The sequence below is a fragment of the Candidatus Omnitrophota bacterium genome, assembly GCA_030688425.1.
GTDB lineage: Bacteria > Omnitrophota > Gorgyraeia > Zapsychrales > JANLHA01 > JAUYIB01.
Genome location: JAUYIB010000010.1, coordinates 173,015 through 216,213 on the forward strand (window position 1 = coordinate 173,015; position 43,199 = coordinate 216,213).

Genomic DNA, 43,199 nt, shown 5'->3' on the forward strand with positions numbered 1-43,199 from the left:
GGCCGTTTTTCAGCTGGCTCGCGTTCTCAAACACCTCCGCGTATTCCAGCGTGGCGGAATACGGGAAGTCTTTGGCCTGCCGGACGTGCCGGGAGGAGAAGATGCTCCCCAGGTCCACGAATTTGAAGCCGCCGTCTTTCAGGCGGATGATGTTCTCAAGTTTGTAATCCGAAAAAATCAGGCCGTGTTTGTGGAACAACCTCAGGATCGCAAGAACAGGCGGCATGACCTGCCAGAATTCGGCCGGGGTCAGGCTTCTGTCCTCGCGCCCCTCAACCATCTGGTCGCGCCAGGATTTGAGATCCTGGCCCTCGATGAATTCCATGGCGATGAAGGCAAATTTTTTGTCCTCGATGCCCCCGGCCCTGATGAACTGGGGCACGTACGGCTGCAGTTCGGCGATGCCGGAAATCTCTTTGAAGTTGCCGCGCTCCAGTTCAAAATCCTGCAGGATGACTTTGTTGATCGCGCCGGCCGCGGCCATGTGGTTAAGATCAAAAAGCTTGACCAGAATGGTTGGCTGGTCGGTGCGGAACAGCGCCGTGCGGCTGTGGCGGGCGATGCGCTGGGTCAACCGGACAGGACCCATTTCCTCAAGGTCGATGGTGAGCCCGAGATATTGGGCGTCCTCATCTTCATCGTCCGGCGGGACTGCCGGGGCTTCAGGGACGGCTTCCACCGGCGTTGCAACCGCCGGCGTGGGTTCGGGGGCCTTTGGAGCCGCGGTGATATTGTTCGCCACCGCGTAAACGAACCACACCGTCACCGTGGCTTCCCATTCATCCAAATACCCGCTGAGCCTCATCCAGGTGTCAAAAATCCTTTGATTGCTTTTTTCCTTCCACATCCTCATATTGTCAGCAAGATATTGATAAAGGACGTCCACGGCCGACGCGATCTCCGGGGAACGGCCCGCCACCTCCAGCGACTGAATTCTTTCAGCCCCTTCACTCCGGCTCACCGGTTGCTCGGCGGAATCCGCAAATTCACCCAGCATGGCCTTCACAGTTGAATACCAGCCGACCGTGATCCCCGGCTGCAGCCGGCCGTTCATGATGCGCGGCTCCGCATCTCCCGTCATGGCCGGCGCATGCCCGAACAGATCCTGATTCAACAGGATGATCGCCCGAAGATGCGGATAATATTTATAAATGAAGGTCTTCTCGACCGGCACGTTATACCCATATTGGGCTTCATGCCAGATCAGGTTGTTGAGCTGATGGATCGCGATCCGGTCGGCAAGCCCGAGCTTGTGCTCCCGCATCAACGCCAACAAAAGGTATATATGCGGATTGTTGTCGTGACCGGCCAGGAATTCGGCTTCGGTCATGCGCCCGCTCCAGATCAGTCTTTCCTCCGTGGGCGGCACCTCAAAAACCGCGATCCGGCGGCGTTCATGCCGGCCTTCCGCGGCCCAATAGCGTTTCAGAGACGGCTTCAGCATGGCCGGCTCGGACGTGTTCTGCCGGACCCACAGGAACGGACCAGACCCTTGCGTCCCGAAAGAATCGGCAACGGATAGGACATTGACGCCAAACAGAATTCCATCGGCCCTGCGTTCAAAACGGTAGCCGGTTTTCGATCTGTTGCCGCCAAGCAGCTCCACAAGCCCGACCATCACGGACCACTCCGGATTGATGACGTAAACATAATCCACGACCTGCAGATGCCGGAGGATCTCCTTGTCCGCGCGCAAGTGGACAAGGTTTGGTAAAGCTCCACGCTGCCCCTTCAACCGCCTGGATTCAAAGCTTCTTTTATATTTTGCGTATTGAGGGGTATCGCCATAAAGATCAGCTGTGATAACGTACAACTCCTTATTCTTCCCGGTAATTTCATATGCCGCATTGGCCAGACCGGCTCCGATCTCCAGCGCGATCCTCGCGGACGGTCTTTCCTGCCGCTGTTGAAGCATACGGATGACTTTCTGAATATCGCCGGAACTGTTCCCTAAGCCGGACAAATAATCCGCGAGCGGCGCGTACGGAGCAGGAACAGGGGCCGGCGCCTGCCGGGCCGGCGTGCGCGCTGCGGTCCGGTGACGGCGGACCGCGGATTTCTGAGCGCTGATCATCGCCGCCTTGCGGCTGGCGGTGACGGCGTGCAGCCAGTTGAGCGTGCTGTCGACACGCCTTCGGAACGGTTCAACGCCGGCGGGCTGGGCCTGCGAAACGCGCTTCAGCGCGTCGCGCATCGTGCGGGCGGCCATGGCGTATTCCTGGACTTTGGCCTGCAGATGCTTGTAATCCGGTTCGCGCTGAATAAAACGGAAGAACGTGGCGCGGATGTCTTCCAGTTCGGCCGCGGATTCGCTCAGGGTTTCGGCGGCCGGGATAGAAGCGGTCAGCGCGGCCTTCAACCGTTCCAGCGCCTGCCGAACCACGTCGTCGCGCAGCATCAGATAAATATAATCGCGTTTGCGGACCGTGCCTTCCTTGGTGAGCTGGATATAATCCATGCGGTACTTGAGATATTCACGGGCATCCTTGATGAACGACAAGGCCGCGCCGATCTTCGGCTCGCTGCGCTTGATCATCCGAATGGCCGCCACCAGGGACGTGCCCGGGACCGGCACGACTTTGCCCTGGTTCATCTGCAGCCGGACCCAGGCGATCTTGCGCCACAGGCCGCGTCTGCCGTTGGGACCGCGCAGGGCGGCCACGAGCGAATTGGCCATCTGCTTTTTCAGATAACCGGGCAAAGCGATCCCGTTCTCGTGATAGTGTGTCAGCAGGCCCTCGATGTCCTCGATCATCAGGTCGTAATACACCAATTGCGCGTAATCCGCCTCCTGGCTCTTAAGGGCGTGGATGCGGCTGCGCAGGGCCTTGTCCAATTCCTCAAACTTCATCGCTGTCAGGACAGGCATGAGCGCCGTCTGCCCGCCCTCCACTTTCACGTTTTTCCAGACGATCTGATACAGGGTCACCTTGCCTTCGGGGGAACTCTCAATGCGGAACACCGGCTCGCGCTCATAATAGAGGTTGAACACCATATGCCCGGCGGCGTCGCCCATCTTGAAATGCGTGATCTTCTGCTCCTGCCGGGCCCGGCGCAGACGCCAGCGGTGTTCATACGACAAGCGCCAGTAAAGCGAGCTCATGTGCCAGACGTATGCGAGCACCACTCCCTGGTTGGGGTTATCGCTCTGGAGTTCCTGCCGGAGGCGGAGCAGCTGGCTCTTGAGCCGCTGCTTGACAAGGGAAACAACGCGGGTGTTCAGGGAATTGAGGGTTTCGGTGTCGTTATTTTCAAACGCGGCGATAAAGAGAGGCGTGAAGCGCCGGATCTTCAGGGCAAGCCGGCCGGAAATGGTCTTGAGCTGTGGCGGTGCCCGGCCGTTGAGAGATTTCAAAAATGTTTTTTCGCGCTTTGTGCGCCCACGAATTTCCTTGAGATAACTTTCCAGAAGTCCGCCGTATCGCTGGATCGCCGCCCGCAGGGCCCTGGCTTTTTCCAGGTCAGGACGGCGCTTGGCGCTGACATATTCATCAAAGAGCATCGCCAGCTCCGCGTGCATGCGCTTGAACTCGACGGACCTGGCCTCTGTGACCTCCTCCGCGGAACGCTTGCCCGATCCCGCCATCGCCGGTCCTGCGTTGAGACGGACAATCTTGGCCAGAAGGTACATGATGATATTGAACAGACGATGGACTTGCGTGGCCGCCCAGATGCCCCGTTTATGACGCGTGTAATAATTGACAGCGGTCTGCGACCGGAACTGTCGGGAGGCGTTCCCGAGCCAGAACAACCGCAATTCCATCGTCATCAGTGTCCCCTTTGCGCGGGAATCGCGGCTGAACCTCCGCAAATCTTCGTCATAGAGGAAGAAGAAAATCAGAAAGAGATACGTCGGCAGGACGAAGAAGTCATAGGCCAGGTTGGTCAACGCCCCCGCCAGCCACAGCGCCGCCTTACGGAATGGCCCCGGCTTGGACCACTGATTCGCGCGGAAATTCAAGGCCTCCGGATGGCTTTCCATAAATTCCCTGGCCGTGGGACGATACCGGAAGAGCCGGCGGCGTCCTTTCTCCTCACGGGCCGGGGCCTTCCAAAGAGGGACGACCAGGCCTTCCTGCTCAAACCATTCCCGGTGTTCCAAGAGCATGGCCGGGCCAAAACCGCCATCCGGCCCTTTCCCGCCGCCCTTGTTCCTGAGCAGCGCCTTCAATCTTCGGATCAAGTTCCACCTGTTGCTGGCTTCTGCGGCATGAGGCGAAACGGGAACTGCGGTATCCCGCGCTTCCGGCACCGTTTGCGGCTCAGTCTGGTCGCCGTTGGCCCCATTGTCATTGACTCCATCCGCGTCGGTTTTGTGCATCGGGCCGGCCGGGGACGGTTCGACATGGACGAATTGTTCCACCCAGTAATCGTCCCGCAGGCCTCTCTTGAAGCCTTCGCTGGACGATCCTTCCGACAAGCGCAGGTTCCACTCCCCGTTCAATCGCATGACCCCGTCGCAATACTTGGGATAGCTTTGCTGCTGCAAATTGTAATTAAGGATGAGCTGTTTGAATAATTCGGGCATTTCGTCTTCACGCCCGGTCCACTTAAATTCCGCCACTTCCACATCGCCCCACAAGCTCTTCGCTGTCCGCAAGTCGGTCGAAAAGTCGGGGTTCATCGGATCGTCAAGTTCCTTGACGACGACGTGCCGGTCGACGGTCAACCGCGTGCTGATATCCGCGCCCTTGCCGAGGTAGGCTTCCCGAACGTACGAGATCTGGTTCTTCGGCCTGGCTTTAATCGCAATCATCAATCTGTGAAACTCTTTCAACGCCGCCCAGTGCTTGGGGCTCACGACGCCGGTTTTGGTATAAATGTCACCGGGAGTGGGCATGAAACCGGCCAGCAGGCCCGGCACCGACGACCGATTGACAGGGACGCGCATTTTGCCGATCCTCCGCTTGGTGCGGTATTTGATCTCAAAAAAGACGGGGTTATCGGGGTTATCGTCGTAAAAGCGGATGCGCAGCTTGTACCTCTTTGACATCTTCTCCGCGATCTTGTCCATGAACAGCACCATGTCCGGGGAATCCAGATAAATGCTGTGGATCGGGTAGGACAGGTCCGGCCGCCCCACGCCGTATTCATCCAGTTCCATAAAGGGCTGGATGTCCCTGCGTATTTTCAGCGCGGTCTCCTCGGAGATCGGGAACTTGAACTCGTAGCGGGACAACTGCGCCTGATCCGCCATTCCCAGGATGCGGACCGTGCGAACAGGCAGATACGCGCCCAAATTGTAGAACATATGGTAAATGACGCCGCCGGCGAGACCAAACCGGTCGGACCACCAATCCACCCGCTGACGGAAACGAATCAGCTCCTGATGATACGCGTCTCCTTCTGTCACCGGCACCCATTTGCCGAGAGCGACGTCATAAACGACCGCATGGGCGGCGACAACATCAGAGGCAGTCAATCCTCTGGCGACGGCGACAACCTCCTCAACCGGCGGAATCACGAATACCGCGGCGGTCCATCCCAGATTAACCTTTGCCAGCGCGTCAAACAGACTGCCGAAGGCGGGCAGAGGGCCGAACGGGCGGGACTTCAGCTTGAACACGGACGGATAAAGCTTGCGGCCTAACGCGCGGGCCGCAGCGTCTATTTTATTCAGCTTGCGAACGGGGATAGGCCGGGTCGATTCCACTTTCAATGCTTTGGCCAAGAGATAATGCAGGACGGCGAAAAAGACAAAATATTTAACGGCGTCCAACGGCACGACAGCGCCCGCAACACCCAAAGCCGCCCCATGGCGCTGCACGTATGCGACAACATTCGCGAAAACATGGAACCCGATGTTGACCCTCAACCGGCCTGTCATCGCGTAAGAGCCGCTGAAGGCAAGGCCGGACAAAAGATAGGCCAACACAGCGCCGAGCGTCAACGGGTGGAAGAAGAAATGGGCCGCCGCAAAGACCACGGCCGTTGTCAGCGCCGCCGCGACCTTCCCCGTCTTCGGCCGCAAGGCATAATCCTGCAGAATGCCGCGAAACACGATTTCTTCCAGAACAGGCGTCAGGAACACCAGCGTGACAAGATCAAAAAGGAGAACAGACGCGATGGGAACCAGGCTGATAAGATGCGTCCCCATGAGGAAAACAGCCGCGGCACCCGCCAGGTGAGCGGCGATGCCGGGCCACGACATCCGGACGGACCGGTAAGACTTGATCGCGGCCAGCCGGCCGGGATACATCTCCGGCGTCCTTGCCGCCGAGGCCTTCAATTCACGGTACAAACGGCGGGCCACGGCGTCGGCCGAATCATCCCGCGCATCGGCGTACGGCGGATAGATCTTCGCGGCCAGAGCACCGTGAAACGCGAACAACCACGGGGCATGACGGTAGACCCTGTTCAACCGTCCATAACCGATATGCATCAGAAGGTCGACCACTTCATTTTTCAGGATGTCCGCCGGCAGGGACAAAAGCGCATGGACGACCGCCGCCCGGTATTTCCGATGGATTTCATCACGCTTCAAATGACCAAGGATCAGATTGACCGGATTGGCCTTCCAATGTTTGCCCTGGCGCTCCAGGTCATAAATGTGCACCGGCTTGTTATCTGCCTGACGGTTTTCAACCCAATCAACCAGGTACGCCAGGGCCGCCTTGGCCTGCGCCGATTCTCCCCCGTTGAGCGCGGCCTGAACCGTCTTAAGTTTAGAAAGGGTGATGGCGAAATATTCCTGATATTGCTGATAAGACATGGCTTTTGCCACCAGACTGTGGACCATCGTGGCCTTGCCGTGGATTCTTGCGTAGCTCTTCCCCGTGGCGCGCAGCCGGATCGCCTCGGATTCATGGGCCAGGGACGCGGCTGTCTCCACGGGCCCTTCAAGCGAGCGCTCAAAAAGGATAATGACATCGCGGGGCTTCCCGTTGACGACAACCAGCCGGTTCGCGGCGAAGACTTTAACGAAACGTTTGCCAGTAGAAAGCTCAAAATTCCGCATGGCGGCTTGCAAGGCTGTCGGCGCGCGGATGACCAAAGAGCCCTTGAGGATCCGGGCCAGATCGGATCGTCCGTTTTCATGTAAAATTCTCCGCACAAGCCGTATATGGATATAAGGATAATCGTGATCGCCCGCCTTTACTGCCGCTTCAAGGGAAGGCCGATATTCTTCCAGCAGACCGACAAAGCGCTCCGCTTCTTCCGGCAAAAGTTCCTTATCTGTGCGCGCCGGATCGCTGTTGTCCATCCGACCGGAAGAATTTCGATTCTTATCCGCCTCCTCCTGGGCGGCAAATGGATTGCGCTCTTCCGGACGGTTGGCAAACCATTCGGCGAACGCGGCCAGAGCGACCCCTGCGTCAAACGCCGCCAGCCCGAGAAGGATCCCGATCATCCCGTTCACTCCCAAAAGCAGGACGAACAGCGGAGCCGAGCCCAGCGCCGCGAGGATTCCGTAAACGGCAGCGCGCTTCGCCAATAATTTCATCCGGTGATCGTCGTCGGCGGTGCGGACAACCCGATTGAAAAGAACAAACCCGGCCGCGACAAGACTGATCGCAAACACGGCCGCGCCAAGAAGCTTCATCGCGGCCACCAGCGTAACCGCCGCCGCGGCCGGGGCGGCCTTGCCCGACCCCAACGGCGCAGCGACCAGCACCGCCGACGCATTGAAAATTCCGCCTTGGCTTGCCTGGGGAGCATGCGCGTTCAAAAACGCCTGGAAGGCCGCCACATTTTTGATCTCCATGCTGCCGGCGTCGATGATTACGCGCTCGCCCGGGGGCGTTATCAGGAACTCTCCGATGCCGGACAGGCCGGCGCTTTCCAAAACTGCCCGTATCGCCGGTTTGTTGCCCGCTTCTTTCTCAAATGTTTCCTGCCAGGTCTCTTCCCGGCCATTGACGATTTCCATCGCATAGCCGATTATTTTCCCGTCCGCGTCGCGGACAACGCCGTAAAATCGCGGGCCCACGCCGAGCAGATCAAAGATCTGCGCGATGATCAATTCATCCAGGTGATCTTCCGGATCCCAGAACGTGAAAAATTTATTGACGGCAACCGGCCATGACTTTCCGCCAACCGTGGCGATGGCCGCATAGACACCATCGGAAGAATTTCCGGTGCCGGAAAGGACCGGCATCCGGTCCAGCGGCGTTGTCAGGCGGGCGACCGGCATTTCCGGCAGAGTAGTAACGACAGGCCCTGGCCGCGGCGGCCGGACGCCTGACATCATCCAGGCCGCCGGCTGAGCCGGCAGACGTGCCCACTGATTTGTGATCGCAATACCAAAATGCGCGAAAAGAACTTCGCTGGTCCCGGCCGCAGGCGCCCGGCCGCGTTCCTTTTCCATGACCCGCCGGAAGACAGCTTCCGGGATCCTCTGCGTTTTCTTGAACTCTTCCAACGGCTTTTTCAACTTTTTCCTCAGGAGCGAGCTGCGGATCGCCGCGGCTTTGCGATAAATCCGGTCTCTGACCGAGCGCATGGACTTTTCCATGCGCGCGCCGAGGCCCTCGATCCCGTCCGCAAACCTGCTGACGCTGAAGAACAACCGGTCAATCCACTTCACGCTCCTCAGCCGTTTTTCCACGATTTGACCCGCCCGGGCGCTGAGGAAGGCCTTGTCTGCCCTTTCCAGACCCATGCGGCTGAAGGCATCATCGATCTCCCAGGAGTAGGTTAGTCTCTGGAACTTGGCCGCGGCCTCGATCAAGTTCAAGACCGGGTCGCTTTCCGCAATCCCGTCCGCTTTGTCCATGTCCTCGAGAATGCTCAGCTGTCTTGCGACAAGCCACCGGGCGATTTTTTCGCGGACGGCCCTGTCAGCCAGCAATGTCTGGTGCGCCATGCGGACCACGATCTCCTTCTCGGAACTGCCGGCGTACAACCCCAGCCCGGAAAGATATTCCTCGATCCGCCGGGGCCCGGGATCTCCCCAGGAATACGTCTCCGCCGCGGAATGAAGCGCCTGCAGGACATCGATCAGAGACGGGACGCTCGCATCGGCAACGCCCTGCTGCAATTCCCCGCCCTCCGGAAGGTTCATCTGGAGAAGGATGATCTCTTCGGGAACCGACAGCCTGTGCAAATACGATCCCAGCTGGCTTACGGCGTGCGGCAGGAGGACCGCCAAAAGGACAAGGGCCATGAATGTTCCGTAACCCACGGCGCCCGTGACGCCGAGGGTATACACCCCTGCGATCAGCAGGAAAGAAGGCACGGACACCGCGTATTTCCGGACATCGGTGAACGCGAACGCCATTTTCTCCGCGGCCGTTAAGCCCGGGGCCCTGATGACATGCAGAAGGTGCCAGATGAACAATAACGCGAAGGCAAATGTCAGGAACGGATGCGCAAAGCTGAAATGATGGACATGCTCCCAGTATTGAATGAGCCCCCATCCGATCGGTAAAGACTCGAGCGTCAGCGGCCCGGCCACCACCCTCCACCATCGCGGGAAGCGGTGAGACCTGGGGCCGGCATAAACGGGCGAAAGCCACGGGAAACTTCCTCCCCGGGTGTCGGGAAGTCCCCGCGGGGCAGAGAAGAAGCGCGAGCCCAGTCCGCCGAAGATATCCAGCGCCAAGCCGGCCAAAAGCAGGATGGCCGCAGCCTTGGCCGACAAAACGATGCCCAGCGACGCGGCGAACACAACGGCGGTCAGGCCGGCCGCCGTGCCGATGAAGGTCTTAAAACCTGACGGCGATATTATCGCTTGTTCCGGCGTGTATACAGACTGCGGCGAGTGGATCGGCAGCGGGCCGGCCAGCTCTGCCTTGGCGTATTCGACAAGAATGTCCTGACGCGGGACAAATTCTTTAATAAAATATTTTACGAATTCCGTCATTTCCTGATGATCGAACCCTGTGGCGGCGGTAATTCTATCTTTGACCTGCCTGTCAGCTCCCTTGACGCCCTTGGCCTTGGCAAAATCCAGAAGGTTATTAAAAAGACGCCTGGCGACAGAACCATAAAACCCGTCGGTATAAAGTAGCAACAACAAATCAAAGATCACCATCAGCGGGTGCCGTCCCGTGGCCAAGGAGGCCGCGTAAGCGCGGACCTCGCTCGCTCTCCGGTCCGAAACGGCTTTTCCGATCGCGTGATCGTCCAGCCAATGCTGGATCTCGTGGACCTTGGCGTGTTCCTTGCCGACGCTGGACAATTCTTCATCTCTCGCTTGCTTTGTGATGATATCCGCCAAACGCGCGACTTCCGCCAGATACTTCTCAAAAATCTTCACGTGTTCCGCCGGGATCGCGGACCTAAGCCGGGTCAGAATATGCTTGCCGCGCGTCTCGGCCATCAGACGCATTTCTTTCGGGGCACTTTCAGCCTCGTCCAGAACGACCGAGACATAATCCGTGTCTTTTAAGAAATGACCTCCTCCCATCCTGTGATCGGGGTTCAGGTCCCGGACCCACAGGATCCTTACGGTCCGGCCCTCGTGGCTCCAATCCTCCGACGTTTCCAAACGGTACGCCTTCATGGGCGCCTGATACCGGAGAAACGACTGGAAGACCATCGGCTGGACATAGAATGTATACCCATGCTCCTTCTGCAAATATTCGCTGAGCTCTGCGGCCAGCTTCATGCCGTTACGCATTCTCTGGAGCATCTGCTCCGAGACGTACGGGATCTGGAAGCGCGACCGGTTGAATTCCATGAGCATGGCGCCCAACTTGAGCTCGATATTCCTGTCCTCCAGCATCGCGGCGGCGGCCAGCAGCTGACGATCGCTATTCTGCACGTCCTGAGACAGGGCCTCCACGATCTTCACTTGAATTTCCGGGGTGATTTTTTGAGCATTTTTATTGATTGTGTCATCGTTCGTTTTAAGCCGGAAAGAAACATCCTTGCTGTGATTGCTGATCCCGTAGGCCAAAAAGGCCCTGAGTTTTTCCTTGGGGTCGTCCAGAAGAGACAACAGGCCGATCAGCATTTTGGGAGACAGGGCTTCCGTATGCTTGAACTGTCCTGTCCTGACCTTCGCCAGTTCATTGACCTCATGTAAGATATTGATGAACTCCGCAAGCAGGGCCTGGTCATCCAGCAGAGCCGTGTATTTCTTCCCTTCCAGACTTTTTTCATACGTCAAAACCTGAGGAAGGATCTTCCGGAATTCCGCGGCGTCAACCTTGGTGTCCTTGACAAAATCTTCGTGCATGGGCATTTTCTTTTCCAGGAAATCCAGGATGTAGCTGATGACAAGTTTCTTGGCCCGGGTTTTGACGTCGTCCGCGGCTTCCGCGGCCTGGCCAGGGATGACGGCGGACACAGCGATCCCCGCCGCTGCCGCCAGCGTTGCCCGAAGGAATTCACGGCGGGCCATGAGATGGCCCGCCATGGCTGACACGCCCAGCTGGTGGTCGAAGATATCGGCTTCGGTGTGCTCGATCCCGCGGCGGTGGAGGTCCTGGTGCAAGGCCTCATGCTGGCGGATGAAGGCAAGCAGCCGGAGAGCTTCGATGAAGGAATAATGATGTTTCAGGAGGGTCGAAATGATCTCAACAACGGACATCTGGTAGATGATCGTGCCGGTCTCTTCGTCAAAGTATGCCACGGCCGGCGGGCCGTTCGCCGTCTTCAAGGACAGCATGTTCTCCAAGATCCCCAGCATCTCGGCAAACCGCAGAAGCCGGGACTTGGCTTCTCCGTCCGCCATGCGATCGGCATAAAGGATCAATTCCAAAGAATGGATCGGCCGTTTCCCGGAAGAAACCGAACCGCTGTTAGGGTTCGCCGGCGTTCCCTGATCTTGCACCGGCCAGATACGGGTTTCCGCGAATGTTTCCAGATCTTTCCCGGTGATCTTGTCCTGCTCCAGCGCCTTCATCAATGTCTTTTCCAGAAGATTCCGTGTCGCACGGTTCAAAGGCCGGTCGCCCCGCTGCAGAGAGAAGACCCCGACCGCCTTACGGCCGACCCGTTCGTCATACCCTTCCCGGTCCAGAGAGCTCCAGAGGATGTTGATATCAAGCGCGCTCATGATCGTGCCGAGCGTATGCCGCAATAAGGAACGGTTGACCGTTTCCAGACGCAGCCAGGTCCTCCCCGAAGTCGGCCTGAACGACACCTTTGTCGGAATGGCAAAAACCGTCTTCGGCCGCTCGATGCTGTAAATGCGGTGACGAGTATCAAAGACCGCGGCCAGGGGAGCGCCCAATTCAAGAACCGATCGGAGATCTGTGGTGAGGTCCCTCTGCACACTCTGCCAGAGGTCTTCGCTGGACATCGAGAAAGCTTCCGCCGGATTCGAACTGTTCACGATGAAAATGTCAAGGATGTTGCCCGGCTGTCCGATGTGCCCGACATGCGCGGTCAGGATGGACAACCGGTTCGCCCCGAACACACCGGCGATCTTGGCAAAACGGCCCGGTTTGTCCTCGGCCTGGCGATGGTAAACAACGACCTCGGCCATGCCGGGGATGTCCAGGGGGGTCACGGAGACATGCGTCCGGCCTTCCGACGCAGCCAGCCCGCCGAAACGGGCTTCCCTGGCGGCCACGCGGTCTCTGCCCTGTTCCTCGACCCAGCGTCCGAGACGGTCCCGATGCTCGAAAATTTCCTTATTGACCCGAAGGGCCGCCTCAAATTCCCATTCATACAGCCACCGGCTTTCCGGACGAAGAACATGACCTTCCGTCAAAGTGGCCACAACCAGCAAGGCCCAGCGGCGGAAATCCCCGCGGATTTCATCATGCGCGAACTCAACGAACCTGGCGCTGTCCTCAAGCCCGCGATACCTCATCAATTCCACCAGGTCCTGGCCGTGGCGGAAGAACCACATGATCAGGTCCGCTTCCTCCGGCTGGATCCCGGGCCTGGAAAGGATCGATTCCACAAGGTCGGGACGGGATTCATACAGCGGATGCAAATAGAGCGCCAGCCGCAGCGCGCGCAGCAGATTCTGGCCGATGATCCAATCCAGCAGCGGCCGCACGTGCCGCTGCGTTTCCTGTTCATCGCCCTTCAACTCGTCGCTGAACATCAACTGGTTGAGGAATTCCACGGCCAGATAGCCCTCGAAGTCCAGGGTGTAACGGTGATAAATGTCTCCGGCGGCCTGCAAGTGAAGCTCTTCAAACTCCGCGAAGACCAGGGGACGGAGGCCCAGCACCTCGAGCCGCCGCAGGACATAGGAATTATCGGCCGGGACGCCCATCAGCTGGAAGAAACTGTTCTCCACACCGCGCTCGAAGGCGACGTCATGGTCGATCTTCTGCTCAAACGCGGGAAGCGACGCCTCGATCGCGTCCAGAAGGTCTCCGCGGAGACGCAGGCGGTCCTCCGCGGCCAAGAGGAACACGGGCATGACGTTGTCCGGCTCCAGGACGCGCACCCTTTCCATCGGCGCCAGGTAGCCGGCACCCTGCGGCCGGGACACTTCCGTGAACCCGATATCCTCGCGCAAAAGCTTGCCCCAGCGCTTCACGACCCGCACTCCCAAGTGGGAAATGTTCACCAGCGCGTCCTCCTGCGGCGGCTCCATCCGCTCGGAAACGCGCCGGAAAATCTTCAACAAAAAGCGGAACAAGGTCAGCGAATGAACATAGTAATCATGCAGGAGCTGCTCCTGCGCCGTCGATCCGCTGGCCGCGTCATCCCTGTAATCCAGGTCCTTCGCGACGTCGGCCTGGACGTCAAACGACAGGACGTTCAATTTTCCCTCCTGCCCCTTGACCGCGTTGACGGTATGGCGGACTTGCAGCAAGAACTCGTAAGCGGCGGTCATCTTTCTGATCTCGTCGGAGGTCGCGAACTCCCGGGCCAGGAAATCCTGCCAGGACGCGGCCCTTCTGGCCAAAAACGCCTTGACGATCCAGGAGCTGAAGTGGACGGCGCGAAGGCCGCCCACACCGTCCTTGATGTTCGGTTCGCGGTCAAAAAGCCCGTTCATCCTGCCGTATTTCTGATAGCGCGCGTTCCAGCGCCCGATCTGCGACCAGATGAACGGGCCCCGCTCCGTGAGCAGCTGTTCATCGAACGTTCTCATCCGCTCATCAAAGATCTCCCGGCTGCCCGCCAGGAACCGCGCCTCAAGCAGTTCCGTGGCCATGGTGATGACCTTCTCGTCCATCGTGTCCATGACGACCGGATCATTGATCAGCGATTGAGACCAGATCTCGCCGAGGATCTCCAGGATGGCTGCGGACAGGAACTCCCTGACCTTCGGCGCTTCGTCCCAGCTCCTCATGAAGAGCCGGCCGTCGCGGTCAGCGGCCCGGTTCAATTCCCCTCGGGCATAACTGCCTTCGGCGACCAGGACGAACGGCAGTTCCCCTGCCACCGTGGCGGCTTCGGGAAAGACACGCCTGGCTTCCTGATAAATTCGTCCGGCAAACTCATCGGTGAGCGTGGTGTCCGCGGCCATGGCGGCGGCAAACGCCAACCCGGATGTTTTATCCCAAATCTCCCCGCGCCGGAACTGATATTCTTCACGCATCCGCTTGATCCAGTCCGCGGACGGCAGGTGAGATTGACGGGAGGCGAACGGCGACGCGCGGTTGGCGCGCATGACCAGCGCTTCGGCGATCCCTCCGATCCGGTGAGCATCGGCAGCCGGGACACCTTGATGGAATAAGTGGATGGCCGCCGCTTCATGGACGATCGACTTTAGGACTTCCAGGTCCGTGGCCCTGCCTTCGGACAGGAGGATGATGACATCAAACATTTTTCCTTCAATTTCAACAGTCGTATTCAGGGCCGCGGTCGGGTTCTCCCTCTGCAAAGGCATCAGCGCCTCTTCAAACTCCGGCGGGGCATGAATCACGACCGCGTTGGGCAGACGCTCGGCGGCCTGAACCAGATCGGCCTTTTGCGGATCGCGCCCCAGGACCTCGGAAACCCAGAACTTGTGTTCGCGGTAATCATTCCCGCGATAGGCCTGCAAAGCGTATTCCAGAATTTTTGCGCGGATGCCCGGTCTGCCCATGACACCCTCGACCATCTCCCGCTGTTGCTCAGTCAACGGCTTGAAGGACCGGGCCCAGTCGCGGTCCGACTTCGGTCCCCTGAACGCAAAAGCCGCCTGAAGCCGTTTCCACAGCGAAGCGCGCCGGGCTTCCTTAAGTTTCAAAACTTCTTCCCACACCCTGCGGATCAGCTCGCCGCGTTCGTCCCTCAAACTCATGTAAGCCGCGTGCAACAATTGCAACCCGCGCGCCATAGCGCTCAGGTGTTGAGGCAGGATCGCATCCAGATTCAGACGGGACACGCCCTCGGCGATCTCGCCGCGGAGATCCTCAACCTGCCCGCCGGGCAGGCCCGACTCCAGCAGCTGCTCATCCAGAGCCTCTGCCAGGGCAACGCCCACGGTTTTCGGGTGCCTGTTCAGACCAACGATGCGGACGATCTCCGGCAGCAATGAGGCCATGTCTCTGGTCCGGAAAAGCTCAAGAAACAATTTGGGATAGACCGCGCTCCTGCTCATCACCGACAGGATATGGACAAGGTCGTCGACCGCCTGTTCGTTATGCGTGAACGAGCTCTGCAAAGCGTCCACCAGGGCCCTGGGATTTTTGTAACCGATCACCTTGAGCGCCAGGACGGCGGCGCGGCGGTCGCGCGCGGAGAGCGATGGCTTGTTCAGCTCCTGGATCAAATAAAGAACCAGGCCGCGGCCGGACCGGTCCAAGATGTCATGAAGAACCGCGTATCTGTCTCTGCCCTGCCGGGTCCGCAAGAACTGGGCCGCGGCCGGAATGGCCGCCGCGTATCCCAGGGAAGCCAGCACGGATTTGGCAAATTCCCGGTTGTCCTCATCGCGGCTGAACCGCGCGATATAGGCCAGGTCGACCACGTCTCTTTCGTTGAACGTCGGCCGCCCACCGCGGGCGGTCTCGATCTTCCGTTCCCATCCGGCAAGGACGTTTTTCAAATATTGTTCTTTGGAATACCGGCGCCAAACATAAATGACCGCGAGACCGATCACGAGCAGGACCAATTTCCCAGCAAGGCCCATCCCATCATCCATGCCGTCCAACCGCCGCAGGAATTCTGACACCGGCGAGAAAAATCCGGCCTGCATCATATCTGGCCCGGGATAAACGTCCGGAAGAGCCAGCGTTCCCGTCAGTCCGCCCAGAAGCCCGGCGCCTCCCTCATCATCGTTGTCCTGTTCACCGTCGCTGAGCGAGCGCAGCTGCAGATCCCGGAAATATCGGACATAGGCCGGCGTCGAGGAATCCAGCGGCGAAGTGTAGGAAACGGCGATGGCCGATTCACCGTCGCGGACAAGGTCAAGAACATGGCTGTTGATGCTTTCATAGGCCGAGCCCACCGTAAAGAGCGCGTAAGTCGGGCTGTCGCCGCGGATCCGGACTTCGAACGGACGGATATCCCGACCCAGGGTCTTCAACCCGGCACCCGGCTCGGCCGCCACCTGCCAGAGCGCGCCTTCAAACCAGACATAGAGAGAGCTGTCCATCTTCCCGGCCTTCCGGGCAAAATCAATTTCGCTCTCCGAAGCCAGCATGGTCGAGAACAGGCCGACATGCGATGTCACGACCTTGGCTTCGGGGATGACCAGCCCGATATCGATCATCTCATGGCCGTTGATGACCCAATAATAGGTCCGGCCGCCGCGCTTGATGACCACAACCATGGTTTCCATGTCCGGGCGGCCCATCAAGGCCTGTTCTTCTTCCGCCGTGCGCGGCAGGCGGTCCACAAGCCACATGCGGTTGATCCCGTCGGTGAAAGACATCTCGTTCAAAACTCCGGACAAAGGCGTCATCACGCTTTCAATGTAAGACCCCATGACGTCCGCGGAGTCCGTCAAGATCAACGCCAGGGCCGCGGCCACGCGCTTCTCCATCTCCACATATTGCTCGTCCCGCAGAATGTCCTTCAGATACAACGGCACATTGCTGCGCTCCGGCGACCGGGACAGGACGCCGCGGTTCAAGGTAATAAGGGCATACAGGGCCTCGGCCCGGATCGTGGCATCGTCATCTTTGACTGCGGCCACCAGTTTCTCTAAATTGGCGGCCGGAGAATCCCAGATGGCGAGCGTTAACGCCGCCAAGGAAGCAAGACGAGGGCTTTTCTCATCGTCCTGGATCTTCAGCAGGTCTTCTTCGCCGACATCTTTGTAAAATCTGGCCGCCCGGACAGCGGCGCCCCGGACCTTCGGATGCGGGCTCTTCAGGGCGTAACGGATCAGATGCCTGTTGGCCCTGTTGCGCGCCCCTTCCAGGACCTCAAGGATCCTGGCCTTCAGAGGGATCGCCGCCGGGACAAAGGCCTGACGGAGAACGCCGTGAATATTGTGTTTGTGCGGTGCCAGCTCGATCAGAAATTTCTTGGCCAGGTCCGAAACACCCTGATTGTCATCGGCCAAAAGGCGAAGCAGAACACGTGCCGCCCAATCGTTGATATAGGACGGGTCCTCACGGTCGAGGGTGTACAGATCGTCAAACCCGAGGAACACCGCGCGATGAACAGCTTCAGGTTTGTCCAGCAGACGGATGAAGACCGCCTTGAGGCGCTGATAGTTTTCGCTTTCGCTCAACTGTGCGATCTCGTCGCGGATATACGCCTCGCCGGATGTCAGCACCCTCTCCGCTTCCTGCCAGTCCGGATCCCGGAGCTCCCCTATGGCGTTGTTGAACGCCCACGCTTTCCGGGCCATCCTATTCTGCCCGGAGAGGATGAATTCAACAGGAACGTCCGCATACGGAATCAGGTACTCGCCGTGATAGACGCGGTAAGTCAGGAGCGTGTCTCCTGCATTTTCTAATGTCTCAACGGTGTAATACCGGATCACAATGCCTTCTTCGGTCAGGCTCACCGTGTCCTGGAATCCGTTGCCCCGCGGTTTCATCACATCGCCGTTGACAATGCTGATGCCCGAGAAGCCGGACACAACCGGGGTGTCCCCGCCGTTGTAAGAAATCGCGAACAAACGGTATTCCGGAATATAGTGGATGATCCCATCGATTTCCGTTTCGCCCATCAATGTCCGGAGGACGCCGACATGCTTATGAACGGCCTGGCGCAGGCCTTCGCCCGAGACAACGGCCCCGTTCGGGAGCCGGACTTCATTATCGCCGGAGATGCGGGGCGTGGGTTCGACCCAGGCCTCAAAGGCCCTGATGCGGCCGGCGGCCAAATACTCGTTAAAAAGTTTCTCATGGATTGTTCTCAGCGTGCGGCGATACGCCGGATTCACGTTCACGGCAAACGTGTCAAAGGCGTTCAGCAGAAGCGTCAATTCTTCATAAAGGGACTTGAGATTATCTTGATGGATATTGGAGAAGTAATCAACGGTGACTTTAACGGCGCGGGCTTCGCTCCCTGTGCCGCCGCCCCAGCCATGCCCGATCAGTTCATGACGCAGGACGTCCGTGAGGAGGGCGACAAATTCCTGAAACCGTGAATGATCGGTCCCGGGCGGCGCCCGTGCGGACAGGCCGAGATCGACCTCCACAGGGACCGCCCCGCCCACGTACTCGGCGAGTTCTTTCCCGCCACGGTCCTTCCAGGCGATGTGCGCCCTCTGATAATTCTCCTGATAATGGCGGTTGATGTCCCGCAACGCGATCGTCAGAGCGGCCTCCGCCTTGCCGGCATCGCTGTTACGGCGTTCACCGGCCGGCATCTCGGAACGTCCAGGATACGGCATGCTTACCTGGCGGGAGGACCCGGCGGCGATCTCCTGCTCTGTCAGGGCCGCGGCCAAAAGTTCCCGTTCCCAGCTGATCTCGGAACGGATCAGCCCGCTCTGGATACGGCGGATCCGGGATTCTTCGACATGCCCCTTAAGGCCCTCTCTCAAGCCCCGGCGGATGGATGCGATGAAGATATCTTTTTTGCCGTTGACCTTGGCGAAATTCTCGCCGACCCCGCTGACCATGATGATCCGTTCGACCCACTGCTTGTTCTGATACGGAATGACCATGACCGCAAAGGCCCGGCCGATCTCCAAGCCGATCGTCCTGACGAATTTGGCCGCCGCGCGCTCACCACCAGCCAGGGACCGGGTGATGCCGATCAGGACGGCGTCAACAGCCAGCCCCTTGAGCTCTTTGGTTTCCTCATCCGCCGGCGTTTCCTGGCGGATCAGCCACAGCAGACGATCCACATTCTGGATATTCTCCGGCAGGACGGCGTAACGGTCCATGAGATCAGCGGCTTCAGGTATTTCCGCGAACGCCTTGGCGATGTTGCGGCCGGCGAAGAAGTCCTCAAAGTCTTTCTCGCCCGTCTCAAACGACTGGTAGGGATGTTTTCCCCGGTAAATGTGTCCGAGGAACTTCCATGCATACAGCCATGGCGTCCGGTTCAATTCTTCCCTGGAATAACGCGCGCTCAACAACCCGTAGGCCACGCTCTCAACCATCTTACGCATGATGTTATGCCCGAGTTCCAACAAGGCCCGGTTGTCGTCATACACCGCGCCGTCCTCGACCGCGGTCCCGTTGTTGCCCGTGCCCATGATGAAGGCCATGAGCGAACGGACGCCGCGCTGGGCCCAGTACACCAGCTCGCCGATCGCCGCGGCCTTGCCGTCGTTGTAGATCGAATAAATATCGATCGCCACGCCTGCGTTGGCCGACAATTCCGCGTCAGCGCCCATCTTTTCGCGCAGGGCCTGCACCATCGGATATTTGTCAAACGGCAGGTTCGGCGTCTTGAAATCGCTGCCGGCGATGCCGGTCGCCTCGTCCACCGGACCGGCCACGGCCACGCCGAGCTTGACCACTTTGGCGCCGCCCAGACCCAGGCCGACCACAAGATTCTTGATCTGCCGGATAATGCCTTCGATGATCTGCTCCGGCGTGGCGCCCAGCCCGTAGACTTCCTGCCACTTGATCTCCTTGGCGCGGAGGAGAACGTTGCCCCGCGCGTCCAGAAGCCCGGCGCCGATCTTGGTGCCGCCGAGGCTGATGCCGACGGACATCCATTCAGCCGGCAAATTCAGGCTGTTTTCCGCCCGGAGGGACATTTCATGTCTTTGCTCATGGGGCAATGACGGGATGGCCGTCAGGGCGTCTTCAACGATTTCATGGATGAACATCCGCGCCAGCAGAACGGGATAAATATGCTCCGGACGTGAAGCAAAGACGTAGAGGGTGCCGTTGTCGATAGTGGCGTTGGGAATACGGTTCGCGCTGGTGCGCAGATAGACGACTTTTAATTCCTGGGCGCGTCGCCGGGCATCCAGCACAGAGAGCGCGTCGGTCCTGATCGGCCGTTCGGACAAATACCGCGTCGCCTCACTGACAACACCGGCGGGCAACGCTTCCCCGACCGGCTCCCCGGACCTGACGCGGGCGAGAAGTCCGGTCTCTTCATCGGTCAGCCGGCCGCGGTAAGCCGGCGGCTGGCGCGGCAATGTCTTAATCACCGCGGTTCCCCGGACCACTTGCTTTGAAGAACCGTTGACCGCCATCCTTCCCGTTAAGATATCACGGAATATTTCCCGAGCAGCCCGTACACTTTCAACGGGAGCGCCAAGCGAGACACCGAACTTAGAAAGGGTGTCGTTTAAAAGCAGAATTTGTCGCCGCATATTCATGTCAGAATAATTCTCCTCCGCGAAATCCTGATAATCAAAAATTACCAACGGGTTGAGATTCTGCCAGGTAAACAGGTCCGAATCTTTGTTCCCGCCAGACAATTTAAGGTGATCGTGGATAGTTCGCAGAAAGACCGCATACCTGGCCATCATGTTCTTAAGAATGCTCTCTATGGCCTCGTCGTACAGAATCTCCTGACCGTCCTTCGTTACGAGGTCCTGTCCCCGGACATCTTTGGCTTCGTATCCATACACACTCAAAAACGGCGCCCATCTTGGGTCGGATAAGCGAATATGGCGTAATGTTCCTAAGCGATTATCGATACCGGTTTCATTTTTATAAATGTACATCGTCAACGGAAATTGTTCGATCATGGCCGCGGGAGTTTCTGCCAAAGCAAGTCCTTGATGCACAGGTAAATAATTGATTGAATTTTCCTTTAGCACCGCCACGGGCATGAATAAGGGCTCAATGATCAACATGGGCTGGAGGAAAAGTTCCCTGCCTATTCCAAACATCTTCCCAGCAATTTGGACTGCAGGATCGCGCCTGAAAACAGGGTCGGCGATACCCTGGATCGCCTGTCCATTGACCATTTCTCTCCGGTATTTCTTGTTAAGTTCGCCGCCATAAAACCACTGGCCTTCATCAAAATGGTATGGCAAGGCCACAGTCCCGAGCCCGGAGATTTCCTTGACATAAGGCACACTGGAACCAGAATATTTTACGGTATAGCTTTGGAGCCCCCTGGGAAAGATTAATGACCGTTTCATTTCCGAATAATGCAATTTATTGCCGTTCATTAAAATATAAGACGGGTCCCGTACCGGCGCAAAGTATAACCCTTGCGCTGAAATGCCGAGGTCCGAAATCCGCCTGACCCAAAGAGGATCACGCTTAATCCCTTCCTCCCATTCCAATAAAACACCTTTTGCCACCAGCTCATCGATTTCCTGAGTGGTCGCTGAATTTGACGAATTTATCCGAACCGGGACCCATAATCCTCCCGGAATTTCTGCGTCACGCATGTCCTCCATTCTCCGTTGAGGCACTCCTGCTTTCCTGGCGCGTATTTCATAAAGGAACGTATAAGCAGTTTGCTTAAGGTTACGGATCGAATCGCGGGTTAGTTCTTCCAACGCCGTCACCGCTGCCCCATTAGCCGCCTCCTTTAAGAAAGCCATCGCGATAAACCAGGTCTCGCGGGACTGCGTGAAATCTGAAAGCAGACGAATAAATACAGGGACACTTGTTTCATTTCGAAACGCAAAAATCAAGAGGGACAGTTCCTGGACGAGCTTAGGATTGGTCATGTTGTTTTCTGTAATCTTGTGCAATAACGGCAGCACGGCGATGTCTCCCAATCGTCCCAAGGCCACGATGGCTTCTGTTTGTTCCTGGCCTGAATCCCTGGCGCGGACGAAAGTCCACAGGATTGGAATAATTTTCTTCTTGAGGTCTTGATTTCGCAGGGCCATCCTGCCTAAAACCACAATGACATGCTTTGAATATATCCGGTACGGATTAATCCCGCGCGCCAATATCCCAACCAGCTGGTTCTCCCTCTCTGCAACACCCAGGTCGGCCAACGCGAGTTCAGCGGCCAGTCTCTCAGCAGGGTCATGAATGAGAGCATATCTTTCCTCGAGCCATTGCCGCACTTCTGCCGACCGGCTTTCACCAAGAAGCAAGTAAAGGCCAGCCTGCAAGGGGTTGCCCCTGTGTTCCTCAATGGCTCGCGCGAATACATCCAGGACAGACAATCGCGCCTTTAAGGCCGCATACGCGTATCGCTTAACCGGAACGCCAACGGATTTATCAAAGTAAAGATCCAATATCATTTCCGTTGCCCTGGCATGGTCCACGCTCATCATAGCGTTTAACAGCATTCTGATCTCAATGGATTCGTCTGCGGGGATGGAGTCGGCAAGCTTAACGTCGTCGATATCCCGCACCCTCCTGGCAAGGTGACTCAGGGAATCGGAAACGCCCATTGCAGCAAGCGCGTTGATGGCTTCACGTCGGACTTCCGAACTTGGATGGGTCAAAAAAGGATGGATTTGGTGAACAACCATATTGACCTGCATGGCGGCCAAGAATTGGAGAGACTGCACAATTTTTTGACTGTCCTTTGACGACAAGCCCTGGACTGCCCCAGCGATCAATCGCCTGGCACTGAAAGGCGGCACTTCAAACGAATCTTTTGCTAACCGCCCGCTGGGTTCATTATCGGTCAGCCGGCCGCGGTAGGCCGGAGCGGTCCGGGCGGCTTTGAGCACAACTCCGTAAGCGAACAGCTGTCCGGTATCGCCTTTTCTCAACTCCGAGACCTCCGCGTCAAATCCGCCCTGGCGGAAAAATTCTCGGACCCTGCCGGCGTCCTCAAACCGCGCCAAGTTCCGGCGGAGACGTTCCTGCAGGGCTTCGATTTTATGCTTTCTCAACAGGTCTTCGACCGTACGCAAAGCCATCTCTCTGGCGTCCGCATGTTCCGGCCTGGCCCCGAACCGCACGACCATGTCGATGACGGAATGCTGGATGTCCAGAGATCCCTCCAGGGCCTCCGCGTTCATATTGAATTCCTGGATCAGTGCCACAAGCCGTTCTGCAGAAACGCCACGCATTTCCTCCAACAAAGTTTTTAACTGCACCAGGGTTACTTCCACAATGCCACGCTGGATGTCCAAAAGATCCGCCATGTATGGCGACCGCGGATGATGCAGGAGGAGCACTGCGACGCCGTTTTCCGCCAGCACCCCGGCGATTTCACTGAGCACCCCGAAGCCCTCTTTGTCCAGATCCACATAATCCAGGGTGAACGTGGACAGCAGAATGTCGACCGAGTTGTCGCTCAGCGGCAGGTCCTGGATATGGCCGCGGACAAAACTGATCCCCCGGGCCGCCAGGGCGGCGGCGTTCCTGCCCGTCGCGTCCAGATCGACCGCCGTGAATTTGGCGATCAACCCCGGCAGCTCTTCCTGGATCCGCGTCAACAGATACGCCGTCCGGCCGGCCCCGGCGTCCACGATGTTCAGAACCCTGCCGGCGGCCTGCGCCGCGCGCTTCAAGTGCTCGGCAACAAATCTGACCGCTTCATCCGGATAATGCCCGTTGAACGCGCCGTGCTCAAAAGCATTGCCCTGCCGGCCCATCTGCTCGCGCCAAAATTCTTCGACGCCATCCCGCCCATTCTGGGCGCCCCGGATAGCCACCGTTGGCTCTTTCTGGGTTGACAATGACGCGGTGATCTCTTGGGCTTGCGCCAAGAATGCCTCACGCGTTATCAATTGATGCGAATTTGAATCGGGGGTTTCTCCTGCCAGGGCCACGGCCAGAGGTGAATAAACACCCCTGAAATATTCCACGACTCGCTTTTGCACCAGCATCGCAGCCGCGGGGTTCACAACCGAGGCGTTGACGTTGGTCACGCCGCCGCGACGTGCGGTCAGGTCGAGGTCCTCTTCTCTTTCTTCCGCCAAAGTCGCAACCAGATGACGCGGTTCATAGGCATAATGCCCATGAGCATGCGGCAGCATCTGCATGGCCGCAGCCAAAAGATACACGCCGTCGCGGCTTGTCGTAAAGCGGATTGTCTTCGGGAACATTTTCTCAAGGACGGGTCGATCCCATCCGTAAAAAATCTTCTCTGCCAGCCGCGAGACCAGTTTGTCATCGATGATTCCTGATATTTCATTTCTCAAATGCGGGAAGGCGCCGTGAATAATGCCGTACAGCCGGCCCCGCACGTTCCCCAAGAATCCCGCGTCCAACAAGAGGATCCGCTTGTTTCCTCTGGTCTTGATAAACTCTTCAGTCATACCGAAGCGCGCCAAAAATTCTTGCGGCAGCGTGTCAATCACCCTTTGGTTATATTGATTGACTCCCGCCCTTGCGCTCAATTCATCCAAAAGCAACATGCTGGCAGGGAGCAAGATAATCCTCTGCTCAATTTCCGTTCCGGCGAATATCGTTTTTAAGGCATCATAAACTATCTCGGCATCGCGGCCGGCAATCCAGACAAACGGGAGAGCTGCAAGGTTCGTCAAGTTCTCCTTGATAACTTCCCGAAGACCCCGGAGGATATTCGGCAGCTCGACAGTCAGTGTCATACTGCCGGTAAGCCGGCCCCATTGTTGTTCCGTCAACCCCGAGGCGATCTGGATGGATTGTTCGGACAATTGCGCCACCCGTGCGGGTTCCGGCCGCGCCCGGTGGGCCGTGGCCAGCATGGCCCGGGCGTCATCGATCTGATCTCCCAGGGTCCAGGTGTAAACCGGACGAGATATTGCCAGGTTATGCAGTCGGTGGGCTTCCCTGCCGGCCCGGAACAGCTCCGCCAGCCGCTCCAAGTGGATGGGCTCGGTCTTGATCAGCTCGAATTTGCCATTGATAAACACAATGACTTGTTCTTGATGCCATCTTATGAATTCTGCCAAAACGGCCGGATTGTTGCGGCCGTCGGGGAATTGTGCGGCAAAGGCCTCCAGATCGTCTTCTTCTTGATCGGCCTCTTGCGCAATAAATTCGCGGTCCCGTCCCTGCCGCTGGGCTTCCTGCAAGGCAGCAAATCTCTCCGGCCGCAGACCTAAGACAGTCCCATGTTCGACGACCCTTGGTGTGACCGGATGAATCTGTCCTCGTAGCGCCTGCAGCAGTTCCCCGCCATAATGCGGCGTCATGGCGGTTCGCATCCTCGCCCAGTACTCCTCGGGTAAAATTGTTTGTTGTCTTTGTTTCTCTTGCTGCATAGCCAAAACATACGTTATCAAGTGTCCCAAATACTTACCTTCGTCCAGGTTTAGCGGTCTTGACGTATCATCCCGGTTCAGGCGATCATGGGCGAGCACATAGTCCGGCCGCTCTTGTGCGACTTCCAAAATTGTCCCCAGCAAACCGGCCAAGACCCGGTATTCCGCCGGTTCCAATTGTTCAAACAGTGGATAATATGCATCTCGATAGATAACGACGAAAATAGCGTCTCCAAGGCCCTTGGCCCTCTCTTCATCAATCATCCCGGTAAGGGCATCAAAGGCCAATTGCTGACTCACCGCCATCAAAAAGGGATTTTGCAATTGGACGTTAAGAACGGTTCTGTCGATTTGCGTTTCCTTCCCCACCCCTGTCTGCTCGGCAAGCTCCATCACGTTGGCTATGACGAGAAGCTCGGCCAACCAGGCCTCAAACGGCATGGGGGCGGGCCTGATCCGGACATGTTCGCCCCGCGCTCTGTCCAATTCCGTTTGCCAGGCGCGCCGGTGTTTTAATTCAGGGCTGTTCTCTTCCTCCGGCGTTGTATAAATAATGGAACCTCTGGCCGCCTTCTCTTCCGCCATGGCATTGTAATTTCTGTAAGCTTCGACAAATGTGGAATGTGCGGGCAGGCGCTGGGCAACTCGACGGATATTCTCCGGGCTGAAGTCGTCCCCTAACTGGCGGCGGAACGCGTGGACTTCCGCCCTGAACTTGTCGCTGTCGGCCCGCATGGGCAGACTTAAATTTCGATAATCACTTCTCAACTTTTGCGCTGTCGCGCCCGGGGCACGGTTATCTGCAAAGACCAGGACAACGGGCCGCTTTGTTTCCCTGGCGGTGGCAATAATGCGTCTCAAGATGCCGCGTGAACGGTGGACCGTCTCCGCATACATGTTGGGTTCGCAGATCGCGACGATTTCCGCAGGTCGACCCAAGGCCTGCGCCTGACCGGGCTTGAAGGCTGCGATCAATCTGAGCGCAAGACTTGAGCGGCCGCCGAACGCCGGGAAGGTGCGTTCAATGAGTTTGCGCACCTCGCGCTCAATCACGCTCGGCGCCCTGTTCGGAGAAAGGAGACGTCGTAGATTCGCCAACAGGTCTTTCTTCCGGCCATCCGTCATCTGTGCAAAGCCGGACTCCGGATAATCGGCCATGACGCGTTCAAGAATCTCCTCATCAGAAACCAGTTGGGATTGAGGACGGTTACGCAGAAACGTCTCAACCTGTTTTTCGAATTCCCTGGCCGTATCCATGCCGACTTCCGTTTCAGGCAAGGCAGGCCGGACCTCGACTCCAAGCAACTCTAAACTGACGCCGTTGTCCTCGGCCCATGCCAGGAGCTCCTGATGACTCATGCCGGCGAGGAACGCGACCCAAACGGACGTCGGATTGCGATTTTCGGCACGGAGATCGCCGATCGCATACTGCAAGCTCACCCGCCGGGCCAGCACCGGAGGCAGCTTGGTTTCCCCGATGCTGGGCCGCTTGTTCATCCGGCGCTGGGAATGGGCAATGATGGAATTGATGGACCCGATCGTAAATTTGGTTTCCAGCGGGGCAGGGATCTGAAGGCCGGCCTGTCCCGTGATTTGCCTCATTTCATCGAGAATCTCCTGCGCATGCCGGGCGAAATAATCGAATTCCGGTGCATATTCCGACAACACAGCCCTGACTTCCGTCACGGTATACATTTTTCGGTTTTCCAAGGCCCTGGTCCTTTGCTCGACAAACGTTACGACACTCTCCGGCAGATACGTATCCAGGGCTTCCGTAAAGAAGGCCACGACCTGATCCAGTCTCCTTCGCTCCGGCCCGGTCAGCTGACCTCTAAAGAGCTCCAGGGTAGCAATGGATGTCCGGAACCATTCATACCGTTCCTCGTTAGTGAGCCGCGACCGAGGCACGATACTCCCGACGGCCTGTGTCATAAAGTCATTCAGTCTAATAGCGTTCAAATGAGAAATGACCTCCAAAAGATCAACGTCCAAGAATTGTCCGCGCCCATTTACCGTCCCGTCCGTTTCCTGCCGGTTCACCCGGCGTTTCTGGGCCTGACGCAGGATCAACTCGTGCTCCTGGAGCCTGTTGATCTCATCGCCGGCAACGGACCTCTCTTTGGCGTAAACCGCCGCGTGGAAAGGTTTGGCTGTGGCGTGTTCCATCCGACGCGCAATTTCCGGGCCGAAGTCCCCGATCCAACGCTGTTTCGCTTCATCTGTGACGCGGTTGACCTCAAACGGATAATGGACGACCAGCCGGTAACCGATCTTGCGTAGCGCCTGATCAAATGAAGAATTGAACAAAGGCGCATGCTCGGGCATGGCGATCATCAACAACGGTTCACGGCCGGCCTCGGGTTTGGCCAGGAGATGTTCAAACGCAACCAACGCCTGGCGGACCTTGTCAGAGGTCTCCACCTGATCCAAAACAAAGCTGGCGATGATGATGTCGAACTGGTGTGGAGCGGCCTCAACCATCCGGCGGGCATCGGAATCCGCGGCCTCTTCCACCCTCGGCAAATGGAGGTCGTTCAGCACGCCGATATCGGCGCGAACGCGTTTGAGACTCTTGTCCAAGGAATAAATCTCGGGATGGCGTTCAAGGCCGACCACCCGATCTGCGGCCGGCTTCTGATCGTCGGAAAGCCGCTGACGGAAATGGGCCTTGAATTCACCGATGTTGGAACCGACATCCAAAATCGCCGGACACGTTGGGCAAGAAGGCAAAACATGTTCCCTGATGTAATCCGCAATCCAAATCACCGCGTGGTAGGCGGGAGTCAACGCCTCCTGCTCGGGAGTGACGGGTGTCGCCTGCTTTTTGGCCCATTTGATGGCGGCGTGCTCCACGATCTTCTGGATGCCACGCAAACGCCGGTAAAGTTCCAGGAGGAACTTCTGATCATCAGACGTCAGTGGCGCGTCTTGCTCCGAGACTTGAGCCTGTTCCAATCGCTCGACCAATTGACGCAGCCTGTCGGCTTCCGCAGGCGTAATATAGACGATTTTTCTTCCGATGGTCTTCTTAAGGCTGTGGATGATGCCGAAGAAATCATCAAGCGGCACCTGCGACATCACCGTGGCCCAGGACCGTTCGGCCTTTGCATATTCCCTTTCAATGGCCTCTCTCTGCTCCGGCCGGAAAGGTTTCCCGTTTGTTTGCAACTGGCCGGCAAAGGCCTGGATATCCAGGGCCACCGGCCACTTCAGCCATTCATTCAGGCGTTTCAAGCGCTCAAACCGATTCCTGTTTTCCGTCAGCTCGGCTTCTTTTTTGTCGCGCATGTCCTGAATCGCCTGGTCGCGCTCCGGGCGACTGCCAAACAAATACCAAATGTCGTCCGGGCCGACATAGACCGGTTGATGGAAAGACGCCGGGCCTTCGTGTTTGGTCGTGTTGTAAAGGACATAAACCCAATCGGGATAGTCGCCAAATTCATCCGCCGGCTTTCCGCGGGAATTCCTCAAGCCTGAATGACGGATGTTCTGCGGATAATAACGCAATTCCTGGATCACCCATTCTCCCTGCAATTCTGTCCACGGGCGGGAAGGAATGCTCGAATGACCTCTCATGATCGGCGCGCGCTTACGGCCGTCCCTGCTCTGCTGCGCTTCAGTCTCGGTCAAGGAGAACGGACCGGAAGAACGCCTCTTCTTCAACGAATCACCCTCATGGGCCGGGGCATCGGCTGCGGACGGCACAGCAAGCAAATAGGCCAATTCTTCTTCCGGCTGATATCCGGCAGACGTATGGAATAGGGTGATGAGGCGGGACTTTAAGAAATTATTTTCAGCGGCATCGATGTGACCGACCAGCTCCTGATGAACGACATCTCTCCCCTTATTAAGCCCGAGATTGAGATCGAGAAGATGATGAAGTTCGTCAAAACCGGCGATCTCCTGCAGGGCCCGGAGATGCTCTTCGCCGACCTGGGGCGGGCCTCGCAGGGTCTTCGGATGCAGATGGACTTCTCTTAATGATATCGTCCGGGCGGCGGTCTCCAAATTCCCGTTGACGGTCACCAGGAACACGAGCGGTCCGGGCAGGCGGGCGACCAACCGCCGGTGTTGTTCAGCCCCGCGACGGAAGATGTATTCAACCGCCTCCTTCCCTTCTTCCGTATCTCCCTCAACCGTCACCCCGCCCTGCGGTGTGATCGTCACCATAAACAGGCGTTGTTCTTCCGGCCGCATGTCAGTCGACGTTTCACCGGCAATCCACATCATTCTCACCGAAAGATTCGGGCCTGCCGGGTTCCGTCCCTTGTCGCCCCCCTTATCGTTGCTGCGCTTGATCTGCTCCACCTTCTGCCGAACGGCTTCCCGTGTTTCCGGGGCCAGACTGTTGGTCCATGACGGCTCAAGGATGACCGCCCGCGTGTAATTGGCGATGGCTTGTTCACGCAGGCCTAAGCGGGATTTGGCCACACCCAAGAGATAATGCGTCCTGGCATTGTCGGCGTCGAGCTCAAGGGCCTTCTCAAGCACCGTACGGGCCTCTGAAACACGGTCCAGGCGACCCAAAGCCACCCCCAACTGCTGGTGATAACCGGCGGCGTACGGATTAAGCTGAACGGCTTTTTCCAAATTGACGCGGGCCTCTTCAAAATCCCCGCGCCGCCCGGCCGCGATGCCCAGGTTAGCGTACATGGCGGCATCCCCTGGATTCATCGCCAGAACCGCCCGGCCAATCTCATCGGCCTTCCGCCAATCCCCGGCCTCTGTCCAAGTGGTTGCCAGACCTCCCAGAATCGAGGCAACAACCGTTTTCGTGTCCGGAGACAGACGCAGGTAGGTATAAACCATGGTCAGAAGTTCTTTTTCGTCGAGCGCGGCGATTTTTTCGAAGCTCAACTGCCCCTGCTCAATCATCCGGGTCAGGTTCTGAAGCTGTTCTTTCCCCAGCCGGTTCTCTTTCTTCAACCCCAAGTAAGCGTTGCCCTCGTAACGGCTGCCGACATCCACGATGCGGACAACCCCGTACGACAGATCCGCGAAGAGATATTTTCCGCCGCCGAGATCAATGAGATTGAAAATATGCTCCGGCGCCTGCGCAATGACGATCCGGTCACTCAACCCTGGAACTTCTATCGCACTCAATATCACATAATTCAGGGTCGTGAGACAGGTGCAGGCCACGGCACGTTCTTTGAGTTGACGCTTTTGTTCCGCGTTCAGGCGGGGCTCACTGTCGATGTAGGCAAAGATGTCGCCGCCCACCGACTGATAGACATCGACCGTCAGAAGGCGGTTGATCAGGGCCTGGTTGAGCGGCTTAGGATTCTTGATGTCGCGGTAACCCTTGGCGTCGAGCGCCTGGACAAGCTCATGCAAGACGGCGATCCGGGTCTGTGTATCCGCGGCAACCAGCCGGGCTTGGAATCCGGCCAGGTTAACTTCTTCGAACAATGCGCGAAATTGTCCCGTGAGATCCGCGATATCCTGGGCGCCATACCCGAGACGCTGCAAAGCCCGCTGCGCCGCGGCTAAAAGCGTTTTCGAATCCGCGGGCTGAACGACTGAGGGAGTCTCTGCCGCTTTTTCGGTCTGCCGGGAAACGCGGTAGGCCGTGACAACCCCTGCCGCAATGCCGACAACGGCAAGGCTCCAGATCGCTTTCCTGGCCAACGAGGAAGAACCTTTCTTAGGATTCGCTGGCCGTTTTTTCTCTTTCGCGGCAATCTGGTCCGCCCAGCGGAGGGCGTAGGCCTTCATGTCCGCGTCCTTCTCTTTGCCGTTGACCACCAGAACGAAGTGGTAACTGAATTCCTCGGGGAAGCCCAGCTGCATGGTCCACTGGAAGAGGATTTCTTCCATCAAGGCAGCGCGGTCTTCGGCCATCGGAGGAGCCACATAGATGTTCCCTTTGTGGCGGAAGGAGTCGGTTTCAAAACTCGTCCAGATATCCTGAACCGGCGGGCTGTTTCCGACAAAGGCGCGGACCTTGTTTTTGGACGCGTCCAGGGCTTTGCCGACTTGCGGGAATTGTTGCCGGACTTTGCGGATGGTCTCTTCGAGGATCTTCGGAAGATCGGCGATGGCTTCGCCCTTAAGCCGGCCTTCGCCGGCCAGGCCGGCGACATGGGCGGCGAGCTTACGGTCCTGCGAGCGATTAACGAACCAGCGCGCGATCCGGGTCCCGTCGCGAGCCGTAAGCATATTGACGCTGGAACTGTTGATCCCTGTTGGAATAAACCCAAACACGCCTGGGATAATGTTCATCCAGGTGAACAGTGTCAACACAAAGACGGCAAATGCGGACAAGGAGAAACCAAAGGCGATCAGGATGATCCCGGCGGCCAAGCCCGCAGAGATCTGCATCAGATACCCGCCGGACATCACGGCAACTTGCCCCTGCCATCCGTACCAAAGCCTCGGCTCCATGTCCAAAGATTTCACACCGATACCCAACCTCTTGACAAAAACCAGCCTGGGCATCTTGCCGCTGAAATATTTGATCACAACGGCGTGACCGAATTCGTGAATCGCGACGTTGATGAAGAACACCAGAACCAAAAGTGAATACGCCAAAGCTTTATGGACCTGACCGAGACTATCCATGGACAACTGAAGGACCTGTGAAACATGGCCAACGATCGATGACCAAACGCCGGTCGCAACCGCATCATTGGCCATCCCTGCGTCGTCAATCGGCATTTCGGCGCTCCAGCCGTTCACGGCGCCAAGCAAGCCGATGCCGACGATGATAAGCGGGGTCAATTTCCAGAGGTATTGGAAGACCGCAAACACCGGTTTCTGAACAAAGCTGATCACGTCCTGCACAACGTTCACGATCACCATGCCGAGGTTGGCCTGGGCTTCGCTGGTGGAGAGCTTCCATGCCTCGTTCTGCCAGGTCATGAACGTGCCGCCGGACATCAGGCCTTCGCGCATCGCCGGGGCCACGTGCCTGTTCCAGAGAAATTCGGCGGACGCCGCCTGCTCCTGCGGATCGACCGTCCAGTCCACGCCCCATTCGGACAAATACATCGGCACCGGATTGTTTTGCGTCTTGCGCGCGAACTCGGCGGCCAGATGGCCCTCGTCCGCATTCTCAAGCGTTGTGTGACGGAATACGTTAAACCCGACCATGTCCAGGACGCCTTCCTCAACCAGCGTGACAACCTCGTCGACGCCGTTCACCGTCTCCTCGCCGAACTTCTCCGGCCACTGGGCGGCCGAGATTGGGAGCGGATTGGCCTGATATTCCGCGAGCTCCCGGATCGCGGCGGACGCGTGGCGGACCTGACGGTACCAGGCCGGCGCGCCGTTGCCCTGGCCGTCGCTGATCCACTGCGGATTCAGACGGAAAAGATAGTTGTATTCATTGCCGAGCTCGATGGCCAGCAGGGCCGGATGATTGGCGAACTGCCGGATCCAGTCCAGGTAACGGCCGCTCTGAATATCGTATTTCTGGTTGGCCGGGACGCCCCAGCGGTCATCCAGGTTGGTAAACCCGGCGATGACCATGATGCCATGGCGGGCAAAGGCGTCCATGAGGTCCTGCTCCGGCGGATAATACGTCCTCACCGTGTTGATGCCGGCGCTCACCATCAACTCCACCGCCGCTTCGCCGCCGATGTAAGCCAGCGTGAACTGGACCTGCTCGCGCGCCTGGCCCGGATGGCCGGCCGAGAGGGTCGCGCCGTGCATGAGATAAATCTCGTCCCCGCGGTAGATGTCGCGGCCGCGGATCGTGATCGGCTTCAACGTGAGCGGGGCCTCGTTCGCGTGAATGACTTCGACGTCCCTGCGGCCGGGGCCGCTCATGGTCAGCGCGATCAGCGTGTTAAAGGCCGGCGAGGCCGACAACGCGCCCTGTTTGAACTCATTGACTTTTCGCTGGGCCAAAATCGTCGAGCGATAGATGAAACCGGAAGACGACGTTGTCCCGGTGAGGTCGCGGATAAACCCGCTCAGGACCGTTCGGCCTTCCGCGGAAACCACCGGCTTCGGGAAATGGAAGAACTCGCCGATCGCCTGCCAGTTGATGTCGGTGGTGTCGATCTGCGTAAGAGCCGGATGGGGCGAGTTGACCGCCGTAAAGTAGGTGAACCTCGTGCGGGTCGGGTCCACCATATACAGATACGTTTTTCCGGTGGCGGTCAGATCTATCCTCAGCACGGCGTCGCCGAGGATGTGCGACTGGCTGAAAATGTGGAAGGCATAGCGGCCGGTGGTGACCAGCCCCGTGGCATCGTCCACGAGGTTGCCGGATTCCTCCCGGGGAGTCTGTGTCGTCAAAACATTGAAATAATGGCGGCCCGCACCGGTCACGTCCACATAGATCGTGTCGCGGCCGTCATAACGCGGCTTCTCCGGCTGGACGATCGGGCCTTTCTCCAGAGCGACACGAGTGATGATCGCGTTTGAATCGGTCCCGTTGCCGGTGTTCTCGCGCCAGACGATCGCGCCGAAATGGAAACTGATCTGCTTGATGGCGGCCAAGTTCGCGCCCAGGGTGGCGAACCGGCTCAGGTCGATGCGGATCTCTCTCTCGGTGTCGGTCAGGGCGAAGCGCTCGGTCAGAAGAGCGCCCTGCTGGTCATAGGGGATGTTCTCATTCAATAACCGGACAAGCAGGTTGCCCTTGCCTCGCGCCCGGAAGACCAGGACGTCGTAAGCCGAGATGTCCCGCGACGGCAGGAGATCGATCCATCTCACTTTATACTGCGGATCGTAATTGGACGCGTCGCCGAGGGCCAGCCGGTCCACGGCCTGCGCGGCAAGAGGTGTCGCGGCCAGCACAGCTGCGGCAGCGCCCGCGCCCACGGCCTTGAGGAACGCCCGGCGGGAAAGGACGGCGCCTTCAGTTTCTTGTTCGCGGACGGGGTTCTGAGACTGGGCAGGAGAGAAAAATCTCCGGGCCGCCGCAAGATGCTGCTTCACAACGCTCATCATCCCGACTGTCCTCTCAAAGAGAGATTGTCGGGATCCCGTCTTCCTTGATTTTGTTTCAAGAGAAGACGGGACCAGCCACGGTTTGGCAGAGGTTGTGCGCGACGGCCCGATACCTTGCAGTTCAAATCCGGATAAATCGGGCCTAGTCCTTGATGCCTTTGTCAAGGAGGCCCGGAGATCTTGATCAAAAACTTTTGTGGTACCGGGCACTTCTCTGGATGACTCATTCAGAGGTGGTGGCCCAGAGGATTTGACTTGATTATGGACCTTCTGAAGAACTTTGCTCAAGCGAATAATGAAGAAAATGGTGCCGTACAGGATGGCGGCCCCGGCGGCCAAAACACCAAAGGCGGCAGGAGACGCGACAGCCAGGGCGGTCAAGCCCAGCGCCGCCAAAATCACCGAACCCCAGTCATAGAAGACCAACGGTGCAGAATATACGAAGGGACTTATCTGTCTAATCCCGGTAAGGAATTCACCTTCTAACTTAAGATTCTCTATGTGTGGCTGGCCGCGGCGGGCGCCTAATTCGTGCAGAATCGTTAAGGCAAGCTCTAAAGGATTACCCAATACTTTTTCATCGAAATACGTAATGTCCCCTGCTTTTCCAGCGAAAAAGAGATCATACGGCCCGGCGCGTAAATGTCCGGTATCCGCCAAGAATTCACTTAACTCGCTCATCCAGCTTTCACGTCCGCTCTGTGCTAAGAATGCCGCAACCGTTGGCTTGACCCCAGCCAAGGCAGCCACCTCGCCATCAGTTAATTTGCGGCTGCCTTTTGTCTCGACCTCGGCCCACACTTCCGCTTCGGTCAATTCTTTGCCGGACTTGCTGCGGGTGTGGTCCTGCTCCCCCGTCCGATCCGGTTGAGAGGCACCGTTGTTTTCCATCGCTTCCGCGATCTCTTGCCCAAAGAGCTTTTTATACGCCTCTGGGGCTGACATACCAAAGATCGGCATAATATCACCGTCCTGTTCGAACACCGCCTCCCGCACCTGATCCACCGTCTTGGAAGCAACCTGATTGCCGGGTTCTTGAGAATATCTGACGACCGTCTCAAACAACGCCGTTGACTGCCAAATATACTGTTTAATAAACTGCTCCAGTTCATCCCTCATTCTTTTCGCCGTAGGATTCGTCCCCTTCAAATGGGCCGCCGCATAATCCCTCCAGGCCATGATCAATTTGGTAATCCAGGGGCTGCCGCCGTAAAATTCTTTTTCAACGCCGCTCGGCTCTTCATCCGGCAGACGGTTCCCAAGCATCGGTTTATGGCCGTCAATGACCTCGCCGCCCAACACCTTGAACATGAGCGCATAATGATAAAGCTCAAAGGCCAGACGGAACCGGCCGTGTTTGTGCTTGCTTGTTGCGGCATAGGTATGCAGGATGCCCATGTACTGTTTGGGAGATAAGTGGAGGAGTTTTCTTATGTCATTGACCAGCGCACCCGTGTAACCGAGGTTATAGCCATACGTATCAATGAGCCAGGAAACAATTTCACGGTGACCATCATCCGTAAGACTGTCGCTGAACGACCCGCCCATCGCAAAACCGATGCCGCGTTTGGAATCAATGACCGGCAGGGCTCCCTGCCACTCGAGCCCCTTTTCAAAGCGCCGGATCGATTCATAGGCGGTTGTCCGTTTCAAGGTCATCTCCCGCGCCTGAGCACCCACCTTCTTGCCGGTCAGTTTCTTTCCGGTCAGCTCAAATTGCATGACCTCTGCTTTTCCAAAGCGCTCCCCATCGGCCGGGTTCACATTCCTGCGGTTCACAAAGCTGATCATGGCGCGCGGCCAGCCGTACTGCATTTCAAGACTTGCCAGGAATTGTTTTTCCGCATCAAATTCACTGATCTTCTGGCCCGGTTTGATCACAGCGATGCCGGCAATCATGCCGAAGGTGCCGCCTTCCTTGATTTGACTGGAACCGTCAATCGGGTCAAGAAGTTTCAGAAGTCTCAGAACAAGCGGGGATTTGCCATCGAGCGTATTCTGACCTGCCTGTCCGGCAGGCAGGCCGCCTTGGATCACTTCCTCATTTTCTTCAGAAATAATCAGATGCACCATAGGACGGCCGAAATAAATAAGCACCGTGTTGAAGATATGGTCCAGACGGCTCGAGACATCTCCGGAAAGATTAACACTCGGGTCGAATTTATTTTCCTCAAGGTTTCTTCTGATGTAGTGCAGGCTGCGGACAAAAGAACGACCGTCTTTCTTATAAAAGATTGACGCTTCTTTATCGGCAAGCTTACGCAACTCATCATCCGTGCTTAAATCCACCTCCTGGTCATTGAGATAAACGCTCAAAAGCTTCTTGTAAAGCGCGCGGGCGTTTTCCGGGAGATGATTATCGGCCAACCCTAAAAATTGCCGGACTTCGTCAGGCACGCCGGCGGATTGATCCATATACTCATTTAACTCCTCGTCGAACTCGACAGGAGGAATGGGCTCTGCTTCCGGCTTGGTCCTTCTCTCGGCGTCTCGATGATAACTCTCCTGTAAAATGTCTCGGGCTTTATCGAGCTCAACCTCCAAGGCCGGATACCCGCCATCAAAAGCCGACGTAGTGGCCCTTTTCAGAAAACCCCAGCCGGCGGCATGGTTAAAACGCCGCTCAAGTGCATAGACCATTCTTACGGGTTCCCCCTCTTCGATGCCGGGATGAAATCTGAGTCCAGCGTCGAGATTCCCTAAAAGAATGAACTCATTTGAACGCTCTTTTCTTTCAGGTAAACTTAATGACAGGTATTCCGCCGTCAGAGCCGCTGTCACTTCGACCTGGCCTAATTGATCGAACAGGCCCTTGCGGTTTCCATCGAAAGACCCATTCAAGGCCTCACGAATCTTTTTAACCGTTTCGGCCGTCGCTTCATCCATAACCTCAGGCAAGGTGTCCAGGCTGTCCTTCAATCGCAAGGCCCAGGCCAACGCCTGAGCGCGGAGTTTTAGCGGCGCCTGCGATGGAATCGCTCGAAACGCGTCGATAATATCCAAGACCACAGGCCGGCCCCTGGTTCCCTCAATACCCAGATAATCCATAAACACCTGCACTTGCTTGACGGTATCCGGATTGCCTGCGTATACGTACACCTCTTTGTCGCTTAACAAAAGCGTTGCCGAGACCGGGATGTCGCTCACCGGCCGCATGCCTTCTTCCGTCATAACAACGGCAAAGCCGGAGGCGGCTTCAAAAATACGGGCCAGTTCTATGGCCTGCCCCCAGCTCACCCAGCCGGAGTAAAGGCCCTGCTTGTTCATCATCAAATAGTTATCGGCGCTCGGGGCATCAGAGAACCGTATGGAAGTATTCATAAACCGCTGGATTCGCTTCTCAAATTGTTGATACCCTTGCGGCCGTTTTTTCGAAAATCCGGCCGGAGCGAGGAAACTCCCTTTCTGGGCCAAGACAACGTTATTATCGCCGGGACGGAACATCTCGATCCGGCGGCCGTCGCCTTTCAGCTTGTAATCCTGGGTCCTCATGCCGTCCGAGACAACCACCCTGACATCCGAGCCCCAGAGGATCTGGACACCGGCCTTAAGTTCCAATCCGCCATTTTCCGTCTTCTTATAGATACCGAAGCTCGTGCCGTTCGCAGTCCCGCTGTCCACATTGCCAAGACTTTCCAAGCTTGTGATGCGCACAACAAGCCCCTCCCGGTGCGAGGCCACGTCTTCCCCGTCAATAATCACACGGGAAACAGCCGCAGAATTGCTGAAACGGCTCAACATCAAGTCATGCAGGCCTTTCTGAATCTCATGGGCCGGGGTGTCTTCAACAATATGTGCGAACTCTTCTGTGATAAGTCCGGCCCGGTTTTCGTCGCCGATCAAAACATTCTCTAAAAGCGTCCTGACGTTTTCATCAAAACTCATCGATCTGGCAAGATTCATCTCGACCTCATTAACCTGCTCGATGCGGTCTGAGGGGATGTCGGGAATCGGGACCCCCTCGCGCCTTATCCTTTCCTCTTCGCGGCGCAGGAGATCCTCCACATCATTCCTCATGAGCCAATTCCAGAATCTGCGCCACCGCACGTTTTGTTCTTGACGGTATTCCTCCAGGCGACGGTTGATTTCCTGGTTCACGCGCTCGGTGAGCGCCAACACCACAAGCTTTGTCTGCTCAACGCCCATCTGTCCTTCAGAGTCCACATCCATCGGGCCATAAAGCGCGGCGCTGACCGCAAGACTGACATATTGGGCAATCATGAAATTCAAAAGATTTGCCGGGCTCATGGGGCCGCCCGTGCGGTAAGAGATAAAGGGCACTTTTTCTTTTCTCAATTCTTCTTTGACGGCCTTCCACTCCGCTTCGTCGTTGTTGGCGAGCTCCGAATCAATGCGGCCTTCGTCATCTCTGTGTTCTTGTATAGCAACGGATTCTCCAAATAACGAGACAAAGCCACGCTCGTCGTTCACAATCTGATTCCAGTTATTACGCAGAGCACCCCAGCCGTTCAAAGAGACGGTCTGCCGCCTGACACCCGGTTTACCGAGACTCTCTACCGTCAGCTGAGAATAAAATGGGTTCTTATGAGAAACGAGCTGTTCAAATCCGCTGGTCAAAGAAACGGCGACCTCCGTATCCCGCCGCCAAACCACATTCAAGATGTTTTTGACGACACCTTCCCATGCTCCGGGAACCGGCCAAAGCGCACTGTACATCACTCCAATTGCCTGCCTGCGCATGGAGAGAGGAAGATCCGCCTTCGGATCCAGGAGGTCATCCGGTTTGATCTGCCCTTTCTTCTCGCGGGTTGCGTTGTATTGATCCGCTATGGCCTTGAACTCCTTATCGATGGTCTTGAGCGCGGCCTCGTATTTCTTTTCCCAGTCGATCTGATTGACAGCCTTCTCAAGATCCGCTCTATGGCCGCCCTTAAGGAAATAGAAGATAAGTCCGACACTTGAGAACATGCTCCAGCGGCCGCCGATCAATACGGGGTGATTGATAAACCGCCAGCCTTCTTTCTTGACCTTGGCCACCAGAGTCCCCACCTGCGGGTCGGTGATGAAGATAACATTCTTCTTAACCCGTTCACTGCCCAGCCGCTTCTCCAGCCCGCCGACGACCGTCCAGCCGTTGGCATCCGTTTCCATCGTCGTCCCTGACTTGGAAATAATGATGACGCCGATCTCATCAGGACTCGGGTGATCTTCAATTTCTTTCAGAATCCTGTCCATCTGCTGAACGTCGAGCGATTGAATTTCAACAATTTCCGGTCCATCGGCTTGCGCCAGGGCACTGTTGAGAATCGGGCCGGTTGTCGAACCGCCGATGGAAATCGCATAGACCCTGGTCTTCCCTTTAAAGAGTTGTGCCGCCTTTTCCGAATCGCGGGCACTTTCGCGAATCCTTCCCACATTCAAATGGTCCAATGCAAGACCGCCGCGTCTTGCCTCAAGCACTTTGCTCTTCAGGCGCTTCTTAAGATTCAATATCTTAAGCACCCCTTCCAACGTGCCGGCTCTCCCTTCTTCAATCGCCTCACCCACAATCCCGGTAAATCTCAGGTTCCCATCATTCTCTTCAACCGCAAGTACGTTCTGGTCGCGCTCTTGCTGGCCGTCTTCCATCGGGACGACCCGCGCGTCGTCGCGTCTCTTTGCTGCGGCACGATCCATCTCTACCACTTTATCCTGTTCTTTGCCCACCGCATACTCCGCAATCTTACCGGCCATCGCGGCGGAAACTTGCGCAAAGTGCAGGAACCGTCCCAGGTCTTCCGGAGTCTTGGCGTCAAAGATCAAATCCAGCATCGGCCGGTCCGCCTGAGACATCGGGATACGTAACGCTCTCCGGAAGATCCTCAAGAAGAAATCAAACCCAAATCCACGGTAGATGGGGTTAACATGGCCGCTCACCACCGCTGATCCGGCGATATTGGGGATCAAAGACACAATCCCGATAAAGCCCCAGCGTTCCAGCAGATGCACAAGCCCGCGGGACTGCCTCCAACCTTGCTGGATGGAGTGATACGCGGAGGTCGCCCATTCGCCGGTAAAGAACACATTGAGCCCGGAGGCCCCAACGTGTTTGTTCAACAGGTGGCTAAACCACGGTGAGAATAGCCGTAGCACCGTCGAAAACATCAGTAATACGATGAAATTAATCCCCGTATCCGCCATGCGAATGAGCTGCGCGGCGAATTGATAAGCGATGTATTTCTTGATCTCATCAGACTTTCTAAGCTTTAACCATTCCTTATAAGACCTTCGAGCTGCCTCATAAATCCGTGCCATGAAATTCACATCAAGCAGGCCTGCCGCCAATAGCCCGACCGTTCTTGCATTAAATAAAGCAGAATTCGCTTCTTCGACATTTGCCTCAGGGATCCGGTCCGCCTTGCGAAGTTCCAACAAGAAGCGCTCCGTGTCATTCGTCACGGGCCCTATGCGCACAACTTTAACCTGCCGCCTATCAGCAGCCGGGATTTTCTTGAGAAGACGATTGAGTGCGCCCTGGTCGTGACTATCCAAAAGATGCCCTTGAGGACGGCCCTGTTCCTGCATCTGCCGACCCCAGTGGCTTCGAGTGGTCAAACCTTCCAGAAATGCCTGAGCCGAAGAATCAAGTTCCTCGCCGACCAAAACGATATGTCGAATATTGCCCTGCGTCCAGCCGCGGACCTTGTCCTCCAATTGACGGACCACGGCCGGCGGCAATGCCCCAATCAGGCGTAAGCGGTTCTCTTGGATATCCAAAAGCAATGCTTCATGAAATTCCGATAGCTTACTCTCAAAATCTGTCTGTTTCGATAACTGCTGCTCACGAACTTCCTTATCATGTTTGGCAAAAGATTGTGTTGCGTCGAGACTGATCTTTGAACCCGGCGACCTGTGGCTTAATCGCTCCAGCCATTGTTGCGCCTGAGTGATGCTGACCGCCGCGCGGGACCTCCGGAAGAGCGCCGCCGTTTCGGAATGGGCTTCTGCGGCGGCGACTGCGGCGAAGAAGGACTGATCGGCGGCTGCCGGCTGCAAACGGGCGCCGGCTTTCCCGGCCGGGGCTTTGCGGACCGGGCGGGCCAGGATCATCCCGCCGAACTTCATCAATCTTTCTCTGGGCAGGTCGGCCAGGGCCTTGAGGATCTCGCCCAGGCGCTCAAAATCATACAGCCGGATCCTCAAATCATCCTGTTTGGCCAGTTCCTTGGAGAGTTCAAGCTTCTCGCGGGCCAGGAACACGCGCTCGGAAGCCACGTCATAGACATCCCCGCCGAAGACATGCTGGACCCACTGCACCAAGCTCGCGTTGGGCAGGATGCCGGAGGCCAACTCAGCGGCAAAGGCCCGCTCTTCCAGGGTGATATGGTCGTCTTTGTCAACCAGGCCTTTGTCGGCGCCATGGCGGGCTTCATGGGCCGCGGTCTGGTCGATCAATTTGGCCAGCCGCTGTTCACGCGTCAATCCTTCAAAATCTTTCTTCAGAAGCTCAACCAGGAGCTTGCGGAATTTCTCGAGGGCCTCTTTCTGGCCGGCGGTCATGAATTTCTCGCGGTCCGCGTAAACGTCGCTGGTGCCGGCCGCGAGCCATTTTTCGAACATGTCCAGGGCATTCTCGATGTTGTCGATGAAGACCACGGCGAAATCGTGCTGCTGCTGATGATTGCCGAGGATATTGCTGCCGACGATGGCGTCGATGCCCTTGACGATCAGGACGCGCACCGGTTTGCCGTCCGTGATAACCTGCCGCTCCTCTTGGATTTCGTAAGACTTCATGTAAAGCTGGCGGGTCTTCCCGGTCCGCATGTTCATGCTGACAAAGACATAAAAGCCATGGCCGGTCAGATAGACGTTCAAATCTTTTTCGGCAGCGAGATATCTCTCGCTGATTTTGAGGACCTTCTCCTGATCCGCATTCTGCCGGTTCAGTTCAAACCCGGAATCGGCGCTCTCCAGGAGGGCTTTGAGTTTCGACGCCAACTCCGCGTCCGCACGGCCCGCCACCAAGAGCACTTCATCCCTGATCTCTTTATTTTCCCCGGCGTCCTTGCCGTTACTCCGGACGATCGAAAAGTTGTGCGTGAACCTCGCCAGGCTGTGTTTGAGGAAGGCCCGGATCCGGCCCTTCTGGCCGGGCAGCAGTTCCTGCAGCGCCAGCTCGATATTGACCGCGGCATTGACGTAAGGTTTGCCGCTCTTCTGCCGGGCCGCGGCAAAAGATTTGAACAACGCCTTCACGAAGGCCAGAAGCAGTCCGTCGTCCTTCAGCAGCTCCTGATATTTCGCTTTGATGTCTTTGACGGCTTGCGTGTCCTCGGCCTTTACGCCGAAGAGGTTCTCCCAATTCTCCTTCACGTTGCTCACATGGATCGGCAGCGCCCCGGACAGGACTTCTTCCAGGTATTGAGCGGCGAATCGGACGCCCTTGTCCTGCGCTTCAACGCCCTGCACCGCGGCACCTATATCAATGGCCCCCAGAACAGCGCCGAATCCGGCCAAACCGGTCAGGCGCAGGAACATCCGGCGATCCATCCCCGTTGCAGGATCGCTCATAGATTCCCGGGCTGCCGCGGTGCTCTGCTGATCAGCGCTCATCACCAGCCACGGTTTGGGTAGCGCTGTCCGCGGCAGGCCCGGGATCGTATTTTGGAAAGATGGATGGTTCTCAACAAAAGACCCCTGGGCCGCCGCCGAGATGCTCTCGGCAGTGCCAAAGAGCGTGCTCCCGTCCGTTCCAGGGGCGGACGGGGCGCTCCTCACCAGCCACGGTTTGGTTGGCACTGTTTCGGCGGGCCCAGGGGTTTCATTTTTATCCAGAGAAGCCCCGATAGTCCTTGGTGTCTTGGCCAAGGGCCCAGGGGTTAAACGATTGATCAGCCCGAACGCCCACGTATCCAGCCGGGCGACCCATTCCCGGCGGATGCCTTTGGCGATGTGGCTGATAAATTCATGACGGTTGATGCTCAGGCGTTTCGAGTCGGATTGCGCAAAATAGGCGGGATGATAATTGACCGCATCGACAACATTAGTTTCGGCGATCATGGGCAGGCCGTTCTTGCCGGTGCCCAAGACCGTTTCGTCGGTCGTGACCACAATCGTATATTCC

The 43,199-nt window shown here is 57.3% G+C and carries 1 protein-coding gene (cut by a window edge); it reads right to left on the minus strand.

What is annotated here, in order from left to right; all coding sequences use genetic code 11:
- Nucleotides 1-43,186, minus strand: the start of a protein-coding gene (locus tag Q8Q08_00915) for a pyridoxal-phosphate dependent enzyme (protein ID MDP2652572.1). Its footprint begins 71,804 nt before the window's first position; only the first 43,186 of its 114,990 coding nucleotides appear in the window; the start codon lies at nucleotides 43,184-43,186; the stop codon falls past the left edge of the window.
- Between the last annotated feature and the right edge of the window lie 13 nt (nucleotides 43,187-43,199).